The organism is Kutzneria sp. 744, from assembly GCF_000568255.1.
GTDB lineage: Bacteria > Actinomycetota > Actinomycetes > Mycobacteriales > Pseudonocardiaceae > Kutzneria.
The window spans coordinates 5,367,504-5,425,174 of the sequence record NZ_KK037166.1 but is presented as its reverse complement, the minus strand read 5'-3'; the positions used below and the strand labels follow the sequence as shown (position 1 = coordinate 5,425,174).

41 protein-coding genes, 1 tRNA gene and 2 pseudogenes (1 of these 44 only partly in view) are annotated in these 57,671 nt (G+C 69.8%); 28 read left to right on the top strand and 16 right to left on the bottom strand.

The window, feature by feature from the left end:
• Positions 1–1,316, bottom strand: partial view of an alpha,alpha-trehalose-phosphate synthase (UDP-forming) gene (locus KUTG_RS24260; RefSeq protein ID WP_043719834.1) — the 5' portion only. 112 nt of this gene lie to the left of the window's left edge; 1,316 of the gene's 1,428 nt are visible here — the first part of the coding sequence; the start codon lies at positions 1,314–1,316; its stop codon lies beyond the left edge, outside the window.
• 242 nt (positions 1,317–1,558) lie between these two features.
• Positions 1,559–2,917, bottom strand: a complete 1,359-nt coding sequence (locus KUTG_RS24255; protein ID WP_052395350.1) for a threonine/serine exporter family protein — start codon at positions 2,915–2,917, stop codon at positions 1,559–1,561.
• 305 nt (positions 2,918–3,222) lie between these two features.
• Here KUTG_RS24255 and KUTG_RS24250 point away from each other — a divergent pair.
• A tRNA-Thr gene (locus KUTG_RS24250) sits at positions 3,223–3,298 on the top strand.
• Positions 3,299–4,113: 815 nt separating this feature from the next.
• On the opposite strand, the pseudogene KUTG_RS24240 reads toward KUTG_RS24250, so the two are convergent.
• Positions 4,114–4,892, bottom strand: a pseudogene (locus KUTG_RS24240) (transposase family protein).
• Positions 4,893–5,529: 637 nt separating this feature from the next.
• Between KUTG_RS24240 and KUTG_RS24235 the strand changes: the two are divergent.
• Complete coding sequence (locus KUTG_RS24235) at positions 5,530–6,558, top strand: phosphatidylinositol-specific phospholipase C domain-containing protein (RefSeq protein WP_043719830.1); 1,029 nt, start codon at positions 5,530–5,532, stop codon at positions 6,556–6,558.
• A gap of 74 nt (positions 6,559–6,632) precedes the next feature.
• Here the strand turns inward: KUTG_RS24235 and KUTG_RS24230 are convergent, their stop codons facing one another.
• Positions 6,633–9,176: a lectin gene (locus KUTG_RS24230; protein WP_052395348.1), complete on the bottom strand. Its 2,544-nt coding sequence runs from the start codon at positions 9,174–9,176 to the stop codon at positions 6,633–6,635.
• Between the two features lie 406 nt (positions 9,177–9,582).
• On the bottom strand, positions 9,583–9,990 hold the full coding sequence (locus tag KUTG_RS24225) for an expansin C-terminal domain-related protein (protein ID WP_084579740.1): 408 nt from the start codon (positions 9,988–9,990) through the stop codon (positions 9,583–9,585).
• Here KUTG_RS24225 and KUTG_RS66405 point away from each other — a divergent pair.
• The 7 genes from KUTG_RS66405 to KUTG_RS53835 all read left to right on the top strand — a co-directional run bounded on the left by KUTG_RS66405 (position 9,971) and on the right by KUTG_RS53835 (position 19,683).
• On the top strand, positions 9,971–10,285 hold the full coding sequence (locus KUTG_RS66405; RefSeq protein WP_084579738.1) for a CocE/NonD family hydrolase C-terminal non-catalytic domain-containing protein: 315 nt from the start codon (positions 9,971–9,973) through the stop codon (positions 10,283–10,285). The two genes, KUTG_RS24225 and KUTG_RS66405, sit on opposite strands and share 20 nt — an antisense overlap.
• Before the next feature lie 145 nt (positions 10,286–10,430).
• On the top strand, positions 10,431–11,456 hold the full coding sequence (locus KUTG_RS24220) for a LacI family DNA-binding transcriptional regulator (protein WP_043719821.1): 1,026 nt from the start codon (positions 10,431–10,433) through the stop codon (positions 11,454–11,456).
• An 87-nt stretch (positions 11,457–11,543) separates the two neighbouring features.
• Entirely contained in the window at positions 11,544–12,713 is a 1,170-nt protein-coding gene (locus tag KUTG_RS24215; RefSeq protein ID WP_198047296.1) for a sugar ABC transporter substrate-binding protein, read from the top strand.
• A 69-nt stretch (positions 12,714–12,782) separates the two neighbouring features.
• Positions 12,783–13,736, top strand: a complete 954-nt coding sequence (locus KUTG_RS24210; RefSeq protein WP_043719819.1) for a carbohydrate ABC transporter permease — start codon at positions 12,783–12,785, stop codon at positions 13,734–13,736.
• A gap of 38 nt (positions 13,737–13,774) precedes the next feature.
• Positions 13,775–14,536 (top strand): carbohydrate ABC transporter permease, encoded by a 762-nt coding sequence (locus tag KUTG_RS24205; protein WP_084581289.1) that lies wholly within the window; start codon positions 13,775–13,777, stop codon positions 14,534–14,536.
• 32 nt (positions 14,537–14,568) lie between these two features.
• Positions 14,569–16,302, top strand: coding sequence for an amylo-alpha-1,6-glucosidase (locus KUTG_RS24200; protein WP_043719817.1), 1,734 nt, complete (start codon positions 14,569–14,571; stop codon positions 16,300–16,302).
• Between the two features lie 24 nt (positions 16,303–16,326).
• Entirely contained in the window at positions 16,327–19,683 is a 3,357-nt protein-coding gene (locus KUTG_RS53835; RefSeq protein WP_084579736.1) for a LamG-like jellyroll fold domain-containing protein, read from the top strand.
• A 149-nt stretch (positions 19,684–19,832) separates the two neighbouring features.
• Here KUTG_RS53835 and KUTG_RS61615 read toward each other — a convergent pair whose 3' ends face one another.
• A complete protein-coding gene (locus KUTG_RS61615) occupies positions 19,833–20,120 on the bottom strand; it encodes a hypothetical protein (RefSeq protein ID WP_198047295.1) in 288 nt (95 codons plus the stop codon).
• Between the two features lie 399 nt (positions 20,121–20,519).
• Here KUTG_RS61615 and KUTG_RS65710 point away from each other — a divergent pair, with 399 nt between their 5' ends.
• The 6 genes from KUTG_RS65710 (at position 20,520) to KUTG_RS24160 (ending at position 34,772) form a co-directional block, all read left to right on the top strand.
• Positions 20,520–22,802 carry an RCC1 domain-containing protein gene (locus tag KUTG_RS65710; protein WP_157494732.1) on the top strand — a complete coding sequence of 761 codons (2,283 nt, stop codon included), beginning with the start codon at positions 20,520–20,522 and terminating at the stop codon, positions 22,800–22,802.
• Between the two features lie 35 nt (positions 22,803–22,837).
• A complete protein-coding gene (locus tag KUTG_RS53825; protein ID WP_157494731.1) occupies positions 22,838–25,198 on the top strand; it encodes an RCC1 domain-containing protein in 2,361 nt (786 codons plus the stop codon).
• Positions 25,199–25,324: 126 nt separating this feature from the next.
• Entirely contained in the window at positions 25,325–27,679 is a 2,355-nt protein-coding gene (locus KUTG_RS53820) for an RCC1 domain-containing protein (RefSeq protein WP_052395341.1), read from the top strand.
• Positions 27,680–27,823: 144 nt separating this feature from the next.
• Positions 27,824–30,022, top strand: coding sequence for an RCC1 domain-containing protein (locus KUTG_RS24170; RefSeq protein WP_157494730.1), 2,199 nt, complete (start codon positions 27,824–27,826; stop codon positions 30,020–30,022).
• 123 nt (positions 30,023–30,145) lie between these two features.
• Positions 30,146–32,410 carry an RCC1 domain-containing protein gene (locus tag KUTG_RS53815; protein ID WP_052395339.1) on the top strand — a complete coding sequence of 755 codons (2,265 nt, stop codon included), beginning with the start codon at positions 30,146–30,148 and terminating at the stop codon, positions 32,408–32,410.
• Between the two features lie 70 nt (positions 32,411–32,480).
• Positions 32,481–34,772 (top strand): RCC1 domain-containing protein, encoded by a 2,292-nt coding sequence (locus KUTG_RS24160; RefSeq protein WP_157494729.1) that lies wholly within the window; start codon positions 32,481–32,483, stop codon positions 34,770–34,772.
• Here the strand turns inward: KUTG_RS24160 and KUTG_RS24155 are convergent.
• From KUTG_RS24155 to tdh, 3 genes and pseudogenes are all read right to left on the bottom strand, one after another.
• On the bottom strand, positions 34,748–35,644 hold the full coding sequence (locus KUTG_RS24155) for a LysR family transcriptional regulator (RefSeq protein ID WP_043719810.1): 897 nt from the start codon (positions 35,642–35,644) through the stop codon (positions 34,748–34,750). The two genes, KUTG_RS24160 and KUTG_RS24155, sit on opposite strands and share 25 nt — an antisense overlap.
• Positions 35,641–36,672, bottom strand: a pseudogene (locus KUTG_RS24150) (glycine C-acetyltransferase); the annotation flags it as partial. The gene KUTG_RS24155 and the pseudogene KUTG_RS24150, both read right to left, overlap by 4 nt.
• 518 nt (positions 36,673–37,190) lie before the next feature.
• Entirely contained in the window at positions 37,191–38,222 is a 1,032-nt protein-coding gene (gene tdh, locus KUTG_RS24145; RefSeq protein WP_043719808.1) for an L-threonine 3-dehydrogenase, read from the bottom strand.
• 142 nt (positions 38,223–38,364) lie between these two features.
• Between tdh and KUTG_RS53810 the strand changes: the two genes are divergently transcribed.
• Complete coding sequence (locus KUTG_RS53810; protein WP_052395337.1) at positions 38,365–39,501, top strand: DUF4190 domain-containing protein; 1,137 nt, start codon at positions 38,365–38,367, stop codon at positions 39,499–39,501.
• A gap of 54 nt (positions 39,502–39,555) precedes the next feature.
• Positions 39,556–40,443: a septum formation family protein gene (locus tag KUTG_RS53805; RefSeq protein WP_052395335.1), complete on the top strand. Its 888-nt coding sequence runs from the start codon at positions 39,556–39,558 to the stop codon at positions 40,441–40,443.
• Between the two features lie 160 nt (positions 40,444–40,603).
• Here KUTG_RS53805 and KUTG_RS24130 read toward each other — a convergent pair whose 3' ends face one another.
• Both KUTG_RS24130 and KUTG_RS24125 read right to left on the bottom strand, forming a co-directional pair.
• Entirely contained in the window at positions 40,604–41,119 is a 516-nt protein-coding gene (locus tag KUTG_RS24130; RefSeq protein WP_198047294.1) for a DUF6069 family protein, read from the bottom strand.
• A 79-nt stretch (positions 41,120–41,198) separates the two neighbouring features.
• On the bottom strand, positions 41,199–41,480 hold the full coding sequence (locus KUTG_RS24125; protein ID WP_043719805.1) for a hypothetical protein: 282 nt from the start codon (positions 41,478–41,480) through the stop codon (positions 41,199–41,201).
• Positions 41,481–41,731: 251 nt separating this feature from the next.
• Here KUTG_RS24125 and mgrA point away from each other — a divergent pair, with 251 nt between their 5' ends.
• Complete coding sequence (gene mgrA / locus KUTG_RS24120; protein WP_043719800.1) at positions 41,732–42,760, top strand: L-glyceraldehyde 3-phosphate reductase; 1,029 nt, start codon at positions 41,732–41,734, stop codon at positions 42,758–42,760.
• Here mgrA and KUTG_RS24115 read toward each other — a convergent pair.
• Positions 42,743–44,212 carry a sensor histidine kinase gene (locus KUTG_RS24115; protein ID WP_043719798.1) on the bottom strand — a complete coding sequence of 490 codons (1,470 nt, stop codon included), beginning with the start codon at positions 44,210–44,212 and terminating at the stop codon, positions 42,743–42,745. The two genes, mgrA and KUTG_RS24115, sit on opposite strands and share 18 nt — an antisense overlap.
• The gene (locus tag KUTG_RS24110) at positions 44,212–44,916 is read right to left on the bottom strand and encodes a response regulator transcription factor (RefSeq protein WP_043730447.1); all 705 of its coding nucleotides are present in this window, start codon (positions 44,914–44,916) and stop codon (positions 44,212–44,214) included. The genes KUTG_RS24115 and KUTG_RS24110 overlap by 1 nt, the downstream gene beginning before the upstream one ends.
• Positions 44,917–45,028: 112 nt before the next feature.
• Here KUTG_RS24110 and KUTG_RS24105 point away from each other — a divergent pair, with 112 nt between their 5' ends.
• Positions 45,029–45,847, top strand: coding sequence for an FAD:protein FMN transferase (locus KUTG_RS24105; RefSeq protein WP_063753557.1), 819 nt, complete (start codon positions 45,029–45,031; stop codon positions 45,845–45,847).
• Positions 45,848–46,005: 158 nt separating this feature from the next.
• Here the strand turns inward: KUTG_RS24105 and KUTG_RS24100 are convergent, their stop codons facing one another.
• Positions 46,006–46,593 carry a TetR/AcrR family transcriptional regulator C-terminal domain-containing protein gene (locus tag KUTG_RS24100; RefSeq protein ID WP_043719796.1) on the bottom strand — a complete coding sequence of 196 codons (588 nt, stop codon included), beginning with the start codon at positions 46,591–46,593 and terminating at the stop codon, positions 46,006–46,008.
• A 543-nt stretch (positions 46,594–47,136) separates the two neighbouring features.
• On the opposite strand from KUTG_RS24100, the gene KUTG_RS24095 reads away from it, so the two are divergent.
• The 3 genes from KUTG_RS24095 to KUTG_RS24090 all read left to right on the top strand — a co-directional run bounded on the left by KUTG_RS24095 (position 47,137) and on the right by KUTG_RS24090 (position 51,281).
• On the top strand, positions 47,137–49,710 hold the full coding sequence (locus KUTG_RS24095; RefSeq protein ID WP_052395333.1) for an ATP-binding protein: 2,574 nt from the start codon (positions 47,137–47,139) through the stop codon (positions 49,708–49,710).
• Between the two features lie 186 nt (positions 49,711–49,896).
• Positions 49,897–50,451, top strand: coding sequence for an AfsR/SARP family transcriptional regulator (locus KUTG_RS63875; RefSeq protein WP_084579724.1), 555 nt, complete (start codon positions 49,897–49,899; stop codon positions 50,449–50,451).
• The gene (locus tag KUTG_RS24090; RefSeq protein WP_369794651.1) at positions 50,394–51,281 is read left to right on the top strand and encodes a BTAD domain-containing putative transcriptional regulator; all 888 of its coding nucleotides are present in this window, start codon (positions 50,394–50,396) and stop codon (positions 51,279–51,281) included. Before KUTG_RS63875 ends, KUTG_RS24090 begins: the two co-directional genes overlap by 58 nt.
• 356 nt (positions 51,282–51,637) lie before the next feature.
• Here the strand turns inward: KUTG_RS24090 and KUTG_RS53800 are convergent, their stop codons facing one another.
• A complete protein-coding gene (locus tag KUTG_RS53800; protein WP_052395331.1) occupies positions 51,638–51,832 on the bottom strand; it encodes a hypothetical protein in 195 nt (64 codons plus the stop codon).
• Between the two features lie 3 nt (positions 51,833–51,835).
• Between KUTG_RS53800 and KUTG_RS24085 the strand changes: the two genes are divergently transcribed.
• Positions 51,836–53,131, top strand: coding sequence for a tetratricopeptide repeat protein (locus KUTG_RS24085; RefSeq protein ID WP_052395329.1), 1,296 nt, complete (start codon positions 51,836–51,838; stop codon positions 53,129–53,131).
• Positions 53,132–53,437: 306 nt separating this feature from the next.
• On the opposite strand, the gene KUTG_RS24080 is transcribed toward KUTG_RS24085, so the two are convergent.
• Entirely contained in the window at positions 53,438–54,199 is a 762-nt protein-coding gene (locus KUTG_RS24080; RefSeq protein ID WP_043719794.1) for an SGNH/GDSL hydrolase family protein, read from the bottom strand.
• Positions 54,200–54,334: 135 nt separating this feature from the next.
• Between KUTG_RS24080 and KUTG_RS24075 the strand changes: the two genes are divergently transcribed.
• From KUTG_RS24075 to KUTG_RS61610, 5 genes are all read left to right on the top strand, one after another.
• A complete protein-coding gene (locus tag KUTG_RS24075; protein WP_043719788.1) occupies positions 54,335–54,856 on the top strand; it encodes a DUF3558 family protein in 522 nt (173 codons plus the stop codon).
• Positions 54,857–54,916: 60 nt separating this feature from the next.
• Positions 54,917–56,083, top strand: a complete 1,167-nt coding sequence (locus tag KUTG_RS24070) for a hypothetical protein (RefSeq protein ID WP_157494728.1) — start codon at positions 54,917–54,919, stop codon at positions 56,081–56,083.
• 97 nt (positions 56,084–56,180) lie between these two features.
• Positions 56,181–56,648, top strand: a complete 468-nt coding sequence (locus KUTG_RS24065; protein ID WP_198047293.1) for a hypothetical protein — start codon at positions 56,181–56,183, stop codon at positions 56,646–56,648.
• Positions 56,649–56,659: 11 nt separating this feature from the next.
• Positions 56,660–57,181: a DUF3558 family protein gene (locus tag KUTG_RS24060; protein WP_198047292.1), complete on the top strand. Its 522-nt coding sequence runs from the start codon at positions 56,660–56,662 to the stop codon at positions 57,179–57,181.
• 28 nt (positions 57,182–57,209) lie between these two features.
• On the top strand, positions 57,210–57,671 hold a 462-nt coding region (locus tag KUTG_RS61610; protein WP_198047291.1), incomplete at its 3' end, for a WXG100 family type VII secretion target.

Below are 57,671 nucleotides of genomic sequence, written 5' to 3'. Positions count from 1 at the left end.
GGATCCACGGTGAGGGCGGCGTACAACGAGTTCTTCACCCCGTCCAGGTCGTGCGGGTTGACGAGGAACGCGCTGGTGAGCTCCGAGGCCGCGCCGGCGAACTCGCTGAGGACCAGTGCCCCGCCGAGGTCGTATCGGCAGGCCACGTACTCCTTGCAGACCAAATTCATACCATCTCGGACAGGCGTCACGATCATCACGTCCGCGGCGCTCATGAACGCGCACAGTTCCCGCCTGTCCACCGATTGGTGAAGATAGTGCACGGCGGGGTGACCGACCCGGGCGAACTCGCCATTGATTCGTCCCACCACCTGTTCGATCTCGCCGCGCATCTGTTTGTAGTGCTCGACGCGTTCCCGGCTGGGCGTGGCCAGCTGCACCATCACCGTGTCCTCGGCGGTGATGCGCTCCTCGGCCAGCAGCTCATGCAGGGCGTGCAGCCGCACGTCGATGCCCTTGGTGTAGTCGAGCCGGTCGACGCCGAGCATGATCCGCTTGGGATTGCCCAGCTCCTCCCGGATCTGCTTGGCCCGGGCCTGGGTCTCCCGGCTGCGGGCGATCGCGTCCAGCCCGGCGGCGTCGATGGAGATCGGGAACGCTCCCACCCGCACCGTGCGGTCACCCACCTGGACGACACCCGGACGGGTCCGCACGCCGACCGCGCCGCGGCTGGGCTCCAGCCCGACCAGCCGGCGGGCCAGCCACAGGAAGTTCTGCGCGCCGCCGGGCCGGTGGAAGCCCACCAGGTCGGCGCCCAGCAGGCCGCGGATGATCTCCGTCCGCCAGGGCAGCTGCATGAACAGCTCCACCGGCGGGAACGGGATGTGCAGGAAGAAGCCGATCCGCAGGTCGGGCCGCTGCTCCCGGAGCAGCTGCGGGACCAGTTGCAGCTGGTAGTCCTGCACCCACACGGTCGCGCCCTTGGCGGCGATGGAGGCGCAGGCGTCGGCGAACCGGCGGTTGACCTTGACGTAGCTCTCCCACCAGGACCGGTCGAACACCGGCGGCGCCACCACGTCGTGGTAGAGCGGCCACAGCGTGCCGTTGGAGAAGCCCTCGTAGTAGTCGCGGACCTCGGCCGCCGACAGGCCGACCGGGTGCAGCCGCAGGCCCTCCTCCTCGAACGCCTCCACCTCCGCGTCGGCGACGCCGGGCCAGCCGACCCAGGCGCCGCTGCGCGAACGCAGGAACGGTTCGAGCGCGGTGACCAGGCCACCGGGGCTGTGTTTCCACCGCTGGGTGCCGTCCTCCATGCGTTCCAGGTCGACCGGAAGCCGGTTGGCCACGACGATGAAATCCGAGCCATTGGTGCTCAACGGGGTGACGCCTCCTCGACAGGTGCTCGCGGCGCTGCGCCTCCCGAGGCTAACCAGCTTCGGCGTAAGGCGCGTCCTGCCGACGGGGCTACCCCCGAGTGGCGACCGTCACCCGGGCCCAATCTTCGACCCGGCAATGGTATGCGGGATCGAACTAGTGAAAGGACCATTACTGGCGTTCGGTGCGTGGAATGCCCCCTTCCACACGGTGGCAGGGGTGGGGGAGATCGGGATTGGTTCGGTCAGTTGGGGGTGCGGAGGCGGCGTTCCAGGCGGCCGAGGCGGGTTCGGACCGGGTGGGCCAGGAATTCGCCGAGCACCATGCCGGCGGCCAGCGCGAGGCCGATGCCCATGGCCAGCACCAAAGTGGACAGGCCGGCCACATCGCCCTGCACGGTGAGTTGGTACAGGCCGCGATATGTGGTGAGGCCGGGCAACAGCGGCGTGAGGCCGGAAATGCCCACGACCAGCGGCGGAACCCGCAGCCGGCGGGACAGGAGCTGGCCGCAGAAGCCGATCAGCACCGCCGCCAGCGCGGAACCGGTCAGGACGTCGGCGCCGGCGGCCTGCAGCGTGCTGTAAGCCCCGACACCCATGGCGCTGGAGACGCCGGCGACGAGCAGCGCCCGCGGCTGGCCGTAGCTGGCGAGGGCGAAGAACACCGCCGCGGCGGCGCCGGTGACGATCTGGATGGGCACCGTGCCGAAGCTCAGCGGCGAGACCGGCGCGAGCGTGGACCCGATCCCGAAGCGCACGCCGATGCGCAGCGCGAAGGCGACGCCCGTGATCAGGCCGACCGACATCAACAGCGTCTCCATCGTGCGGCCGGACGCGGTGACGTTGTAGCCGTTGATCGCGTCCTGCACCGAGCTGACCACCGACAGCCCGGACAGCAGCACCACGATGCCGGCCGCGACCACCAGCGACAGCTGATTGGGCGGCACCAGGCCCGTGGCCGTCGCGACCAGCGCCCCGGCCGCCCCGAGCGCGCCGCCGGCCACCTGCTGGAAGAAGAACGGCAGGTTGTACCGGTTGAGGATGCGGCCGACCCGGTCCACCACCGCCGTCACCACGGCCGCGACCAGCGCCATCATCGGGCCGCCGCCCAGCAGCAGGGCCACCGAGGCGGCCATCGCCGCCCACGCCGTCGTCGCCAGCCAGCGCGGATACGGGTGCTTGGCCGTGCTGATCGCGTCCAGCTCGGCCGAGGCATCCTCGGCCGTCGCCCGGCCCGCGATCACCCGCCGCAGCAACGCCTCCAGAGCCGCCAGCCGCGTGTAGTCCAGGCCCCGCGAGCGCACCACCCGCATCGACGTCACCGGCGACGCCGCCGTGCCGCGATGGCAGCAGACGGAGATCGAGATGAACGTCACATCCACCTCGCACCGCGGCAGCCCGTACGCCGACGTCACCTGCACCAGCGTCGACGCCACATCCGCAGCCGCCGCCCCGCTGGCCAGCTGCACCTCGCCGATGCGCAGCGCCAGATCCAACACCAGGTTCACGGTCGCGTCCGACGGCAGCTCAGGGCCCACTTCCGCCGGCCCGGCCGTCGTCGCCGGCACCGCCAGCCGACGCCGTCGCCACAAGCTCGCCCGCATGCCCGGGGTGTGCCGCACTGCCCGTTCCTCCTCGATCGTCCGTACGCAGGATCGGTCCCATTCACCCAACCGTTGCAAGGGCGGCGACGTGGTCTCCGACACGCTCCGCCGAGTTACCCCGATCGGCGGACCCCGACCACCCACCGTGCCCGCCGCTTCTGCCCAGGTCAGCGCGGGTACGCACCACCCGGGCGGCTGAGGCGACCTCCAGAAGGAGGAACCCGGTTCTACCCTGAGCAGACCAGAAGACGCAGGTGATGCCAGCGTGAGGCATTTACCATTACCCCCGGCTGTCACACGGTCATGCCGGCGTAGCTCAATTGGCAGAGCACTCGCCTTGTAAGCGAGGGGTTGCGGGTTCAAGTCCCGCCGCCGGCTCCACTGTGACCAGCGGGAACGTCTGTGACCTGGTCCAACGTTGTACGTGCATAACACGGTTCGTGACGCGAAGCGGCCTGGGGAGGCGGCGGTGACGCGGTCAGGAGCGCAGGGGAAGCGAGCCCGAGGGAGCATCGACGTGCTCCCCAGCGGTGCCCTGCGGGTCCAGGTCTACGCCGGCGTCGACGCCGTCACCAAGAAGCGTCTCGACTTGGAGAAGGTCATCCCGGCCGAGCCGAACGCCGAGAAGGAGGCCGACGATGCGCGCATCAAATTCCTCGTGCAGATCGCTGCTAAGCGTCAAACGCGAACAAACGCAACCGTGACTCAACTGCTTGAGCGCTACATTGAGGAGTGGGATTCGGCCTCGTCGACAAGGAGTCACGCTAGGGGCTACGTTCGCAAACACATCGGACGCTTCTTGGGGGATACCAAGGTAGGCGGTCTGGAACCAGGTGGCATCGAGTCGTTCTACGCAGAATGTCGCCGCTGTCGCGATCACTGTGGGCGAAAGCCGTATATCCAACACAGGGTTGACAAAGAATATCAGTGTGATTCGAGATGTCGGCCCCATAAATGTAAAGTGTTGGCATCATCGACGATCCGCCACACGCACTCGTTGCTCTCTGGTGCTTACGAAGCTGCTGTCCGACGGCCCTGGGTTAGTGTGAACCCGCTTGAGAGTGCGAGACCTCCAGCTGCGAAAAAGTCCAACCCCAGCCGCCGACGCCGGAAGAAGCGGCGCAGATTATCAATTCGGCTTGGAAGGATCCCGACTGGGGTACGCTACTTTGGACTAAAACCGCCACTGAGCCTTTTCATCCTGCGGCGAGCTCGTGGTCCTGCAGAACGTGGATGGCCTTGGCCAGTCGGCCGGCGCGGTGGGGCTGCACCGTAGCTTGCGGAGCACGCGCCAGGTCTTGAGTTGAGCGTTGGCCCGTTCGCCGGGTCCGCGTAGGCGGGCGTGGGCGCGGTTGGCCTCCTTGCGGGATTCGGGTTTGTTGCGGCCTTTGTGCGGGGTGCGGATTTGTTGGCCGGTCTGGTCGTAGCCGTGGTAGCCCTTGTCGCCCAAGGCGATCAGGCCGGCGTCACGCAGCGCGGCCAGCATGTTCCAGATCCGGGCAGCGGTGGTGTCATGCGTACTGCCCGGCAGTTGGCCCGACACCCACAGGATCGTGCCGTCCGGCGAGGCGATGACCTGCAGATTCACTCCGTGCCTGCGGTGCTTGCCTGAATAGAATGGCCGATCGACCGCGATGCGGTCGATCGGGATCAGCGTGCCGTCGATGATCACGTAGGCCATGCCCTGCCGCTTGGCCTTGCGCAGTGCCGCACGCAGCTTCGGGGCGTGCTCGGCGAGCAACTCGATAGTTTCGTTGACGTATCGCCAACACGTGGCGGTCGACACCGCGAACCCGGCGCCGATCTCGGCGAACGGCTCGCCCTTGCGGAGGTACACCAGCACCAACAGGGCCTGCTGCCCCGGGTTGAGCGCGCGCCACACCGAACCCAACTGCTTGCGGTGGGTGCGAATGAGGTCGGACACGAAGGGCAGGGTTTGATGTGACAACGGCAGCGCGGCACGGTAGAACAGCATCTGAAGCCCTTGCGTAGGATATGGATCTTGGTCGATCACCGTCCTACCAAGGGCTTCGTCTCGTTTCGGGGACCGACACGCCGACGGTCAACCGATCTCTGACCTGCAACCCTTACCTGGCAGCACATCCAGACCAGGATGAAAATGGTTCACTGGTGTTCGACGCGGTGAAGTATGCGCTCTTCGATGGACGGATATTGATCTTAGTGTAGAGCGACCGCTCGCGTGGGTTCGGCGCGGCATCGGTCTTGACGAGGACGACAACTGGGCTGAGGCCGACACAAAGAGCGATCGGCAGCGCCGGATCGTACTAGACGCGGACACGCGACAGTTGCTCATCGAACATCGAGACAGGTGTGAGGATCGGGCGGCATCTTTGGGGCTCGAACTCGCGAAAGATGCATTCGTTTTCTCCTCGGCGTCAGACGCAAGCACGTTCCGCACCCCTGGTTCCCCGTGAGCCAGGCGGCCACATCGGTCGAGAGCGTTCGACTGCTTCGACGCCCGAGGTTCGGCCGGTTCGAGTCGATTCGGCGGTGTTGGCGGATTCTTCGACACAACGACATCGGGTCGTGATCGACTCCCGGCAGGATCCGATGCGGTCGGACCGACCGTGCCGGCCAAGTCAGGAGACGAAATGCCCCTGTACCGCACGATTCTGCTGGCGGCGATCATGATGCTCGGCGCCGCCCTGCCGGCCGCCGCGGCCGACACCGAATCACTGTCGCTCGCGCACGCCACCACCGTCGGCATTCACAACACCTACGACAAGGCCGCCTACACCTATCTCTCGCAGGCCCTGGACGCCGGCGCGGCGATGATCGAGCTCGACACCTGGGTGAACGTGGTCACGCACAAGTGGAACGTCAGCCACGGCAACCCGCTGGCCAGTGACAACAACTGCGTGCAGGCCAGCACCGTGTCCGACCTCTATACCGGGAACCGCAGCCAGAACCTGGACAGCTGCCTGGACGACATCCGGATCTGGCTGGCCGCGCACCCCGGGCACGGTCCGGTGATGGTCAAGCTGGAGATGAAGAACGGGTTCGACAACAGCATCGGCCTGGGACCGGCCGCGCTCGACAGCTATGTCAAAGCCAGCCTGGGTGGCGCGGCGTTCCGGCCGGCGGACCTGCTCGGCGGCTACCCGGATCTGGACACGGCGGTGAAGGCGGGCGCCTGGCCGAGTCGGGACTCCTTGGCGGGCAAGGTGATCGTGGAGGCGATCCCGGGCACGTTCGAGGAGAAGAACCCGTTCGACCACCTGTGGACCGACGTCGAGTACGCCGAGCACCTCAGGGACCTCGCCGCGGCTGGGAACATCGGCAGCGCCGAGATCTTCCCGGCGGTGCTCGGCGCGACCGCCGGCGACCCGCGAACCCGGTACTCCGACACCACGATCCGCCCGTGGTTCGTGGTGTTCGACGGCGACGCAGCCACGTACGTGAACGGAATCGACACGTCCTGGTACGACACGAATCACTACTTGCTGGTGATGACGGACGCGCAGGGTGTGTCGCCGGCCATCGACGACACCGCGCCGACGGTCGTCCAGGCGCAGGCTCGGGTGGCGCAGTTGGCGGCGGCCCACGCGAGCGTCGTGTCCACGGACTGGCGCGGCCTGAACACGGTCCTGCCGGAGGTGTTGCCTCGCGGCTCCGAATGAGCGCCTGACGGGGTCGCCGGCTACGCCGGCGGCCCCGTGCCAGTGGTGTCACATGCCGGCAGAGGCCGCGTATGTCAACGCGGCAGGGCCCAGAGTTGTCCGGCGGCGCGCTGGCAGTCGTCGATCTCCAGTCGCGTCTTGGCGGCGGTGCTGCCACCCGGGTCGGTGAGGCAACGACCCGATTGAGGATTGACCAGCTGTCCGTCCGATGTGGACTTCCATTGCTGCGATCCGCTGCCGTTGCACACGTAGAGCTGCACGTTGGTGCCGTTGGCGGTGCCGCCCTGCGTGACGTCGAGGCACTTGGTGAGGGCCTGCAAGGTGCCGTCGGGCACCACGTTCCAGGTCTGGGCGTTCGTGCCGTTGCACGGGTAGAGCTGGACGGCGGTTCCGTTGGCATTGCTGGCGTTGGCGACGTCGGTGCAGTTGCCGGCGAGCGCCGGGGTGATGGGACCGCTGGGTTCGGTCGGCAGGGGCGTGGCCGCGCCGTCGTAGGAGGGCGGCGCCGAGGACGGGGCCGATGCCCACGAGGTGTTGGCCGAGGTGCCGAGGGTGTAGCCGAGCGTGCCGCCGGTGGTGATCGCCGACGCCGGCAGATACGCGTTGGTCCAGGCGGAACCGTTCAGCGTCAGCGACTGCACGTACGGGGCGTTGTCGGCGGCCTGCGGCGCGTTGATCGTCAACGTGTTGCCGCTGGGCAGGCTGATCGTGGCCGTGGTGAACAGTGGGCTGCCGAGTGCGAGGTCGGCGGTGCCGGGAGTCTCGGGGTACAGCCCCAGCGCCGACCACACGTACCAGGCGCTCATCGCGCCGAGGTCGTCGTTGCCGGCGAGGCCGCCGGGGGAGTTGGTCCAGATCTGGTCCTGGATCTGCCGGACGACCTGTTGGGTGCGGTAGGGCTGCCCGATGTAGTCGTACTCCCAGGGCAGTTCGAAGCTCGGTTCGTTGCCCATGTTGGACTGGAGGCCGGCGAGGCTGAGCAGGCCGGTGTAGCCGGTGAGCACGCCGTCGAGGTACTTGGCCATCGCGGCGTTGCCGCCCTTGGCGGCGGCCAGCCCGGCGATGTTGAACGGCACCATGCCGGTGTAGATCAGCGAGTCGCCTTCGGCGAAGTCGTTGCTGTTGGTGCCCCCGCTGATCGGCGCGGCGAGGAAGCCGGTCATCCAGCGGCCGTTGGAGTGCCGCGGCTGGATGTAGCCGCTGCTGGGGTTGAAGATGTTGCGCCAGTTCTGGGCGCGGTCGCGGAACTTGGCGCTGTCGGCGGTGTCGCCGAGCGCTGAGGCGTAGGCGGACAACGCGAAGTCGGCGGTGTCGTACTCCAGTTGCGAGGAGACGCCGGCGTAGTAGTGGCAGCAGCCGTAAGGGCTGTCGGTGGGCAGGTAGCCGAAACTGTCCAGGTATGCGCCGCCGGGCCGGGCGTTGTTGGTGGTCGTCGCCTGGTGCACCATGGCGGCCAGCGCCGCGGACGTGTCGAAGTCACGGGCGCCGAAGGCGTAGTAGTCGGCCAGCACGGCGTCGGCCGGGTCGCCGACCATGATGTAGGTCTCGGCGTTGTTCATGGCCCACTTGGGCAGCGTGCCGCCCTGGCGGTAGTCGTCGACCATGGACTGCGCCATGTCGCTGGCGGTGTCCGGCGCGATCAGCGCCGACAGCTGGGCCTGGGTGCGGTAGATGTCCCAACCGGAGTAGTTGGCGTAGTGGGCGTGGCCGGCCGGGGTGGTGTGCACGGCGTTGTCGAAGCCGAGGTACTGGCCGTTGGTGTCGCTGAACACGTTGGGGTGCAACAGTGAGTGGTACAGGGCGGTGTAGAAGATGTGCTGCTGGTCGGCGGTGCCGCCGGCGACCCTGATTCGGCTCAGTCGTGCGTTCCACGCCTGGTACGCCGATGTTCGCGTGCCGTCGAAGTCCCATCCCGGTATCTCGGCGTCCACATTGGACTTCGCGTTGGCGACGGAGACGTAGGAGATGCCGACGCGGGCCTGGACGACCTGACTGCCGGTGGTGTCGAAGGTGACGTACTCGCCGCCGCCGTAGTTGCCGGTCGCGGTGAACGGATGGTCGAAGGTGGCGCTGAAGTACAGGGTGAACGGGGTGGCCGCCTCGCAGAAGCCGACGCTGGTCACCGAGCCGGTGATCGTGTTGTCGCCGACGATGGCGACGGTGCTGGCGGCGACCGGGCTCGGGTTGTCGGCGACCTTGACGATCATGTTGGCCTGGGCGCCGGTCGGATAGGTGAAGCGGCCGATGCCGGCGCGGGTGGTGGTGGTGAGCTCGGCCCGGATGCCGGAGCCGAGGCCGACGGAGTAGTAGCCGGGGGCGGAGCTCTCCTTGGCGTGGCTGAAGGAGGCGGTGGCCGAGCCGGGGCTGCTGATGGCCCCTGTTGTCGGCAGGAACGGCACGTCGTCGGCAGCGTCGCAGCCGGGACCGGAGATGTGGGTGAGGCTGAAGCCGCGGGTGGTCGTGTCGTTGTGCTCGTAGCCGCCGCCCTTGGGGCGTGACGAGGTGTCCGGGCTCCACTGCATCATGCCGAACGGCGTGTCCGCGTGCGCTACCGGCACGACGAACGCGGTGGTCAGCAACACCGCGGTGAGGCGGCAGGTCCAGCCGGACATGGTCATGCCGGCAGTCCAGCATCGAACGCCCGTCGAAACGACCGGTGAATAGATGAATTCATTTCACGGTTATCGCTGTGTCGAGGCCCGGTCGCCTGGCGTGCCGGACGACGTTCGACAGGAGGAGGGCGCCGGCCCACGACCCTAGGTCCACTCGCTCGACGCGGACGAGATCATGCTGGCCTGTCATGACTCAGCCAGCGCCCAGGCCCTGCCGTTGGCGTCTGACCATGGACACGAGGGTGGACCAGTCGGCATCGTCAGCCGTCCAGCGTCAACGACACCCGACCCGCCTTGGCGTCGAGGCACGATGCATCGCCTAACAGCAGGCGCTGATGGCGGCGTCTACGAACGCGTCCGCGTCGGTCGGAATCCAGCGCTGCTCCCATCAGGCCCCGTCGTCCCTGCCGGCTCAGAACCCGGCAGCGGTGGCGGTCTGACCGAACTTCCAGTCGGCCGGGAAGACGTTGTCACGGATCACCGTTCGACCGCGGGTGTCGGTTACCTGGAAGCTGAGGGCTTGACCGGTGAGCTTCCTGCCCGATTGCCAGTTCATGCCCCAGTTTCGGGTCATCGGCAGCCAGTCGGTGCCGGTGCCCTTGATCCATACGGCCTTGGTGCTCCACCCTGAGTTCGAGTCGACGAGCACCAGGTTGAAGTCGGGATTGCGGGCCCGGGCGTGGTGGGGGAGACCAGCTTCGGATTGACGTCCGCGGCATGCGATCGCTGGCCAGTATTCGCTCGACGAGTTCCAGCTCCGCTGGTTCGACCACTGGCTGCACGACCAGGACACAGGATTCATGGACGAGCCGTCGGTCAAGATCTTCGTGATGGGGACGAACACGTGGCGCGACGAGAACGAGTGGCCGCTCGCGCGCGCCGTCGAGACGCCGTGGTTCCTCGGCGCGGACGGCGGCCTCAGCCGCAGAACACCCAGGCGGAAGAGGCGCACGACTCCTACGTCTACGACCCGAACGACCCGGTGCCGTCGGGTCAGGGTTCGACCAATTGGCCGTCTTCCGTGGAATTTTGCCGCTGTGATCCGCCGAGCCATCGACATATTCGATATCGAATATGTCGATGGGCGTGGTCCGGTTTTCGGTGGCCGTAAGTGACGGTTGACACATTCGACACGCCTGCTTAATCTCGCTCCAACGCGAACCGGTTCGACCACCGGAACGCGGTGGTCGCCGGCACTTATGTGTGGTCAAGGCGGTGCCACTTTGCATCAATGTCGAACCGGTTCGCACAGGGAGTGCCGTGAACATCGGAGAGATCGCCCAACGGGCCAACGTCTCGCGGAGCACGGTCTCTTATGCGCTGAGCGGCAAGCGACCCGTGTCCGAGACCACTCGCCGGAAGATCCAGCAGGTGGTCGACGAGTTGGGCTATCAACCCAACGCCAGCGCCCGCGCGCTGGCCGCCGGCCGCACCAGCACCATCGGCCTGGTGTTCCCGCCCGCCGTCGGCCACCACTACACGGCGATGCAGCTCGACTTCATCGGCAGCCTGGCCGACGCGGCCGCGGTGCACGAATACGACGTGCTGCTGTCGACCGCGGGACCGGACAGCACCTCGTCGTTGCGGCGACTGCTGGCCGAACGTCGGGTCGACGGGGCGATCCTGATGGAGGTAAGGCTGGCCGACGAGCGCGTCGACTACCTGCTCGAGGCCGACTTCCCGTTCGTCACCATCGGCCGCACCGCCTCGCCGGACCGCACCTGCTGGGTCGGCGTTGACCACGGGGCGCTGGTCGCGGCCTGCGTCGATCATCTGGCCGACCTGGGCCATCGTCGGATCGCGCTGGTCAACCGGCCGGAACGGTTGCTGCGCATCGGATACGAGTCGGCCCACCGCGGGCTGGAGGGCTTCGACCGGGCCGTCGCCGCACGGGGCCTCACCGGCCGGCACTACCCCTGCGACGACGACGCCGTGTCCGGCCAGGCCTGTGTCGAGCGGATCCTCGACGACGACCCGGCCAGCACCGCGATCGTCACCCTGAACGAAGCGGCGCTGGGCGGTCTGTACCAGGGACTGGCCCGGGCCGGACGCAGCGTGCCGGGCGACTTCTCCATCGCCGGCGTGGCGCTGCCGCACTGGGCCCAGATGGTCACCCCGCAACTGACCGCGGCGGACGTGCCCGCCGCCCAGATGGGTCGGCTGGCGGTCGACCTGCTCGTGGCCCGTCTGGACGATCCGGCCGGACCGCCCCGGCACCACCTGCTCGCCCCGCCGGTCTCGCTGCGGGGCAGCACCGGACCGGCGCCACTCGCGCCCTCTTCCTGACCACCGCCGGCGCCGCTCGCGCCGTCCTCCTGAACCACCGCCGGCCCCGCCGCGCCGGCGAGTCCTCCCGACGAAGGGACTTCCGTGATGAGCACCTCCCTGCCCAGACGCCTTGCCGTGGTCGCCGTCGCCGTGACCGCCGCCGCGGGGCTGGCCGGCTGCGGCGCCTCCGGCGGCAGCGGTTCCGGCGCGTCGAGCACCGACTACACGATCTGGGACCCCTATCCGCAGTTCGACGGCAACGCCGCGTGGGTGAACCTGCTCGAGTCGTGCGGGGACAAGGCCGGGGTCAAGGTCAAGCGGACCGCGTTCGACACCACGGACCTGACCAACAAGGTCCTGCTCGCCGCCCAGCAGGGCAACGCCCCCGATGTGCTGGTCCTCGACAACCCGGTGGTGTCCACGCTGGCCGACGCGGGCGTGCTGGCCACCGCCGACGACACCAAGCTCGACACGTCCGGCGTTGACCCGAATCTGCTCGCCGCCGGACAGTTCGGCGGCAAGACCTACGGCACCCCGATCGGCGCGAACACGCTGGCCCTGTTCTACAACAAGACGATCCTGCAGGCCGCCGGCGTTGACCCGGCTTCGATCAAGGACTGGTCCGCGCTGACGGCGGCGCTGGCCAAGGTCGCGGGCGCCGGCAAGAAGGGCATCACGTTCTCCGCGATCGGCACCGAGGAGGGCAGTTTCCAGTTCCTGCCGTGGTTCTGGGGATCGGGCGCGCGGCTGGACAAGCTCGACTCCACGCCGGGGGTCGCCGCGCTGACGCTGTGGAACGACTGGCTCAAGGCCGGCTACGCGCCGAACTCGGTGATCAACAACACCCAGACCACGAGCTGGCAGGACTTCGCCGCCGGCAACGTCGCGTTCGCCGAGAACGGAACGTGGCAGTTGGCCAACGCCAAGAAGCTCGGCTTCGAGTACGGCACGATCACCGTGCCGGCGCAGAACGGCGGCCCTGCACCGGCGCCGACCGGCGGCGAGTTCGTCACGGTGCCGACGCAGAAGGACACCGGCCGGTACGCCACCGATCAGAAGATCGTCTCCTGCCTCACCAGCCCGGACAACATCTACGCCACGGACGGCACGCTGTCCTACGTCGCGCCCAGCGCCGCCGTGCAGCAGAAGCAGGCCGCCGCCGACCCGGCGCTGCAGGTGTGGGTGGACGCCGTGCACGCCGCCAAGGGCCGCACAAGCGACAACCTGGGCACCAAGTACCCGAAGATCTCCGAGCAGATTTGGACCGCCGTGTAGGCCACGCTGTCCGGCTCTTTTGTCACCGGCCGCCGCGCTGCAAACGGCGCAGGCAGCCGTGGGCAAGGGATGACCACCACCGTGGCGCGCGCGACGGCGGCCGCCGTCCCGGCCGGCGGGCCGCCGGCGGGCCGCCGGCGCCGCAACCTCGACCAGTGGGCCGCGTGGGGGTTCCTCCTCCCGATCACCGCGTATCTGCTGGTGTTCTACGCCTACCCCTTGTTCCGCAACGTCGACCTGAGCCTGCGCAACTACACGGTCCGCTCGTTCGTTCAGGGCGACGCCCCGTTCACCGGCCTGGCGAACTACGGGACCGTGCTGAGTGACCCGACGTTCCTGCCCGCGCTGGTGCACACGGCGGTGTTCACCGGCGCGTCGATCGCCTTCCAGTACACGATCGGCCTGGCGCTGGCGGTGTTCTTCCGGCAGCACTTCCGGTTGTCGGCGACGCTGCGCGCGATGTTCCTGGTGCCCTGGCTGCTGCCGCTGATCGTGTCCGCGTCCACCTGGTCGTGGATGTTCAACAGCGACTCCGGCATCATCAACACGGCGCTGGGCCTGGTCGGACTGGGCCCGGTGAACTGGCTGACCTCGCCGCAGTGGTCGCTGGCATCGGTGACCATCGCCAACATCTGGATCGGGATCCCGTTCAACCTGGTGATCCTCTACAGTGGACTGCAGACGATCCCGGCCAGCCTGTACGAGGCGGCGGCGCTGGACGGGGCGAGCGCGTGGCAGCAGTTCTGGCGGGTCACCTTCCCGCTCCTGCGGCCGGTGTCCGCGATCACGCTGCTGCTCGGGCTGATCTACACGCTCAAGGTGTTCGACGTCATCTGGATCATGACCAGGGGCGGCCCGACCGACTCGTCCACCACGTTCGCCACCTGGTCCTACCGGCTCGGCTTCGGCACGCTGCTGCCGTCCTTCGGTCCCGCGGCCGCGGTGGGGAACCTGCTGGTCGTCACCGCCCTGGTGTTCGGCCTGGTCTACATCCGGTTCCAACGCAGGCTGGTGACGTCGTGAAGTGGAAGACCGGCATCGCGCTGCTGCTGACCGCGATCATGCTGTTTCCGGTCTACTGGATGCTCAACGTGTCCTTCACCCGGGAACAGGACATGCGCAAGTCGCCGCCGAACCTGTTCCCGTTGCACGGCACGCTGGACGGCTATCGGGCCGCGCTGACCGAGCAGGTGCCGTACCTGGGCACCAGCGTGGTGATCGCGCTCGGCACGGTGGTGCTGACCGTCGCGCTGTCGGCGCCGGCCGGCTACGCGCTGGCCAAGCTGCGTCCGCGCGGGGCCGGCGTGCTCAGCTTCCTGTTGCTGGCGGCCCAGATGGTGCCGGGCATCATCATGGCGATGGGCTTCTACGCCATTTACCTCGACCTCGGGCTGCTCCAGTCGGCGGCCGGCCTGATCGTCGCCGACTCGACGATCGCGGTGCCGTTCGGCGTGTTCATCTTCGCCGCGCTGATGTCGACCATTCCCGACGAGTTGTTGCAGGCGGCCCGGACCGACGGCGCGAGCCGGCTGCGCACCTTCTGGTCGATCGTGCTGCCGATGAGCCGCAACGGCGTCGTCACGGTGTCGGTGTTCGCCTTCCTGTGGGCGTGGTCGGACTTCGTGTTCGCCAGCACGCTGGACAACGGCGGCGCGCACGAGCCGATCACCCTCGGCATCTACCACTACATCGGCAACAACAACCAGCAGTGGAACGCAATCATGGCGACCGCCGTGTTCGCGTCGATCCCGGCTGCGGCGATCCTCGTGCTGGCCCAACGCTATGTCGCCGCGGGCGTGACCGCCGGCGCCGTCAAGGACTGACCGTACCCAACGAGCGAAGCGAGTGCCGGTCGATGACCACCGTCCCCGAGTTCTCCGTCCACGACATCCCGTTCTCCCACCATGGCTCCTGGTTCGGCATCTCGCCGGTGCTCGGCCAGCGGACCCGGGCCGACGACCTGCACCTGGTGTCGCACCGCAACGGGATGCACGGCGTGCTGCGGCTCGTGCCGGTCGATCCGGCGATGAGGGAGCGGGTCGACACCACGGTCCGGGCGACGCCGGCCGTGCTGAGCTGGGAGCACGACGGCGGCCGCGTCGACATCGCCTACGACACCCCGGACGCGGTCCGGCTGCGCGGCGCCGGCCTGGGCATGCGGGTGGAAGCGGGCGCCTCGGCGCTGACCCCGTTCACCGGCGACTACTTCTATCCGGACGCGGTCGACGGCGGCTACACCTTCACCGCCTACGAAACCGGGCGTCGCTACCGGATCACCGTGCTGGCCGGCCAGGTGTCGGAGGTGTTCGGGGCGCAGGCGCTGGGCGAGGCCCGGCGGGGGCTGACCATCACCGGCGACGGCGCGAGCCCGTGGGAGATCGCGATCGAGGAACTGCGCGGGGTCGGCGTGCCCTACCGCCCGGCGCACGACTTCGAGCAGGTGGTGCGGGCCAGCGCGGACGCCTTCGCCGGCTTCGTCGACGCGATCGCGCCGTGGCGGCGTGACGACACCCCCGCCGCCGAGTTGGCCTGCTACACGTTGTGGTCGGCCACCGTGGCGCCGGAGGGATTCCTCGCCCGCCCCGGCGTGCTGATGTCCAAGCACTGGATGGACAAGGTGTGGAGCTGGGACCACTGCTTCAACGCGCTGGCCCTCGCCCCGGGCGCGCCGGAGCTGGCCTGGGACCAGTTCTCGGTGATCTTCGATCACCAGGACGCGACCGGCGTGCTGCCCGACTCGGTCACGCATTCCGAGGTGCTGTACAACTTCGTCAAGCCGCCCATCCACGGCTGGGCGCTGGGCCAGCTGCGGCGGCTGCTGGCCGACCGGCTCGGGCGTGACGAGCTGACCGTGGCCTACGACCGGCTGGCCCGCTGGACGGACTTCTGGCTCACCTGCCGGCGCGCGCCCGGCGACCCGCTGCCGCACTACCAGCACGGCAACGACAGCGGCTGGGACAACGCCACCACGTTCGACCCCGAGCGGGTGATCGTCACCGCCGACCTGGCCGGGTTCCTCGTGCTGCAACTGCGCGAGCTCGCGGACCTCGCCGCCGACCTCGGCCGGCCCGAGGAGGCCGCCCGCTGGGCCGGCCTGGCCACGAGCACGTGCGAGGCGCTGGTCGACGAACTGTGGAGCGGCGACCGGTTCTACGCCCGCGGTGTCCACACCGGACAGAAGTGGGCGACCGACAGCCTGCTCGACCTGATGCCGATCGCGCTCGGCCAGCACCTGCCCGAGCCGATCGCCGCCGTGCTGGCCGACCGGATCGCGACGCATCTCACCCCGCACGGCCTGGCCAGTGAACGGACCGACTCGTCGCACTACCAGTCCGACGGCTACTGGCGCGGCCCGATCTGGGCGCCGGCCACCATGTTGGTCGTGGACGGCCTGCGCCGCGCCGGACACGGCGAACTCGCCCGGCGGATCTCCGACCGGTTCCGGGCGCTGTGCGAGGCGTCCGGCTTCGCCGAGAACTTCGACGCACTCACCGGTGCGGGCCTGCGTGACCGGGCATACACCTGGACCGCGAGCGTGTACCTCCTGCTGGCCCGCACCCACGTGGCCGACCACGCTCCGAGCTCCTGAACCCTGCCGAACGAGGAGAACGTCATGAGACCACAGGGGAGATGGACCGCCTTGCCGCTGGCGGTCGCCCTAGCCGCCGGGGTGGCGCTGAGCCCACCCGTGACGGCGGTCGCCGCACCGAGCCCCGCCGAGACCCTGGGGGTGGACCTGGGCACGCCGACCGGCGCGTTCCACGGCGGCGCGTCCGGGGCGCTCTACGGCATCGCCGACCAAGGTGTCCCCAGCGACAACCTGATCGCCGGTATGGGACTGGCCTCCGTCGACACCAAGGCCCAGGACGGACAGCAGCATCCCGGGTCCGACGCGCTGGAGGTGGCCACGCCGTTCTTCGCCGGCGGCGGACGCGACCTGTTCGTCTACATGACCGACGTCTACCGCAACTTCCCTTACGAGCGCACGAGTTACGCCGAGTACCAGGGATACCTGCGGACCGAGGTCCAGCAGATCCTCGCCGACCCCCACCGGGACCGCATCGTCCTGATCCCGTACAACGAGCCCGACGGCAACTGGTTCTCCGGCCTGACCAGCGATCCGGCCGTGTTGGCCGCGTTCGACGCCGAATGGCTCCAGACCTACCGGTTCCTCAAGGGACTGTGGCCGCAGGCGCGGATCGCCGGCCCCAACTTCTACTCCTACCACCCCGACCAGCTCGCGACGTTTCTCGGCTTCTGCAAGCAGAACGACTGCCTGCCGGACGTCATGACGTGGCATGAGCTGTGGAACACCTCGTCGGTGCGTCCGGACGTGGCGGCCTACCGGCAGCTGGAGACGGCGCTGGGCATCGCGCACCGTCCGGTGAACCTCAACGAGTACGCGGCCCGCTACCAGCTGACCAGCCCGGGCCGGATGGTGTCGTGGCTGTCGGCGATCGAGGACACGAAGGTCGACGGCGACCTGCCGTACTGGAACCAGAACGGCAGCCTCGGCGACTCGGTGTCGCAGAACAACATGCCGAACGCGCAGTGGTGGCTGTACCACTGGTACTCGTCGATGACCGGCCAGACCGTCGCCGTGGCCCCGCCCCACGGCGACACCGACAACACCCTCCAGGGCGTGGCCACGCTGGACAAATCCAAGCGGCAGGCCCGGGTCATCCTCGGCGGCGGGCCGGCCGGGCCGGCTGACGTCGTGGTCAAGCACGTCGACCCGGCGGTGTTCGGCCGCACCGTGCACGCCACCGTCCAGGAGGACGACTGGAGCGGCATGACCGGCGCCGCGGCCACCCCGGCCCGGATGTTCGACGGCGACGTGCGGGTCGCGGCCGACGGATCGCTCACCGTCCCGGTCGACATCGCGGGACCGTCCGCCGGCGCCGACTGCGCCGCGACCGGGCCACGCGTCGCCGGCAAGGTGGGCTCCGCGTTGAAACTGTGTGGCAACAACGAATACGCGAGCCTGCCGGCGGGCGTCGTGAACGGCCTGCACGACTTCACCGTGTCGGCGTGGGTCAATCCGGCGCAGAACAGCAACTGGTCCCGGCTGTTCGACTTCGGCGCCGGGACGAACGCCAACATGTTCCTCACGCTGAACTCCGGCAGCGCGATCCGGTTCGCGATCACGACCGGCGGCGGCTCGGCCGAGCAGCGGATCGACGGCTCCGGAACGCTGCCCACCAACGCCTGGTCGCTGGTCACGGTGACGGTGTCGGGCAACACCGGCACGCTGTACGTCAACGGCCAGGCCGTCGGCACGAACCCGAACATGACGCTGCACCCGGCCGATCTGGGCGCCACCACGCAGAACTGGATCGGCCGCTCGCAGTACTCGTCGGATCCCGATCTCAACGGCCAGGTCGACGACTTGGCCATCTACAGCCGGGCGCTGAACGGGGGCGAGGTGGCCGGGCTCGCCGCCGGCACGGCCGCCGCCGGCGACGTCGCCGACTACCGGTTCGACGAGACCGGTGGGGCCACCGCGACCGACTCGTCCGGCCACGGCCGCGACGCCACCATCGTGTCCAACCCCCAGGTCGCGACCTCGATGAACGCCTACCAGATCATCCTGTCGCCCGGTGGCGCCGGCTCGGCCTCCCCGGTCGACGACAGCTGGCACGCGAGCTACCCGGCGGCCCAGGCGACCATGACCGGCAGCGGCTGGAACATCAACACCGAGGGCACGCCGAACAGCGTCACCGGGTTCGCCAGCTACGGCGACACCGACGTCGGCGGGCTGCGCACAGGGTCGAGCACTGTCATCACGTTCCCGGTGACCGTGCCCACCACCGGTGACTACACGCTGCGCGTCTTCGACGGCAGCAACGCCCAGGCGTCAGGCGTTTCCGGTCCCACCGACGTCTTCCTCGGCGTGGACGGCGGCGCGACGCAACAGGTGTGGCTGCCCGACGCCTACGGATGGGTGATCTGGAACCACGCCGACACCACGGTCCACCTGACCGCTGGCGCCCACCGGATCAGCCTGTCCACCACCGGCTCCGACGGCGCGGCCACCCACGGCGACGCGATCGTCAACAAGATCGACCTGCGGCTGGCCACCCCGGCCCAGAAGTCGACCGCGTACGAGGCCGAACAGGCCGACCTGCGCGGAGCCCGGCCGGACTACCAGGCACAGGGCCAATCAGGCGCCGGCGCGGTCGACTTCGATCGCGGCCAGACCGCGACGTTCTGGGTCTACTCCGCCTCCGACGGCTACGCCGATCTGGCGTTCCGCTCGCGTGGCGCGGGGGCGGCCGCGGTGGCCGTGAATGACCAGGCACTGCCCGGAAACCTCGACGGCGGCCCGATCCGATGGTCCACCGACACCGACCGGGTGTACCTCACCGCGGGGGTCAACAAGGTTGTGGTCACGGGCCGAGGCGGGTGCTTCACGCTGGACAAGCTGACCGTCACGCCGGTCGACCGCAGCGCCGACATCGCCGCCTACCAGGCCGAGAGCGGCACCCTGACCGGCACCGCCCACGTGGACACCACCTTCGGCCAGGCGCGGGGCGGCGTGGTGACCGGCGTCGGCGGCGGCAGCGCCAACGCGCTGACGATGACCGTGCGGGCGCCCGCCACCGGCACGTACGAGATGACCGTCCGCTACGCCAACAACCAGGGCATCCTCGCCAACCACTACAACCCGGACCTGATGACCGCCCCGGCCGACATCAGCGTCAACGGCGGGCCGACGTTCCACGTCAACTTCGCCAACACCTTCGACTGGAACCAGTTCTGGACCCACACCGTCCCGGTCCAGCTCACCAAGGGAAGCAACACGATCAGGTTCGTCGCCAACCAGCCGTACAACTGGGACGGCAAGACCGTGGGCGTGATCCGCTCCGGCAGCGACGTCGGCGACGCGCTCCGCTCGGACACGGCGCCGAACATCGACCAGATCACCCTGGCGCCCCTGCGGTCGGCCAGCCAGTCGGGCGGTCACTGAACCAGCGCGGACGAACCGAGGGCTGCCGACCCTCCTTTCGGGCGGCAGCCCTCGGTTCCTGCCGATGCTGGTTGAACTTCGAGGTGTTGGACACCACCCGCCTGCGGTGCTCGTTCGGCGACGGCGATGTTCAGGTGCGGCTCCGGTTGTCAGAAGGCGCTCTTCGATGGCGTGCGCGTCCTCGCGGCGGACCGTCCGCTGCCCGCCGAGATGTCCGGTCGTGCGGCGTGCCCGGCCCTGTCCGGTCGGCGAGTGGAACCCGGCACGCCGGGGACGAAGGCCGCGATCGCCAGTGCGCCGAGCGCTGTGGCGCTTCCCAGGCCCAGGAGCAGGCAGAACGCGTCCTGCGACGGCACGGCGGCAGGGCCGAGCGAGACGGTCAGCTGAGCGAGGATGACGCCGGCGCGGCGCTGGACACCGAGGTGCCGATGGGGCACATAAGGGTGTTGAGGCTGTTGGCGGCCGCGGCTTCGGAGACGGGCGCGGGCGCCATGATGAGGGCGGGCATCTGGGGGAAGACCCCCAGACCCCCGATGTGGGGGCTCCGCCCCCCCGGGCTCGGCCTCGTCGTCGCGCCTATCCGGGGGGTACCGGTTCGCCTGTCGGCTCGGTTTCGCCGTCGCGCTCATGACTCGGGTTCGCCATCGGGCCCCGGTTCGGGGTCGGCGTCGCACTCGGTGGCCTGGGTTCGCCGTCTCGCCAAGCAGGGTGTGCTTGCGTCTCCGTTTGGGGGGATTTGTCCCTTTTCCTTGGAGTGTGGGGAAACGGTGGTGGTGGGGGTGTGGGGCGTGCGATGCTTCGGGCCGGGTCGGGGAGGGTCCATCTCAGGGGGTTTCGTGTCGTTCGCCAGAATCGGGGCGCTGGGCGCCGCGATGGTTGTGGTTGCGGCGCTGGGGGTGCCGGCGGCGCAGGGGGCTACGGGGCAAGGGCCGGCGGGGCTGTCGTTCACGCCGGTGTCGCCTACGCGGCTGCTGGACACGCGGGCGACGGGGCATCGGATCGAGGCTGACCACGGGCTGAGCGTCAACGTGCCGACCGGGTTGGTGCCGGCGGATGCGGTGGCGGTGGTGGTCAACCTCACCGGCACGGATGCGGCGGGGCCGACGTTCCTGCAAGCGGGGCGGTACAACGGGAACACGTCCAACCTGAACTTGGTGGCGGGAGAGACCAGGGCGAACCTGGTGACCGTGACGTTGATCCCGGGGCAGTCGCTGTTCGAGCTGAGCTCGGGGCCGAATGCGCTGGACGCGATCGTTGATGTGGCTGGGTACTACTCGGCGGGTGGCGCGTCGAAGTTCACGCCGGTGGCGCCGAAGCGGGTGCTGGACACCAGGGACAGCGGGCCGGTCGGTCCACAAGGGACGGTGACGGTCGACCTGTCGGGTCAGGTGCCCGCGGGCGCGACGGCGGCGGTGTTCAACCTGACCGGAACGGACGTCACGGGGGACACCTTCGTCACGGCTTATCCGGCGGGACAACAGAAGCCGGACGCGTCGAACCTCAACCTGGTCGCCGGCCAGACGGCGCCGAACCTGGTGACGGTGGCGCTGAGCCCCGACCGCAAGGTGACGCTGGCCAACGCGTACTCCACGGTGGACCTGATCGCGGACCTCGCGGGCTACTACTCGCCGCAGTCGACACAGGCCTTCTACCCGATGTCGCCGATCCGGGTGCTCGACACCCGCTACTTCGACACGGGCGCGTCGCGCTCGCCGCTGGGCAACGACCAGACCCGGCGGGTCCGCATCGACGGCTGGCTGCCGCCCGGCGCGACGGCGGCGGTGTTCAACCTGACCGCCACCAACGTCAGCGCCCCGACCTACGTCTCCGCGTGGCCGGACGGCGCGGCCCGCTCGGCGGCCAGCAACCTGAACCTCGTGGCCGGCCAGACCGCGGCGAACCTGGTGATCACGTCGGTCAGCGCGGACCGGGCGATCGACCTCTACAACCACACCGGCCAGCTGGACCCGATCGTCGACCTCGCCGGCTACTTCGCACCGGCCATCGCGCCGTGCACGGCCGACTGCGTCCTCGCCTACGGCGACAACAGCCTCGGGCAACAGGGCGACGGGACGACCGACAGGGATGCCGACTTCAGTGAGCCGCCGCATGCGGTCTACGGCCTCGACCACGTGACCGCGACGGCAACCAATGGCGCCGACCGGTACGCGTTGCGGTCGGACGGCACGGTGTGGTCGTGGGGCCTTTCCCACAGCGGCGAGCTCGGCATCGGGCTGTACGGGGCCGCATACCCGGACACGGTGGCGGCGCCCTATTCGACGATCCCGGTCCAGGTGCCGGGCCTGCCCAAGGTGGCGGCGATCGACAACACGATGGCGCTGGGCACGGACGGCTCGGTGTGGACGTGGGGAGAAAACCGCGACTGGCAGCTGGGCAACGGTTCCACCGACGAAGGCGCGATCGCGGCGACGCCGGTGCGGGTCGCCGGACTGACCAACGTCATCGGAATCGCGGCGGACTACGGCGACCGCTATGCGGTGAAGGCCGACGGCACGGTGTGGGCCTGGGGCGCCAACTTCGCCGGGGACCTGGGCACCGGTGTGGTGCCGGAGCAGAGCCTCGGCTGTCTCGGGCAGACCGGTTTGGTGCCGGACCTGCCGAACTGCGGCTCGGCCGTGCCGGTGCAGGTGGCCGGGCTGACCGGCGTGACCAAGATCGGCGTGAGGGTGGCCGTGAAGTCCGACGGCACCGTGTGGCGCTGGGGCCGAAAGGGTTCCCTCAACACGAGGGAGAGCGGCGCCATCGATCCCACCCCCGTCCAGGTGCCCGGTCTGTCCACTGTGGTCGCTCTGGCCCACGCCGTCTCGGACTACGCGGTGAAGGCCGACGGCACGGTGTGGGCCTGGGGTGAGGTCACGCAAGGCTCGACGGGCCAAGGCTTCCTGGAGAGCCCCTACAACGCCACTCCCGCGCAGGTTCCCGGAGTCACCGGGGTCACTGGCATCGCGGCCAGCGACACCAAGGGGTACGCCCTCAAGTCCGACGGCACTGTCATCCGGTGGGGCGGCGGCCCGACCAACGGGCCGGCGGCGTTCCCCGGCCTGAGCGGCGTGACCGCGCTCGGCGTCGGCGGCCTGCCCGTCGGCCTCAATTCGTGAATATGCCAGGGAAGAGACGACTTGCAGGGGGTTCGATGAGATCCGTCTTACTCGTCGCCGCCGTGGTGGCGGCGACCGCGTTGACGGCCCCGGTGGCGCAGGCCGCGCCACAGGCGGCGGCGCCGTCCGGCAGTTCCTTCACGCCGGTGTCGCCGACCCGGGTGTACGACAGCCGGGTCGGGGGGCACCAGATCCTGGCCCGTTCCGGGTACGGACTCGCGTTCCCCACCAACCTGGTGCCGGCGGACGCGACGGCGGTCGTGTTCAACCTGACCGGCACGGGCTCGACCGAGCCGACCTTCCTGGCGGTCGGCTCGCTGGCCGGGCCGTCGCCGTACAACACGTCCAACCTGAACCTGGCCGCCGGTGAGACCCGGGCGAACCTGGTGACGAGCCCGATCGGCGGCACCGCCGGCCGGGGCGTGTGGCTGGAGGCCGGCCCGGCCGCGGTGGACGCGATCGTGGACCTCGCCGGGTACTACGCTCCCTCCAGCGGCGTGAAGTTCACTTCCATTGCGCCGCAACGGGTTCTGGACACGCGCGATTCGACGCCGGTCGGACCGGGCGGCACGGTGACGCTGGACCTGTCGAGCAAGGTGCCGGCCGGCGCGACGACGGCGGTATTCAACCTGACCGGCACGGACGTGACCGGACCGACGTTCGTCACGGCTTTTCCGGCGGGACAGGCGAAACCGGACGCCTCCAACCTCAATCTCCAGGCGGGGCAGACAAGTCCGAACCTGGTGACGGTGCGGTTGAGCGCTGACCGCAAGGTCACCCTGGCCAACGCCTACAACAGCGTGGACCTGATCGTGGACCTGGCGGGCTACTACTCGCCGGACTCCACCCAGTCCTTCTTCCCGCTCCAGCAGATCCGCGCGGTGGACACCAGGGACGCCAACGGGAATCCGCGTCAGCCACTGGGTTCCGGTGGCACGCACGCCCTGGACTTCGGCGGCTGGCTGCCGACCGGCGCGACCGCCGCGGTGTTCAACCTGACGGCCACCAACGTGTCGAACTCGACGTTCCTGACGGCATGGCCGCAGGGCGGGGACCGGCCGTCGGCGAGCAACCTGAACCTGGTGGCCGGGCAGACGGCAGCCAACCTGAGCGTCACCGCGCTCAGCGCCGACGGCAAAGCCGAGCTGTACAACCACATCGGCCAGGTGGACGCGATCGCCGACCTGGTCGGCTACTTCGCCCCGGCCGGCCAGCCGTGCGCGAGCGCCTGCGCCTTCACGTGGGGGCCCAACGGATCCGGTCTGAAGGCCGACGGCACGACCGACAACACGATGCACGCGCCGACCGCTGCGTACGGCCTGTCGGGGGTCGTGTTCGCCACCGGCGGCCCTTGGGATGCGGACGACGACGGATACGCCCTGCGCGCCGACGGCACGGTCTGGGACTGGGGCAACAACGGTGGCGGCGGGCTGAGCAACGGCCGCCCCAGTGGACTTGGTGACGGGCCGCGGTCGCAGTTCTCCTACCCGCCGGTCTACTACTCGACCACGCCAGGGCAGGTGCTCGGTCTGTCGAACATCACCCAGATCGTGGCCGGTTACGCGCTCAAGAACGACGGCACGGTGTGGGCGTGGGGCTCCAACTACATGTGGGGCCTGGGCAACGGCTCGCAGGACGACACCTTCGCGACGCCCACCGCCGTGCAGGTGAGCGGGCTGACCGACGTGATCGCCATCGCCGGCGCGACCGGCAACGGCTACGCCCTCAAGCGGGACGGCACCGTGTGGTCCTGGGGCGAGAACACCACGGGGCAGTTGGGTGACGGCACGGCGCCGCCGGACCTCAGCAGCTGTTCGGAGAACGAGGGCGTCAGCCCGAACGGTCCGAACTGCGCCTCGGCGACGCCGGTCCAGGTGGTGGGCCTGACCGGGGTGACCAAGATCGGCAGCCGGCTGGCGGTCAAGTCCGACGGCACGGTCTGGCAGTGGGGCGGCCAGGACGCCAGCTACAAGCCCATGCCGAACGCGCATCAGGTTCCGGGCATCACCAACGCGGTCGCGGTCGGCGGCGTGGCCACGGACGTCGGCAGCGGCACCGGGTACGCGCTGCTGGCCGACGGCACGGTCCGGGCCTGGGGCATGAACGGCGACGGGCAGTTGGGCAACGGCACGCTGTGCCAGGGCGGCTCCTGCGGCCCGGTCACCGATCCGGTGACGGTGGCGGGGCTGACCGGCGTCACCTCGCTGGCGTCGGGTGTCACCGCCGGCTACGCGTTGAAGTCGGACGGCACCGTGTGGGCCTGGGGCGGCGGCCAGGACGGCGAACTCGGTGACGGCCAGCTGTTCACCAAGAGCTCCGTGCCGGTGCGGATCGCCGGCCTCAGCGGAGTGACGGCGCTCGGTTACAACGGCCTCGCGGTGGCGAATCCCCAGTAGTGGAAGGTGCCCGGCGCGGTGGGAACCGCGCCGGGCATCGAAATTGCCCCCTCGAATCAGGGTGTGCCCCGTTCCGGCGTGTGTCAGACTCCGCGCCGGGTCTGGGGATCCGTTCGAGGGGGTTCGATGCAGTTCGCCAGATTTGGCGTGTTCATCTCCGCTGCGCTTGTCACATCGACGCTGGTCGCGCCGATGGCGCAGGCCGCGCCGCACATCGCGCCACAGGCGTCGGGCTCGTCATTCACGTCGTTGACGCCGACCAGGGTGTTCGACAGCCGCACCACCGGCCACCAGCTCGGCGCCAGCACGGCGACCATCGTGCGGTTCCCGGCGAATCTGGTGCCGGCGGACGCGACGGCGGTCGTGTTCAACCTGACCGGCACCGGCTCGACCGGGCCGACCTACCTGGCCGTCGGCGCGCCCGGTGACGGTCAGGCCACCACCAGCTCCAACCTCGATCTCGCCGCCGGCGAGACCAGGCCGAACCTGGTGACCAGCAGGCTCGGCACCGACAACGGCGCCCGGGCGGTCGAGCTCTGGAGCGGGCCGAGCGCCGTGGACGCGATCGTGGACGTCGAGGGCTACTACGCGCCGTCCACCGGCATGAAGTTCACCACGACCGATCCGCACCGCGTGGTGGACACCCGGGACACCGCGCCGGTCGGCCCGGGCGGCACCGTGACGCTGGACTTCACCGGCTCCGTGCCGAAGGGCGCGACTTCGGTGGTGTTCAACCTGACCGGCACCGACGCGACCGCGCCGACGTTCGTGACGGCTTATCCCACGGGACAGTCGAAACCGGACGCCTCGAACCTGAATCTCCTGCCAGGGCAGACAAGTCCGAACCTGGTGACGGTGCCGCTCGGCGCCGACGGGCGAGTCACCCTCGCCAACGCGTACGGCAGCGTTGACCTGATTGCGGACCTCGCCGGCTACTACGGGCCGCAGTCCACACTGGCGTTCTTCCCCCTGCAGCCGCTGCGGACGCTGGACACCCGTGACGCGCAAGGAAACCCGCGCGAGCCGCTCGGTCCGAACGGGACGCACACGGTGGACTTCTCCGGCTGGCTGCCGAACTCGGCGGCCGCCGCGGTGTTCACCATGACGGCCTCGAACGTCACCCAGTCCACCTTCCTGGCGGCCGCGCGGCACGGCACGTCCGAGTGGACGACGAGCAACCTGAACCTGGCGGCGGGGCAGACTGCGGCCAACATGATCATCACGGCGTTGAGCAGCGACCAGAAGGCCGATGTGTTCAACCGCAACGGCCGCACGGACGTGCTGGTGGACCTGGCCGGCTACTTCGCCGCGCCGACACCTGCGTGCCAGAGCGACTGCGTCTTCACGTGGGGCATGGGCTCTCTCGGGCAGAAGGCCGACGGCACCACCACGCACGAGGCGCACGGGCCGAGCGTCGCCTACGGCGTGTCCAACGTGGTTGCCACGGCACAGGACCAGTACCACGTCTACGCGTTGAAGTCCGACGGCACGGTGTGGGAGTGGGGCGGCAACGGGGCCGGCGAGCTGACCAACGGGCATCCGGGCGGCGGCGTCGACGTCACGTACCTCGGCAACGGCTTCTACTCGACGATGCCGACCCAGGTGTTGGGCCTGCATGACATCACGGCGATCGTGCCGGGCCACGCGCTGCGCAGCGACGGCACGGTGTGGTCGTGGGGCGACAACTATCTGTACGAGCTGGGCAATGGGGCGACGGACCCGGAGGTGGTGCCCGCGACCGCCGTCCAGGTCTCCGGCCTCGGCGACGTGGCGGCCATCGCCGGTGACGACTTCAACGGCTATGCCCTCAAGCGCGACGGCACGGTGTGGTCGTGGGGCAGCAACGTGTGGGGTCAGCTGGGCGACGGTCTCCTTGCGTCCAATCTCAACGACTGCTACTTCGAACGCGGCCGGGCCCGGCCGGAGGTCCCGAACTGCGCGTCGGCCACGCCGGTGCAGGTGGTCGGCCTCGGTGACGTGGCCAAGATCGGCACGCGCCTGGTGATCAAGCGCGACGGCACGGTGTGGGAGTTCGGCGGCGTCAACACCGACTTCACCCCGCGCGCGCCACGTCAGGTGGTCGCGCTGACCGGCGCGGTGGCCGTGGCCGGACGGGCCAACGAGACTCCTAACGAGACCGGGTACGCCCTGATGCCGGATGGGACCGTGCGGGCCTGGGGCTCGGGCGGCTACGGCCAGCTCGGCAACGGTGGCGACTGCCGGTTCGGCGACTGCCCGGCATCGGCGGAGCCGGTGACGGTCAGCGGCCTGACCGGGGTGACGGCGCTGGCCGCGGGCATCTCGACCGGGTACGCCCTGCGTGCCGACGGCACCGTATGGGTCTGGGGCTCAGGTTTCAACGGCGCGCTCGGCGACGGAGTCGAGCTCGGTCGCAACGTCAGCGTGCCGGCGCAGATCGCCGGGCTCAGCGGCGTGACGGGCATCGGCAACGGCGGCGCCGCGGTGGTGAATCCCCAGTAGCTCAGAGAATTCCCCGGGGCACCCGGCGTGGCCACGGCCGCGCCGGGTGTCTTTTTCGCGTTGCCGCAGGTAACACGATCGGGTGATATGGAGATGTCGCCTGTGGACGGTCTTCGATGCCCGTCATCAGGGGTGGAGGTACCTGTGTCAGTAGCCAGACTCACCGCGGCGGCCGCCGTTGCGGTGACAGCACTCTTCGTGGTCGTGCCGGCACAGGCGGCGACGCCGCCGCCGGACTCCGGCACGGTGTTCACCGGGGTGGCGCCGACCCGGGTCTTCGACAGCCGCACCACGGCGAAGATCCCCGCCCACGGCAGCCGGGCGGTGGCCATTCCGACCGGCCTGGTGCCGGCGGACGCGACCGCGGTGGTGTTCAACCTGACCGGCACCGACCCCGACGGGCCGACCTGGCTCGCCACCGGTCCGGGCACGCAGGGCACGCCGACCACGTCCAGCCTGAACCTGGCGGCCGGCGAGACCAGGGCGAACCTGGTGACCGTCGCGCTGGGCCACGGCGACAGCCCGGGCATCTGGGTGGCCGCCGGCCCGAACGCGGCGGACGCGATCGTCGACGTGGCCGGCTACTACTCGCCCAGCGGCGGCGCGAAGTACACATCCCTGACGCCGCAACGGGTTCTCGACACCCGCAACTCCGCGCCGCTGGGGCAGGGCGGCACCGTGACGCTGGACCTGTCGTCGAAGGTGCCGGCCGGCGCCACCTCGGTGGTGTTCAACCTGACCGGCACCGACGTCACCGGCCCGACCTTCGTCACGGCCTACCCGGACGGGGCGGCCCGCCCGGACGCGTCCAATGTGAACCTGGTGCCCGGCAAGAACACCCCGAACCTGGTGACCGTGCGGGTGAGCGCCGATCGCAAGGTGGCGCTGACCAACGCGTGGTTCTCGACCGACGTCGTGGTGGACCTCGCGGGCTACTACTCGCCGGACTCCACGCAGGCGTTCTACCCGCTGCTGCCGGGCCGGGTGCTCGACACCCGCAACGCCGACGGCTCGCCGCGCGACCCGCTCGGGTCGGGCGAGACCCGGACGCTCAACCTGTACCCGTGGGTGCCCTACGGCGCGACCGCGGCCGTGATCAACATGACCGGCACCGATGTCACCGGCGACACCGTGGTCACCGTGTGGGCGCACGGCGGCGCGCAGCCCGGCGTCAGCAACCTGAACCTGCTGCCCGGCCAGACCTCCGCGAACGCGGCCATCGCGCCGCTGCCGCCGTTCGACCAGGACCGCGGCATCAACATCAACAACCTGCGGGGTTCCCTGGACGCCGTCGTCGACCTGGCCGGCTACTTCGCCCCGGCGCGGCCGGGCTGCACCAGCGACTGTGTCCTGGCTACCGGCGCCAACGACGTCGGCCAGGCCGGTGACGGCACGACCGACGCCGGCAACCACACGGACGCCAAGGTGTACGGCCTGTCCGGCGTCACGGCGATCGCGAACACCGACCAGAACGGCTACGCGCTGCTGGGTGACGGCACCGCGTGGACGTGGGGCGCGAACGACCGCGGCCAGCTCGGCATCAGCTACGCCGGCAACGGCGAAGGCCCGCTCGGGCAGCACTACTTCACCACGGTGCCGATCCAGATCCCGTTCCTGAGCCACATCAAGCAGATCTTCCCGGGCATGGCGCTGACCGTCGACGGCCAGGTGCTCACCTGGGGCGGCAACGAGTCCCTCCAATTGGGCAACGGAAATCCGGACGTCAACTACTTCCAGACGGGCGTGGGCACCATGCTGACCGACGTCACCGCCATCTCGGAGTACCGCAACGGCTCGGGCGGCGTCACCCGGTACGCGCTGAAGAGCAACGGCACCGTGTGGAGCTGGGGCGACAACACCCGTAGCGCGCTGGGCAATCACGATGTCGTCGGCAACAGCGCCTCGCCGGTCCAGGTGTTCGGCTTGTTCGGCTGCACCGGTCTCGGCGCGCGAGTGGTGCTCTGTCCTCCGGCCACTGAGGGTGGCGTGCAGACGCTGTGGCGTTGGGGCGCAATAGGGTCGGGCCAGCAGGACAGCCCGACGCAGCTGCCGCTCGACGGCATCACCGGCTCGATCGTCTCGGTGCAGCGGGACAACGGCCCCAACGCCGGGACCCGGGCGATCCTGTCCGACGGCACGGTGTGGCAGTGGCCCGACAACGACGCGTTCACCGGCGCCTACGTGGGTGCGCGGGTCGCCGGCCTGAGCTCGATCAAGGCGCTGGCCACTGGGCACGCGCTGGCCACTGACGGCACGGAATGGGCGTTCGCCGACCTCTCGGCCCCGGTCCGCACCGGTGTCGCCGCGATCGGCGACGGCAGCTCCTACGTGTCGGCCAACTGACCGACCCCATCCGCCGCGCCCCGCACAGAAGTTGCCCCTTGGGGAGGCAACCCTGGCGGGGCGCGGCGGCGTCTCCTCCATGGCCTACCGACTATCACTCGTGTAGCACAAGGGGGAAACCGCATGTCACGCTTGCTCGTGACGCTGACGACGGCGGCCGTTGTGACGCTGTCGCTGACCACTCCGGCGGCGCAGGCCGCCGACACCCCGGCGCCGTCCGGTCTGGGGTTCACCTCGGTCGACCCGACCCGGATCCTCGACACCCGCAACAATCCGCACAAGGTCAACGCGTACAGCGACATCCAGGTGCACGTGCCGGAGGAGCTGGTGCCGGCCGACGCGACGGCGCTGGTGTTCAACCTGACCGGCACCGACACCGACGGCGCGACCTGGGTGGCCGCCGGCACCACCGTCAACACCTCCAACCTCAACCTGGCCGCCGGCGAGACCAGGGCCAACCTGGTCACCGCGGCGCTGGACAAGGGCCTGCTGGACCTGCGGGTCGGCCCGGGCTCGCTGAACGTGGTCGTCGACGTCGAGGGCTACTACTCGCCGGGCGGCTCGGGATACACGGCGGTGGCCGGCCACCGCGTGCTGGACACCAGGACCACCGGCCCCGTCGGTCCCCAGGGAACGATCACGGTCGACCTGTCCGCCCAGGTTCCCGCCGGCGCGACGGCCGCGGTGTTCAACCTGACCGGCACCGACGTCAGCCGGGACACCTTCGTCACGGCTTATCCGGCGGGACAACAGAAACCGGACGCCTCGACGCTGAACCTGGCCGCCGGCAAGAACACGCCGAACCTGGTCACGGTGAAGCTCGGCGCCGACCGGAAGGTCAGTCTCACCAACGCTTTCGGCAGCGTGGACCTGATCGCCGACCTGGCCGGCTACTACTCGGCGGACTCCGCTTCGCGGTTCTACCCGCTGGCCCCGTTCCGCGCGTTGGACACCCGGGACGCCGACGGCAATCCCCGTGAATCGATCCCCGGCGGCGGCGTGCACGAGACGAGCGTGCGGGGTTGGCTGCCCGACCAGTCGACCGGCGTCGTGCTCAACGTGACCGGCACGAACGTGAGCGCCTCGACCTTCCTCAAGGTGTGGCCGTCGCTCACCCCGCAGCCGGACACCAGTGTGCTCAACCTGGAGCCGGGGCAGACCTCGGCCAACGCGGCCGTGGTGGCGCTCAGCCCGAGCCACGGGCTGGAGATCGGCAACCTGGCCGGCCAGGCGGACGCGATCGTCGACATCGCCGGCTACTTCGCGCCGAGTTTCCTGTCCTGCACGGTGAAATGCGTGGTGACCACCGGCTACAACGACACCGGCAACATCGGCGTCGGCAGCACCGACCGGGGTGTCACGCACGGCTCGACCACGGCGTTCGGCCTCAGCGACGTCACGCAGGTGACCTCGACCGGCAACGTGACCTTGGCGTTGACCTCGGCCGGGCGGGTCTACGCGTGGGGCGACAACGTCAGTGGCCGGCTCGGCAACGGCCTGGCCGGTCGGGCCGACGCGCCGGACATCGCCGGCCCCGAGGTGCCGTCGCAGGGCTACTACAACCCGATCCCGGAGCGGGTGCAGATCCTGTCCAGCGTGAAGATCGTGGCCATCACGCACGGCTTCGCGCTCGACGACTTCGGCAACGTCTACGCCTGGGGCAGCAACACCTACGGCACGCTGGGCACCGGGCAGCCCTTGGACTACGTCGCCGAGACGCCCGAACGTGTCGACGGGCTGTCCCACGTGACGGCGATCGTGGGCGGCGGGAGGAACGGCTACGCCCTCAAGTCCGACGGCAGCGTCTGGGCCTGGGGCGACAACGCACACGGCGAGCTGGGCAACGGTTCGCACATCGACCAGTCGTCCGTGCCGGTCAAGGCGTCCGGGCTGCCCGTGGTGAAGGCGATCTCCGCCGGGGCCGCGGTCACGTCCGACGGTTCGGTGTGGCAGTGGGGCGAGAACGGCGACGGCGCCGTGACCGATCCGCCGGCGCCCGTCTCGGGCCTGACCGGCGTCAACGCGGTGGCCACGACGCAGGGCTGGCCGCTCAGCACGCACTATGCCCTGAAGTCCGACGGCACCGTGTGGGCGTGGGGCTACCAGGGCGGCAGCGCCCTCGGTGACGGCTCGGACTGCAGCCAGACCAGCTGCGACAGCGCGACTCCGGCGCAGATTCAAGGACTGGCCTCGGTGACGCAGTTGGCGGCCGGCGGCACGGCCGGATTCGCGCTGCGCACGGACGGCACGGTCTGGGCGTGGGGCCACGCCTCGGAGGGCGAGTTCGGCGACGGCGTCAGGTTCCAGACGGTGCCGAAGCCCCGGAAGATCGAGTCGTTGGCGGGCATCGTGTCCATCGGCGACTCCGGCGCCGCGGTGCGCGGCTGACCAGTGACGGCTAGCGGCGCGGCGGGGCCGTCCACGATCCCGCCGCGCTCGCACGGTGAATGAGGTACGTGTGACATTACGCAGACTCGCCATTCTCTTGACGGCCGCCGCATCCGTGGCGCTGTCCGTGACCGTGCCGGCGCAGGCGGCGCCCTCACTGTCCACTCAGGACTCCGGGGCGGTGTTCACGGCGCTGCCGCCGACCCGGATCTTCGACAGCCGGACCAGCAGCAAGATCGAGAAGTACACCAGCCGGCCCGTGGCCATCCCGGCCGATCTGGTGCCGGACAACGCCACCGCCGTGGTGTTCAACCTGACCGGCACCAACCCGGACTTCCAGACCTACCTGGCCACCGGTCCGGGCGACCAGGGCTCGCCGAGCACGTCCAGCCTCAATCTCGACCTCGGCGAGACCCGGGCCAACCTGGTGACCGTCGCGCTGGGACACGGGGCGCACAAGGGCATCTGGATCGGCGCCGGACCCTACGCGGCCGACGCGATCGTCGACCTGGCCGGCTACTACGCGCCGGGCGCCGGCTCGAAGTACACGCCGCTGACCCCGCAACGCGTGCTGGACACCCGCGACTCCTCGCCGCTCGGCGCGGGCGGCACCGTCACGCTCGACCTGTCCTCGAAGGTGCCCGCCGGCGCCACGTCGGCGGTGTTCAACCTGACCGCCACCGACGTGACCGGCCCGACCTTCGTCACGGCCTACCCGGCCGACCGGCCCCGGCCGGACGCGTCCAACCTGAACCTGGTGGCCGGCAGGAACACGCCCAACCTCGTCACGGTGGCGCTGAGCCCGGACCGCAAGGTCAAGCTGACCAACTCCTACTGGTCGGTCGACCTGATCGCCGACCTGGCCGGCTACTACTCGCCGACCTCGACGCAGGCCTTCTACTCGCTGTATCCGACGCGGGTGCTGGAAACCCGGGACATGGACGGCGGCCCGAAGCACCCGATCCAGGCGGGGGAGAGCCGCAAGCTCGACCTGAGCGGCTGGCTGCCGGCCGGCGCGACGGCCGCGGTGACCAACCTGACCGGCACCAACGTCAGTCAGTCCACTGTGGTCACCGCCTGGGCCGACGGCACGCCGAAGCCCGGCGTCAGCAACCTGAACCTGGTGCCGTACCAGACTTCCGCGAACCTGGCGATCGTGCCGGTCAGCGGGGACCGGGCCATCGATCTCGACAACCTGGCCGGCCAGGTGGACATGGTCGTCGACCTCGCCGGCTACTTCGCGCCGCCGATTCCCGCCTGCACCACCAACTGCGCCTTCGGCATCGAGAACAACTTCTCCGGCCAGTTCGGCAACGGGACCACCGACACCAGCGGCAGAGCCGGGCCGGTGTTCGCGTACGGGCTCAAGGATGTGAAGTCCATCGTCGGCAGTGTGAACGGGTCGGCCGTCTACGCCCTCAAGTCCGACGGCACGGTGTGGTCGTGGGGCGGGAACGGCGAGGGGCAGCTGGGCATCGGCAAGTACGGCCACGCCGAGGGGCCGACCGGTCACCCGTACGCCTATCCGCCGCCCGCGTTCTACTCGACGCTGCCGGTGCAGATTCCGGGGCTGCACAACATTGTCGCCATCGCCGACGAGATGGCCCTGGACGCAGACGGCCACGTCCACACGTGGGGCGTCAACACCACCTGGCAGCTCGGCACCGGGTCCACCGACGGCGCCCAGATCGCCGGATCCCCCGTGCAGGTGCCGAACCTGGACAACGTGAAGGCGATCTCCGTGGCCCGGTCGCCCAGCAACCTCGCCGGCATCACGCGGTTTGTGATGACCAACGACGGCAAGGTGTGGAGCTGGGGCGACAACTCCCGGGGCGCGCTGGGCGTCGGCACCCACGCCGACCTGAGCAAGTGCTTCGGGTCGGACGGCGCGACTCCAGGCGCCGACCCGTCCTGCGCCTCCGCGACGCCGGTGCAGGTGGTCGGTCTGTCCGGGTGTGACGAGCTCGGTTCCCGCGTCGTGCTCTGCAAGAGCAACGGCAGCGTGTGGCGCTGGGGCGGACTGGGCATCAGCGCCGAGAACGACAGTCCGGTTTCGCTGCCGGCCACGACCGGCACGGTGACGCACGTGCAGCGCGATGCCGCCGACGTCGACGGGGCCCGGGGCATCCTGGCCAACGGCCGGGTCTGGCAGTGGGACGACGGTGCGATGTACGTCGGCGACACGACAGGCGCGCTGGACCCGTGGCTCGCCTCCGTCGCGTCGATCGCCGAGGGCCTGCCCGACCGGGTGCTCGCCACCGACAGCGCGGTGTACGAGACCGGTCACCCGATGACCAGTCCGATCATCACCGGGGTCACCACTATCGGCGACGGCGGCTACGGGGTGGTCGGCACACCCTGACCGCGCACCAGGGCGGCGAGGACCAGCCGGATCAGCGGGTGGTCCTCGCTTCCCTTGCGCACGGCGGCGAACACCCGGCGCAACGACTGGTTTCCCTTGACGGGGACGGCGACCGCGCCGGGCGTTCGCGTGAAGGCGTTGCGCGGCACCAGCGCCACGCCCGCGCCGGCGGCGACCAGGGCCACGATGGCGCTGAAGTCGTCCGAGGTGTGCCGGATGTGGGCGTCGGAGCAGGCGAGTAAAAGCACGTCCCGGCAAGGGTTTCCGGGCAGCGGGGCGATCCAGGCCTCGTCGCCGAGCGTGCTCACGTCCACTTCGGACTTCCCGGCCAGTCGGTGATCGGCCGGCAGCACGACGTCGAAAGGCTCGACGTACAAGGGAAAACGCTTGAGCCGGCGGTCGTCGGTGCGCGGCTCGGGCCGGTACTCCTCGGTGATGGCGACGTCGATCTCGCCGTCCAGCAACAACGGCACGCTGGCGTGCCCCTCGGCGTCCTGCACGAGCAGCGTCACGTCCGGGACGCCGGCCCGCAGCGCGGCCACGGCCGGTGCGACCACCTGCGTGATGGCCGAGGCGAAGCTGGCCAGACGGACCGGGCCGCGCACGCCGGCGGTGAACGCCGCCAGCGTGGCCTCGGCCCGTTCCAGCTCGGCCGCGACGGCGTTGGCGTGCACGACCAGCAGCTCGCCGGCCGGCGTCAGCCACACCCGCCGGCCCTTGCGCCGCAGCAGCTGCTGCCCGGTCTCCGTCTCCAACGCCGCCAACTGCTGCGAGACGGCGGACGCCGTCAGATGCAGCGCCCGCCCCGCCGCGGTCACCGTGCCGTGATCGGCCAGCGCCCGCAGCACCCGCAACCGTCGAGGATCGATCATCCGTCCATCTTGGACCGCGCCGCGACGAAGGCGTCGACCGCGCGGTTGACATCGTCCAGCGAGTGGGCCGCCGACATCTGCGTGCGGATGCGCGCCTTGCCGTGCGGCACCACCGGATACGAGAAGCCGATCACGTAGATGCCCTGCTCCAGCAGCAGATCCGCCATCCGACCGGCCTTCGCGGCGTCGCCGATCATCACCGGGATGATCGGGTGCTCGCCCGGCAGCAGGTCGAAGCCCTCCTCGGTCATGCGGCGGCGGAACAGCTCCGTGTTGGCCCGCAGCCGCTCCAGCAGCTCGCCGGACGAGCTGAGCAGGTCGAGGGCGGCCAGCGCGGCGCCGGTGATGGACGGGGCCAGCGAGTTGGAGAACAGATACGGCCGCGACCGCTGGCGCAGCATCTCCACGATCTCTGCCCGCCCGGAGACGTAGCCGCCGCTCGCGCCGCCCAGCGCCTTGCCCAGCGTGCCGGTCACGACGTCCACCTTGTCGGTGACGCCGAACAGCTCCGGCGTGCCGCGGCCGGTCGGGCCGGTGAAGCCCACCGCGTGCGAGTCGTCCACCATGACCAGGGCGTCGTAGCGCTCGGCCAGCTCGCAGATCTGGTCCAGCGGCGCCAGGTAGCCGTCCATGGAGAACACGCCGTCGGTGGCGATCAGCCGGTAGCGGGCGTCCTTCGACTCCTGGAGGATGCGCTCCAGGTCGGCCATGTCCCGGTTGCGGTAGCGCTGCCGCTTGGCCTTGCACAGCCGCACGCCGTCGATGATCGAGGCGTGGTTGAGCTCATCGGAGATGACCACGTCCTGATCGCCCAGCAGCGTCTCGAACAGGCCGCCGTTGGCGTCGAAGCAGGAGCTGTACAGGATCGTGTCCTCGGTGCCGAGGAACTCCGAAAGGCGGCTCTCCAGCTGCTTGTGGAGCTCCTGCGTGCCGCAGATGAAGCGCACCGACGCCATGCCGAAGCCCCAGCGGTCCAGCGCCTCGTGGGCCGCCTTCACCAGCACCGGGTGGTCGGCCAGGCCCAGGAATCTGGGGCGCGAGGACGGCCAGCGCAAAATACGATCTAGCGATATGACCGTGAACAACTGATCAAGGGCCCCACACACCGGGATATACATATGTCGAAATATCGAGTCGTCGCAGGTAAAACCAGACATAGCTGGGTATTCAAGCCGGTGGAGAGGAACCCTGAGGGTGGTGTGAGCTATACCTTGAGGCGACAGGTTAATACACACCGGCACGTATGTGAGCGAGCGTTGGGAGTCGTGCGAATAAACCACCGACGCACACTTGTTTCACATTTGGTAATCATTGCCAGCCGTTTGGCACCCAATCGTGTACCCGCGTTAGCGACCCAAGAACGGAGGGCGGGTTGGCACCCTCGAAGATCCCATTCCTAGGGTACCAATCTGTATTACGCACCTGTAGACGCCCAAGGAAGTGTTGAGACTAGCGTGTAGTACATCACTAGGTTGACTGTGCTACAGCCCGGCCTCGCGGATCTCGGCCAGCCCGGCCCGCAGGTCCTCCCGCATCGCGCCGTACATCACTTCTCCGTCCAGTCGAGTAGCACCTTGCCGCAGCGGCCGGCCCGTGTCGTGTCGAAGGCCGTGCGGTGCTCGGTGTAGTGGAACTTGTGCGTGATCACCGGGGCCACGTCCAGGCCGGCCTGCAGCAGCACCGACATCGAGTACCAGGTCTCGAACATCTCCCGGCCGTAGATGCCCTTGAGGTGCAGCATCTTGAGCACCACCGAGCCCCAGTCCACCGGGAACTCCTTGGCCGGCAGGCCCAGCATGGCGATGCGGCCGCCGTGCGACATGTTGGCGATCATGTCCTGCAGCGCGCTGGGCTGGCCGGACATCTCCATGCCCACGTCGAAGCCCTCGGACATGTTCAGCCGGTCGTGGGCGTCGGCCAGCGTCGAGGAGGCCACGTTCAGGGCCAGGCTCACGCCGACCTTGCGGGCCAACTCCAGGCGGTGCTCGCTGACGTCGGTGATGACGACGTGGCGGGCGCCCGCGTGCCGCGCGATGGCCGCGGCCATGATGCCGATCGGGCCCGCGCCGGTGATCAACACGTCTTCGCCGATGACCGGGAAGGACAGCGCCGTGTGCACCGCGTTGCCCAGCGGGTCGAAGATCGCGGCGACGTCCAGGTCGACCTCGGTGCGGTGCACCCAGGCGTTCTGCTCCGGCAGCACCGCGTACTGGGCGAACGCCCCGTTGCTGTGCACGCCCAGGCCCCGCGTGTTGGCGCACAGGTGGCGGCGGCCCGCCTTGCAGTTGCGGCACGTGCCGCAGACCAGGTGGCCCTCGCCGCTGATCAGGTCGCCGACCTTGACGCCCGTGACGTTGCGGCCGGTCTCCACCACCTCGCCGACGAACTCGTGGCCTGCAACCAGCGGGGGCTTCACATTGCGCGCCGCCCAGTCGTCCCAGGAATCGATGTGCAGGTCCGTGCCGCAGATGCCGGTGCGCAGCACCCGCACCGCCACGTCCGCGGGCCCGACCTGCGGGTCCGGCACGTCGGTGAGCTCGAGACCCGGCGCCGCGTCGACCTTGACCAGTGCCTTCATGGCCGAAGTCTGACCCCACGCCGCTGTGCAGTCCATCGCGACTTTCTGAATTCGCTTGTTAGTGGTATTTCACAGCAGCGGTCGGCGGGCGGGGCGGTAGCCTTTGGTCGTCCGTTAAGGGGAGAACGGCGGTATTCCGGACATGTCCACCGAGCCCGAACAGCCCGCGTACCAGAACTATCCGGCGATGCCGCCGGCCCAGGCGTCGCCCTGGAGCCAGGCCACGCCACCCGGCGCTCACGGCCTGCCCTACGGCACGCAGCCGCCTCATGGCTCGCAGCCCGTGCCCTACGGCTCGCAGCCGGGCTACTACCCGCCGCCCGGCTACCGCCCGGGGGTCAACGGCTTCGCCGTCGCGTCCCTGGTGCTGGGCATTCTCGGCCCCGTCGGCGGCCTCGTGCTCGGTCTCGTGTTCGGCATCATCGCGCTGGTCGACATCCGCCGCACCGGGCAGCGCGGCAAGGGCCTGGCCATCGCCGGCATCTCCGTGTCCGGCGTGTGGATCCTGCTGGTCGGGGCCTTCCTCGTGGTGGGCCTGTTCGCCGCGGCCACCGATCCCGACCGGGCGTCGTCCTCCAGCTACGACATCAAGCCGGGGCAGTGCTTCGACCGGCCCACCACCAGCAAGGGCGCGACCGTCACCGTGCGGGACTGCGCCACGCCCCATGACGCCGAGGCCTTCGCCGTCGAGCCCGTCCCCGGGTCGGCGTACCCCGGGCTGACCGTCGTCGAGTCCCTCGGCAGCCGCAAGTGCCCCGACGACTCCGACCGCTTCCTCACGCCCGGCCTCAACTACCCCGACTTCGCCGTGCACTACCTGTATCCGCAGGAGAGCTCGTGGTCGCGCGGGGACCGCTCGGTGATCTGCTTCTTCCGCCGCGCCGACGGTTTCCCCTTCACCGGGCACGTCAAGGACACCGGGCTGCCCTACACCGCCGACCAGAAGCGCTACCTGGACGCCGTCGCCCCGTACGACAAGATCGTCGACGAGGAGTACGACACCGCCACCTGGTCGGAGGAGCGGGAGGTCGTCGGTCGTTCCGTTGCCGTGCTGCAGAAGGAGATCGAGGTCCTCAAGGCCGGGCCGTGGCCCACCAACGCCCAGTCCGCCATCGGCGATCTCGTCACGGCCAAGCAGCTGGAGCTGGCTGACCGCCAGCGGGCCGCAGCCGCCACCGACTCCGACAGCATGGACGACGCCCTCGACGACGCCCTCGACCACGACGGCTCCGAGGTGGACCTCACCATCAGGACGGCCCTGCACCTGCCTGCCCGTTGACCCTTGGCTACGCTGTGCCGTCCGTTGAAGGGGAGGAAACGGTGGTACATCAGCATGTCCATTGAACCTGAGCAGAGCGACCCGACCCTGCCGCCGGCCGCGCCGGAGCCGATGCCGGCCAGACGCCACTACGTCAAGCCCCTGATTGTCGGCGTCGCGTTCGTCGCCGTCACGGCCGGGCTGTTCGTCTACCGCCTCGACCGGGAGAACCAGGCCCCGCCACCGCCCGTCACGCCGGCCAGCTACGACTTCCAGGCCGGGCAGTGCTTCAACCGGGACCAGATCGAAGGCGCCGGCCACTCCGCACCCCTGGACTGTGCCCAGCCGCACACCGCCGAGGTGTACGCCGTCGAGCCGCTGAGCGGGGACGCCTATCCCGGTCAGACCGTCGTCGAGGCCCTCGGTCACCGCAAATGCCCCGCCGAGTCGGCCAAGGCACTCACGCCCGACACGAACTACTCCGGTGTGACGACCGCGTTCCTCTACCCGCTGGAAAACCCGTGGGCGCACGGCGACCGGTCCATCAAGTGCTTCTTTTACCGCCAGGACAAACTGCCGATGACCGGGCGCGTCAAGGACAGCGGCCTGCCCTACACGCCCGAGCAGAAGCACTACCGCGACACCGTCAAGGCTTATGACGCGATCCTCGGCGAGGAGGACCCCACCGTCGGCTGGACCGCCGAGCGTGACGTCGTCGCACGGTCGATTCCCGTTGTGCAGCAGGAGATCGCCGCGCTCCAGGCCGGTCCCTGGCCGCACGAGTTCGGGGGCACGATGAAGGATTTGACCGCCGCCAAGCAGGTCGAGCTGGCCGACCGCCAGCGCGCCGCGGCCGCCACCGACGAGGGCACCTTCAAACACGCCCTCGACGACGCCACTGCCCACAGCGGCTCCGAGAACGACCGGACCGTCAAGGCCACGCTGGGCCTGGCCCCGGCCTGACGGTCGCCGCGGCGGGTTTCTATTCCTGAAGATGGCCAACGGTAGTGGTGCTGCAGAGAACTCCACATCCCGTTCATTAATAGTACGAAAGTGTCATGCTCCATACTGTTCTTACTACCCCTCCTGGAATGGCTTCCTCTTCGCGGTCCATCACCTTCGATCACCGCTGTTCGCCGCGCCACTCCACCGTCTCGTCGTACGGCCCGATGTGCCGCTGCGGCGGCTGCTGCTGGTGGGTCGGCTCGATCTTCACCGTCCCCGGCGCGAAGCTCGTCAGGATGCCCGTCACCGCCAGCCCGATCGCCAGGTTGATCAGGCCCGTCGTCACCTTGCTCGCCACGTCCACCGCCAGGCTCAGCGGCAGCACCACCGCGATCAGGGTCAGCAGCACCATGATCCACGTGAAGAACACCGTCGCCCTCGGCGTCGTCAGCAGCAGCAGATGGAGCAGCCCCGTCGCCGCCAGCGCCACCGCCGCCGACACCAGCGCGTACGTCACCGTGTTCGCGTTGCCCCACACCCCCTCGCCCTTCGGGGCCAGCACGTCCACGTGCACCAGGCCCCGGGCGACGAGGATGCCCACCACCGCGATCAGCCCCGCCACCAGCGCCGTTGCCACCGCCCCCGCCCACAATCTGCCCGCGTCGACCCTGATCTGGATGTTGTTGTCGGTCATCACGCGTCCTTCCGCACGCCGGCCCTCCCCCGATTGTCCCGCCCCGAGCCGGTGCGCGCCCGCCAGCAATCGGACGTGTCTAGCCGCGCTCCCTCTTGAGCTGCTCCAGGAAGGTCTCGAAGACCGACCGCGGCTCAGCGTCGCCTCCCGGATGGACCTCGATCCCGCCGCCGTCGTTGAGCACGATCTGCCGCCCCGGGTAGGTCCGCCGGGCCGTCTCCACATCCCGCTCGTCGAACTCGCCCGAGTACACCAGCACCCCGGCGAACAGCTCCGCCTTGAACGTCCCGCTCGGCCATCGGTACCGCCACATCTCGATTTCGAACAGCTCGTCCGGTGCGGGCAGATCCGGTCCGGTCATCGGAAGTCCTCCCCAGGTGATGATCTTCGACGCTAACCCGGCGACCCGTCGAAAACTGGCCGCGTCACTGTCGCGCGGACTTGACGGCACCATCGGATGAAACGCCGGCGGTTGCCTCATCGGGGCGCGGCGGCTCGGTCTGATCGGCTCCCGAAGCTGTCACTTTCGACCCGGCGGTACTGAGCCCCTGACCGCGAACGGACCTAGACTCGCGTCCGTTCGAGTGACCGGGCGAGCGGGGAGGCGGGACCGTGCCGTACGAGGCGGCGGGTGGGCGTTACGAGGAGATGGACTACCGGCGGTGCGGGCGCAGCGGGCTGCGGCTGCCGGGGATCTCGCTGGGGTTGTGGCACAACTTCGGGGACGACCGGCCGTACGAGGCGGGCCGGGAGATCGTGCGCCGGGCGTTCGACCTGGGGATCACGCACTTCGACCTGGCCAACAACTACGGCCCGCCGTACGGGAGCGCGGAGGCGAACTTCGGCAGGATGCTGGCCGACGACCTCAAGCCGTATCGGGACGAGCTGGTGATCTCGACGAAGGCGGGCTACGACATGTGGCCGGGCCCGTACGGGGAGTGGGGCAGCCGGAAGTACCTGACGGCGTCGCTGGACCAGTCGCTGGGGCGCATGGGCCTGGACTACGTGGACATCTTCTACTCGCACCGGTACGACCCGGACACGCCGCTGGAAGAGACGATGGGCGCGCTGGTCAGCGCCTACCAGCAGGGCAAGGCGCTGTACGTGGGCGTGAGCAGCTACTCGGCGACGAAGACGCGGGAGGCGGCGGAGATCCTGCGCACGGCGGGGGTGCCGCTGCTGATCCACCAGCCGTCGTACTCGATGCTGAACCGCTGGATCGAGGCGGAGCTGCTGGACGCGCTGGACGAGGTGGGGGCGGGCTGCATCGCGTTCTCGCCGCTGGGCCAGGGCATGCTGACGGACAAGTACCTGAACGGGCTGCCGGAGGGTTCGCGGGCGACGCAGGACAAGTCGCTGTCGACGGATCTGCTGTCGGACGAGAACCTGGCCCGGATCAGGGCGCTGAACGACATCGCGCAGCAGCGGGGGCAGTCGCTGGCCCAGCTGGCGTTGACGTGGACGCTGCGGGATCCGAGGGTGACCTCGGCGCTGATCGGGGCGAGCTCGGTCAAGCAGCTGGAGGACAACGTGGCGGCGCTGAACGCCCCGCCGCTGACGGACGACGAGCTGGCGGCCATCGACAAGCACGCGGTGGAGTCGGGCATCGACCTCTGGGCGCGTTCACACCTGGCGGGCTGACAGGGGAAACCGCACCGTGAACGCGGTGGCGCCGGGCCGGCTCTGCAAGGTGACGGCGCCGCCGTGCGCGGTGACGAGGGAGTGCACGACGGACAGGCCGAGCCCGGTGCCGCCGCTGCGCCGGGTGCGGGAGTCGTCGACCCGGTAGAAGCGATCGAACACCCGGGCCTGGTTCTCGGGGCTGATGCCGGGCCCGCCGTCGGCCACCTCGGCGACGGCCCAGCCGAGCTCGGTACGCAGCCGCAGCGTCACGGGCGTGCCGGGGTCGGTGTGCACGGCGGCGTTGGTGAGCAGGTTGTCGAGAACCTGCCGCAGCCGCATGGGGTCGCCGATCATGGGTAGCGCTGAGGGCTCGACCTCCAGCGCGAACGGATGGTCGGGGCGAGCGGCCTGGAAACCGTCGGCGGCGGCCACAGCGATCTCGACGAGGTCAACCGGCTCGGGTCGTAGCGGGGCCTCGGCGGCGTCGAGCCGGGCCAGCAGCAGCAGGTCGTCGAGCAGCAGGCTCATCCGCCCGGCCTCCTCACGCATCCGCGCGAGGTGCCGTTCCCGCTCGGCGGGCTCGTTGGCCGCGGCGTACGCGAAGAGGTCGGCGTAGCCACGGATCGAGGTGAGCGGGGTCCGCAGCTCATGGGAGGCGTCGGCGACGAACTGCCGCAGCCGCTGCTCGGCGGCCGACCGCGCGACCAATGAGTGGTCGATGTGATCGATCATCACGTTGAACGCCGACCGCAGCTCCTCGACCTCGATGCCGCCGCCCTCGCCCTTGGCCCGCACCGAGAGGTCGACGGACTTGGCCGTCAGGTCGGTGGAGGCGACAGTGTGCGCGGTGGAGGACATGTCGGCCAGCGGCCGCAGCCCGCGCCGCAGCACCTGCTGCCCGACCAGGACCAGCACCACCAGCGCGACGCCGAACGTCACCAGGTTGACCATGATCATCCGACGGATGGTGGCCTCGGTGTCGCCCTCGGACAGCCCGACCACGGCGACCCTCTTGAGCAGCGGGGTGTTCACGGAGGTCACCGCCATGAACCGGTACCGGACCCCGCCGGCCTCCACCTCCTGCTCGGGGTGCTGCAGGGGACTGCTCACCAGCGCCCGCGCGGCCAGCGCGATCAGCTGCTGACCGTCCACGGGCGGATGGCTGGTGCTGTCGGTCAGCTTCACGTTGTTGCCGGGGCTGAACTCGACCGTCACGCCGACCGGCGGATCGTGGTCGGCCACGCTGCCGTGCCCGAACTTGCCGGGTGACGGGTTGACGTTGCCGGTCGCCTTGAACTGGCCCAACGTCGTGGACAGCTGGTCGCTCAGCTTGGTGTCCAGGTACTGGTGCAGCAGCGACGTCGTCACCACGCCGACCAGCCCGAACACCACCAGTGCCAGCGCGCCCAGCGCCAGCGCGAGCTGGGTGCCCAGCCGCAGCCGCCGCCAGGCGGCCGTCAGCCTGCCCATCAGGTGGCCCGGCGGACCACGTAGCCGACGCCGCGGATCGTGTGGATCAGCGGCTCGTTGCCGGTGTCGAGCTTGCGGCGCAGGTGTGAGATGACCAGCTCCACCACATTGGACCGGCCGCCGAAGTCGTAGTCCCACACGTGATCCAGGATCTGCGCCTTGGTCAGCACGGCCGGGGAGCGCCGCATCAGATAGCGCAGCAGCTCGAACTCGGTGGGCGTGAGCGACACGTTCTCCTCGCCGCGGCGCACCTCGCGGGTGTCCTCGTCCAGCTCCAGGTCCTCGACCGCGAGCACGGACCGCTTCCAGCCGGGGCCGGTGGTGCGGCGCAGCACGGCCCGCAGCCGGGCCATCAGCTCCTCCACCGCGAACGGTTTGACCAGGTAGTCGTCGCCGCCCCGGGTCAGGCCGGCGACCCGGTCGGCGGTGGCGTCCTTGGCGGTCAGGAACACCACCGGCACCATCGCGCCGGTAGCCCGCAGCCGGTCCAGCACGGTGAAGCCGTCCAGGTCGGGCAGCATGAGGTCGAGCACGACGATGTCCGGGTTGAACGCCGCCGCCTCGGTCAGCGCGGACGAGCCGTTGTTGGCCACGCGGGCGTGCCAGCCCTCGTACTTCGCCACCGTGGCCACCAGGTCGGCGATGTGGGGCTCGTCGTCGACGACCAGCAGTCGTACCGGGGCCTCCGCCTTGTCAGCTCGCACGTGACCATGGTGCGGCCTGCGGTGGGCGCCGGGCGAGTCGACGCCCCGGTCGACAGCCGACCGACAGAACTTGCACAGCCGCCGCACAGGCTCGATCGCCATTGTTGAGGTCATGCGGCACGTCGAGCAGGTGATGGGGATGCCGGTCTCGGTCGACGTCCGCGACCCGGTCGACGGCACCCCGCGGCACCTCGACCTGCTGTACGCCGACCTGCGCCGCGTGGATGCCCGGTTCAGCCCGTTCCGCCCGGACAGCGAGGTCAGCCGCTACGGCCGGGGCGAGGTCGCCGAGGTGTCGGCCGAGCTGGCCGAGGTGATCGACATCTGCCGGCACTACGAGTGCATCAGTGACGGCGCCTTCACCGCTACCCCGCCTGGTCACTCGTTCGACCCGTGCGGCGTCGTCAAGGGCTGGGCCGTCCAGCGGGTGGCCGATCAGCTCCGGGAGCGAGGGGTTGAAAGGTTCTGTGTCAACGCCGGCGGCGACGTCGTGACCGTTGGCGAGCCCGAGCCCGGCCGTCCCTGGCTGGTCGGCATCCGCCACCCCGAGCAGGCCGACCGCATGTGCGCCGTCCTGGGCGTTCGTGACCTGGCCGTCGCCACCTCCGCCACGTATGAACGGGGCGAGCACATCCTGGACGGCCGCACCGGCCTCCCGGCCCGTGGCCTGCTCAGCGTCACCGTGGTGGCCGCCGATCTCACCACCGCCGACTGTGTTGCCACCACTGCCTTTGCCATGGGCCGCCCCGGCGTCGCCTGGGCCGACTCCCAGCCCGGCTGCCTCGTCTTCGCCGTCGACGCCGACCTGTCCGTCCACCGCTCCGCCGCCCTGGACCCCTACCTCATCGCCGACGTCGTCCAACCCCCGCGAGTCCCGCTCTCCGGCACACCGAAACACGCTTTCAGGCACAGAGCCGGGCCACGCCCCTGACGCCACATTCGACTCCTCGCCGCCACGCCCTTGACGCCACATGTGCGCCACATTCGACTCCCAACGCCACATGTGGCGCACATGTGGCGGAAAAGAGGGGTGGGGGTGCGAGGTGTGCGAGATGCGCGAGGGGTGGGGGTGCGGGGGTGTGGGGGTGGCTATGAAGACAGGCGGGCCAGGCGGAGGCCGCTCAACAGGAGTTCCAGGCCGAACTCGAAGGTCTCCGTGGTGTGGTGCCCGACGCCGGCGGCGGTGAGCAGGGGGAACAGCACGGGGTCGGGTTTCTCGGTGCGGGGCTGGGCGGTCTGCTCGTCGGCGACGAAGCCGGTGACGTAGCTGAGCAGGCAGACGAGGGCGCGCATGGCGTCGGGGGTGGTGAAGCCGGCGGAGGTGAGCATGCGCAGGGACAGCTCGGCGAGGCGGTTGACGGCGGGGTCGGCGGTGCAGGCCTCGGCCAGGACGCGGGCGCCGTCGCGGTGCGACAGGAGGGTCTGCCGGTAGGCGCGGGCGATGTCGCCGAGCTGGTCCATCCACGCGCCGTCGGGGGCGATGCCGCCGATGCCGTCGCGGATCATGGCGGCGGCCATCTGGTCGACGAGGTCCTGGCGGTTGCGGACGTGCCAGTAGAGGGCGGGGGCCTGAACGTGCAGCCGTTCGGCCACGCCGCGCAGGGTGAGGTCGGCCAGCCCGACCTCGTCGAGCAGCTCCAACGCGGCCTGCACGACGGCGTCCCGGCTCAGTTTCACGAGTGACACCTTAACGGCGTTCTCCGCACGCTTAACGACGTTAAGGAAATCCGAACCGATCAAGTGCGAGAATCAGGTTTGCCGCTGCGATCTGACGGGCAGGCGGTGAGGGTCGGAGAGGAGGCCGCTGGTGCCGTTGTCGCGTAACGCGCCTGGCTCGGCGGCCCTGAACACCGGTGATGCTCCGATAGGGTGGGGTGGCTGTGACCGGTCACACGCGCTCTGTTACGGTTGCCGCGCAAACCGGGGAGCGGCTGGGTTTGCCAATTCCGTTGGCGCAAGGCCACTTCCGCTTCGCCAGACCTTGATCACCGGCAGGTCGGGACCCCCGCTCGGGGTGGGTTCCGAGCTGTTGGCGGCCAAACTGGCGCAGCGCGGTCCCGTCGTCCGCAATCGGGAGCGGACGGCGGGATCGCTTCGCATGCGACCGTCGGCTGTCGGACCACGAATCGGGCAAAGATGTCCGGGTTTTTCGACCTGTGGCCGGCCGACCCGGGGACCGTCCAGCCCTGGTGGCGGTAGTTTGCCCGTCAGAACCACCTGATGGGGCGGGAGCAGCTCGTGACCAGCGCGCATCCGGCAGTCCGTCGCGGCGGTGTTCTGATCCGCCTGCTCGGCCGGCCTGAGATCCTCGGGGTCGACGGTCCACTTCCCGTCGACTCGGCCGAGGCCTGCACGCTGCTCACCAGAATCGCGTTGCACCCCAACGAAATCGTGCTGACCGAGCACACCGAGGCGGCCGACGAGCTGCGGGTGCTGCTGGACAAGGCCGACCCGGGCGGCGACACCGAATTGATCACCGAGCGCTTCGGCTACCGGCTGCGCATCGACCCCGAGCGCATCGACGTGCACGACCCGACGGCCATTTCCGCCGCCGATCTGGTGCTGCTGCCGGACGCGCTGCGCCGCGACCTGGTCGGCCGCCAGATGACCGAGCTGCACCGGCAGGGCCGCCGCGCCGAGGCGCTGGCCGTCTACGAGCGCATCCAGGCCGGCCGCCGCGACCAGCCGCTGGACCCGGTGCTGCGCGCCCTCTACGACCGCATCCTCTACGACGACCCGTCGCTGCTGCCGCCGGAGCCGTCCAGTGTGGAGATCGCCGGCGTGGTCGTGCCGGCCCAGTTGCCGCCGGCCCCGACCGGCTTCACCGGCCGCCACGAGGAACTGTCCAGTCTGGACCGTCTGCTCCAGGAGGACACGTCCACGCTGGGCGTTGTCGTCGGTGCCGCGGGCACCGGCAAGACCGCGCTGGCGGTGACCTGGGCCGGTCAGGTGGCCCGTGAGTTCCCCGACGGCCAGCTCTTCGTCTGCCTGCGCGGCTACGACCAGAACCGGCCGCCGGCCGAGCCGGCCGACGTGCTGCGGCGGTTCCTGATCGCGCTGGGTGTGGCGCCCCAGGCGGTTCCCGTCGACCTGGCGGAGCGGGCCGCGCTGTATCGGTCGCTGCTGACCGGCCGCCGCATGCTCGTGATGCTGGACGACGCCCGCGACTCGGAGCAGGTGCGTCCGCTGCTGCCCGGCGGCCGTGGCCCGTTGACCATCGTCACCAGCCGTCGGCGGCTGGACGGACTGGTCGCGCGGGACGGGGCCGCGTACGTGCCGGTGGGCACGCTGCCGGGCCCGCAGGCGGTGCGGCTGCTCGACGAGGTCTCGGACATCGCCTGGTCGCAGCGTGATCCGGTGAATGCGTCACGAATTGCAAACCTTTGTGGTCATCTTCCGCTGGCCCTGCGGATCGTGGGCGCGCGGCTGGCCATGGCCCCCAACGGCACGCTGGCCCGGCTGGCCGACGAACTGGCCGACGAGCGGCACCGGCTCCAGGTGCTGGACATCGAGGACGCCGACGACGACATGCAGGTGAGCGTGCGGCGGGCGTTCGACGTCTCCTACCGCACGCTGCCGCCGGAGTTCGCGTCCGTGTTCCGGCTGCTGGGTTTCTTCCCCGGGGCCAACTTCGGGCCGCACCTGGTCGCGGCCATGGGCAACGGCTCGGTCGGCTCCGCCCGCACGGCGCTGCGCGCGCTGAGCGCCGCCCATCTCATCACCGAGACCAGCCAGGACTGGTTCACGATGCACGACCTCGTGCGGCTGCACGCCCGTGAGGTCGCCTCCGCCGAGCTCACGCAGGCAGAGGCGTTCGCGGTCGGCGCGCGCGTGCTGGAGTACTACTGCGTGGTCTCGGACCGGGCCCGCCGGCTCATCCGCCCGCCGGCCGACTCGCTGGCGCCGAGCCTGTGCTCGCTGGTGGCCACGCCCCGGCTGGAGAACCGGGCCCACGCGCTGACGTGGTTCGAGCGCGAGCGCAGCAACCTGCTTTCCGTGCTGCGCAATGCGCACCAGGGCGCTTTCAGCACGCACGTGTGGCAGCTGGCCCGGCTGCAGCTGGACTTCCTGGCCACGCACTGCCCGTGGGAGGACTGGCGCACCAGCCACGAGCTGGGGCTGGCCGCAGCGAAGGCGGCCGGCGATCGCAACGGCGAGGCCCTCATGCACCACGGTCTCGGCCTGCTCTACGGGCGTCTGGGCGAGCACGAGCGTGCGCTGGCCGAGCACGAGGCGTGCCGACGGCTGGCCGAGGGCGACGGCGACCTGCCGGTGGTGGCGCTCGGATCGGCGCACGCGGCGTCGGCGCTGTTCCACCTGAGCCGTCATGACGAGGCGATGGCGCTGTCGCGTCAGTCGCTCGCGCTGTACCGGCTGCTCGGTGACCGCTACCGGCAGGCGCAGCCGCTGAGCACGCTCGGCGAGCTGGCCCGGTTGAGCGGCGATTACGAGGGTTCGCTGGCCTACAACCAGCAGGCGCTGCACATCTACCAGCAGTACGACGACTCGGAGCGGCAGGCGTGGGTGCGGGTGCACCTGGGCGAGACCAACCGCGCCGCGGGCTGGCTGGACCATGCCGAGGCGTCGTTCAACGAGGCCGTCCGGCTGTCCCGGGTGAGTGGCACCGCGCTGCGTGAGGGTTACGCGGTGCGGGGTCTCGGCGATGTCTATCTGGACCGTGGCGACAAGCTGGCCGCCCGCCAGGTGTGGGAAGAGGCACTGCGCACGTTCGGCCACATCGGCGCGCCATGGGTGGCCAGCGTGCGGGCGCGGCTCGCGAAATTGTTCGGCTGAGGGAACTCGGAGCCCCGGTCACGCGTCACAAGCTTCATACCGGACGGGTGACACGAACGGACCAGCACCGTGACCATCGACTACTGTGGGTAGTCTTTTGTTAGCCTGTTCCGGGGAGACGCCTCACGAACGGTTAACAGGTTCCCGTAAGTTGGACGCATCGCTCGCCTCAGGGAGCTGCCCCGAATGATGCTGCCGTCCACGACCGTCGAGCGAGCAGGTGCCACGCTCGAGTTCGGCGTGCTCGGTCCGGTACAGCTGCTGGTCGACGGGCGCCCGGTGCCGCTCGGCGGATCCGGCGTGCGCAGCCTGCTCGCGCTGCTGGTGCTCGACGCCAACCAGGTCGTCTCCTTCGACCGGATCGTCGACACGCTGTGGGCCGACGAGCCGCCTGAGACGGCGCGCACCATCGTGCACGGCTACGTGTCCAAGCTCCGGCGCATTCTGGCCAAGGCCGGCGGCGCCGCCTCCATCCGCACCCAGCCGCCCGGCTACGTGCTCCAGGTGCAGCCCGAACTCGTGGACCTGCACCGCGCCAAGCGATTGATCGGCGACGCCAGCGGTCGCCCGGCGGCCGAGCGGGCCGAGCTGCTCGGTCGCGCGCTGGAGCTGTGGCGCGGCCCGGGCTGGCCGGCGCGCAGCTGCAGAAGACGGGCCAGCCCGACATCGACGAGCTGCGGCTGGTGGCCGTGGAGGAACGCGTCGCCGCCGACCTGGAGCTGGGCCGGCATGCCGAGGTGATCGGCGAGCTGCGCCGGCTGGTCGACGATCATCCGTTCCGTGAGCGGCTGCTCAGCCTGCTGATGCTGGCCCAGTACCGGTCGGCCCGGCGCATCGACGCCCTGGTCTCCTACCGGCGGTTTCACCGCTACGCCACCGAGGAGCTGGGCATCGATCCCGGCCCCGAGCTGCGCCAGTTGCACGAGCAGGTGCTGCGCGACGACCCGGCGCTGCGGCTGCCGACGCGGACGCAGTCCGGCCGACAGGTCTACGGCCCGGTCATCCCGGCCCAGCTGCCCGCCGCGACCAGCGCGTTCGCCGGCCGGGACGTGGAGCTGGCGTGGCTGGACGGCCTTCAGCACGGCGGCGGCGTCGAGGGGGCGATCACTGTCGCCGGCGTGGTCGGCCCGGCCGGCATCGGCAAGACCGCCCTGGCCCTGACCTGGGCGCATCGCAACGCCGGCGCTTTCCCGGACGGCCATCTGTTCGCGGCCCTGCGCGGCTTCGACCCCGGCCACGAACCGACGTCGCCGGCCGAGGTGCTGACCCAGTTCCTGCTGGCCCTCGGCGTACCGGCGGAGGCGATCCCGTTCGACCTCAACGAGCGCGCGGGCCTCTACCGGTCGCTGCTGGCCGAGCGTCGCGTCCTGGTGCTGCTGGACGACGCCCGCGACTCCGAGCAGGTGCGGCCGTTGTTGCCGGCCGGCTCCGGCTCGCTGGTGGTGGTCACCAGCCGTCGTCGTCTGGACGGGCTGGTGGCCCGCGGCGGCGCGCGGCTGTTGGCCCTGACCACGCTGTCCAGAGGCATCCGTTCGCCTGGGCCGGGTCTTCTACTAGCAGATACAAAATAAAGGGATTATGTTAGGTTAACGTAATATTTCCCCTGATAATGCCAGCTCGACCTTATACGCTCTCTCTAGGCCGTAAGGAACCATGGCTCACGGCCGGAGATCAGAGTCAGACGCCTAACTCTATGAAGAATCAGGGCACGAGTGAACCGCGGAAGATTGTTAGCACCGAGGCGGAGCAGAACTAAGCTACACTCAGAGTGTTATAATCTAATAAGAGTTGCGACACGCGTGAGTTTAGATTAATCTCTCACAGTGGGTTGAGATTAGAGTGTGCGGCACACGCTAGGTGACAGAAGCGCGCCCTTCAAGGGCCGAATCGCCAATGCCGCTCCCTGGGCCACTAAGGGCTCCCCGGATCATCCGTCAACACTAACCTGCTGGACTTCTCGACCGGACATCAGCGCCGCAGCGCCGAGATCGACTCGCTGCGACGGCTGGCCGCCCTCTGCGGGCACCTTCCGCTGGCCCTGCGCATCGCCGCCGCCCGACTGGCCGCCAGTCCACAATGGACGGTTGACGACCTCGTCGGCGAGCTGGCCGACGAGCAGCACCGGTTGCGCGCCCTCGACCTGGAGGACGCCGACACCAGCGTGCGCGGGGCGTTCGACGTGTCGTACCGGACGCTGCACCCGGACCTGGCCGAGACCTTCCGCGCGATCGGCGTGCACGAGGGCGCCTCGGTGTCGCCGCACGTGGTCGCGGCCCTGACCGAGGTCGACCTGGTGACCGCCCGCCGCCGGCTGCGCGAGCTGGCCAGCGCCCACCTGCTGGCCGAGACCAGGGCTGACCGCTACACGCTGCACGACCTGATCCGCCTGCACGCCCGCGAGATCGCCGCCACCGAGCTGACCGGCCAGCAGCGGACCCGGGCCGTGGAAAAGCTGGTGAACTACTACCTCCTCGTCGCGGACCGGGCGCACCGGCTGATCCGGCCGCCTCGCGACAACCACGTGGCCGCGGTGTCCGGCGAGGGCGTCGAGATCCCGATGCTCGCCTCGGCCGAGCAGGCGTTGCGCTGGTTCGACACGGAGTGGCCGAACCTGGTCGCCGCCGTGCAGCTGGGCGCGGCGGCCGGGCTGCACCGGCTGACCTGGCAGCTCGCGCTGTGCCTGCGCACCTATGTGTACCTGCGGGGTCTGACATCCGACTGGGCCGCGGTGTTCGAGTTGGGCCTGCGCGCCGCTCGTGCGGTGGGTGACCGTGACGGCGAATCGCGCATGCTGCGCGGCCTGGGCAACGCCGCCGAACTGGTCGGCGAGTACGAACTGGCGCTGCAGCGCTACGTCGAGGCCCACACCATCGCCGTCCACCTGGACGACCCGGCCCTGATCGCGCTGACCGGCGACAACCTCGGCGGCATCCTGTCCGAGCTGCGCCGGTTCGACGAGGCCGAGGCCCATCTGAACACGTCGCTCGGGCTGTACCGGCAGATCGGCGACGGCCAGGGCGAGGCCATCGCGCTGAACAACCTCGGCGTGCTGGTCCAGGACCGCGGCGAGAACGAGAAGGCCTTCGAGTACTACCGGCGCGCGTTCCAGCTGCACCGGGACGGCGACAACCACGAGGACGGCGCCCGCTCGCTGGCCAACCTGTGCTGGGTGAGCCGCCAGCTGGGCCGCTACACCGAGGCCGAGGGCTACGCCCGCGACGGCCTGCGACTGGCCCAGACCTACGGCATGGCCTACGTCGAGGCGATGCTGCACCACCAGCTCGGCGAACTGCACCTTGAGCAGGGCCGCGGGCAGGCCGCGCGGCTCGAACTCAACCTCGCGCTGGCCGTCTACCGGCGGATGCGCTCGCCGTACGCGGACGCCGTCGACACCCTGTTGGCTGGTTTAGCCGACGTTTAGTGCCCCCGTCAGGCGATGTGAAAACGTTGAAGGCGGACACCGCTGACGCTGTCCACGGGCGGACTGCGTGCGGGTGATGCTGGGGGAGACCCAGAGGGGGGTCTGTCACCCCGTCGGTTCAGGCGGCGCTCGGGGAGAGCGCCGGCTGGACCGCGTTGTGTGGTTCCTACTTGCACCTGGGGGTCAGGTAGGAACCACACAGCCTCGGGCGGCGTGTGCTCGCGGAAAGCGCGAGCCACGTCGTCCGTCTTCTCTTCCGGGGGACGACCCCCGTTGCCGGGTTGTGCCCGGCAGGTCGGATTCCGCTCAGAGCTCGCCGAGCTCCGGCCGCTTCGCCGTCAGACCGTCGCCCGAGTGCACGCGGCGCAGCCGCCGTCCGATCCACGGCATGAAGAAGTCCTTGGCCCAGCGCAGATCCTGCTGCCGCCGGGCCAGTCCGCCGAGCGGCACGGCCGGCGGCCACGGGTCGTTCCACGAATCGGCCTTGACGCCAAGGCGGTCGGCCACCAGCAGCGCCAACCGCCGGTGGCCCTCCGGCGAGGGGTGCAGCCGGTCGGCCGCCCAGGCGCGGGAGTCCCGCAGCATGTCCAGCGGCCACAGGTCGACCACGGTCGCGCCGTGCTTGTCGGCGATCGCCCGCAGGTGCCCGTTGTAGGTGGCGATCTTGCCGCGCAGCCGGCCCAGCACCGGGGTGCCCTTGGTGTCCATGCCCGTGAAGATCACCACGTGGCTGCCGGCCGCGGCCAGCTGCGTGGCGGCGTCGTCGAACAGGGCGGCGATCCGGTCCGGGTCGCTGCCCGGGCGGATGATGTCGTTGGTGCCGGCGCACAGCGTCACCAGGTCGGCCTTCATCGCGGCGGCGATCGGCACCTGGTCGGTCAGGATCTCCAGCATCTTGCGGCTGCGCACGGCCAGGTTGGCGTACCGGAACTCCGGCGCGTCCGCGGCCAGCAGCTCGGCCAGCCGGTCGGCCCAGCCCCGGTAGACCTGGCCGTCCGGCCCGAGATCCTCCAGGCCCTCGGTGAAGCTGTCCCCGACGGCGACGAACGTGGTGAAGCGGTGCGGCACTGCGGTCCCTCCCTCGATCCCCCGGCAAACTGGTTGAACTGGCCAACCAATCAGTCAGGATGCACGGCCGGGCTCGACCTACGCCACCGTCGGTTACGGCGCCGCGGGTGATCGGCTACCACTAGGGTCTGCGCCATGTCCGCACGCGTGCTCCCGCTGGTCGCGGGCCTGCTCCTGCTCACGGCCTGCTCCTCGGGTGGCAACACGTCCGGCGGGACCGGCACTCCCGGCGTGTCCGGGATCTCATCGCAACGGCCGGCTTCGCTGGACGGCGTCGACCCGTGCACGCTGCTCGACGACAAGGGCCGGGGCGCGCTCGGCATCGCCACGCCGCCACACAATGGGGTGAACGTGACGGCCACCAGCTCGTGCGGCTGGCTGCTCGGCGACGGCTACTACGCCACCGTCAGCCTCTTCACCCAGGTCGGCCTGGATGACCTGGCCGTTCCCGCCGGCACCACGGCCACCACGGTGGGCGGGCGGCCCGGCAAGAAGGTGCTCAAGACCGCCGACCCGGGCTGCTCGGTCTACCTCGCGGCGACCGCGCACTCCAGCGTGCAGATCGACGTTGACCAGGGCAAAGACCCCGAGGTCGCCTGCTACGACGCGCTCAAGGTGGCCTTCGTGGCCGACGGTCGTCTGCCCGCCGCGACCTGACCGTCCAGGGGCTACTGTCTGCGCCGACCCTGTCGCTCTCGGTGGACCCTGGAGTTGGTGATGCAGCGCTACGGGTGGCTGGTCGCCGCCGCCGCGACCGGCGTCGTGGTGGTTCTCGTGGCAGTCGTCGCCGGCGGCAGCGACGCCGCCCCGCAGCCGCACCCCGGTGATCTGCCGCCGCTCGGGCAGCCCGTCGTCGTGCAGGAGCCGGGCGGCGGGGAGCCGCTCAGCTACGGCGACACCGCCGCCTACGACGCATGCGCGCTGCTGTCCACCCGCACGCTCGGGGACCAGGGCGTGCGCATCGATCCCGGTTCGTCCTTTATCGACAGTCACCTCGACGGCGACGTGCCGGCCGATGCCGCCGTGCCGCAGGGCGGCCTGGACTCCATCAGCAACTGCCGGTACACGCTGGTCGGCGGGGACGAGCTCAGCGTCACCGTGCAGCAGACCCCGTTCACCACTTCGGACAAAGTGGACCAGACCCGCTCGTGGCCGCTGCAGAACAACGCCGTGATGCGGCACGACCGGGGGCTGGAGGTGTCGTCCTATCGCGACGGCGCCGGCTGGACGACAGTGATCGGCCGGCCCAAGCTCGCGGTGACGATCAGCTTCGATCTGCGCCGACCGGTGTACGGCGACCGGGACCAGCACCAGTTCGTGCTGGACGTGACCCGGACCGTGGTCGACGCCGTGGTCGCCGGGGCCGCCGGGCCGGCGGTGTACCGGCACACCGCGCCGTTCACCGGCGTGAAGAGTCCGTGCCTGCTGCTGTCCTCCGACGCCTTCCAGCAGGCCTACCCCGGCGGACCGTCCTCGCTGGTCCTGGAGTACGCCGACGCCGGCTTCGCTGCCGTGCCGCAGGACGACGGCGAGACCGCGCTGCGCACCTCCGCCAGCTGCGTGCGGTCCAACGTCGTGCCCGACGGGGCGCTCGGTCCGCAGTACCGGGATATCCGGATGGACATGACGGTCTGGGACAAGCCGCAGTGGACCGTCCAGCACGACCGGGCCGACTGCGGCGGCCAGGCCGTGACTCTTGGCGTGACTCTTGGTGACGGCGCCAGCTGCCTGACCGATTCAGGGCCGTCGACCTGGAATCTGTCCTTCCGAACGGGACGATCGGTGATCACGCTTTCCACCGGCGGCACGGCCGCCGGTGACCGTGAGACGGTGAAACGGCTGCTCACGCCGGTCGCGCGGGCCGTGGTCACGCGACTGCGGTGAATATCTCTTCCGACCGGGAACCTTGGTGAACTATTCCGCGTCCGAGTGGACGATTCGCTAGCATCAGGAACCGTCAGCACTCAGGGTGGGGAGAGGCATGTCGACACCAGGGGACCAGTCGTCGATGGACCCGGCGGCGCAAGCCACGTACGAGTACGCGCAGCGGGTCAACCAGCAGTCCGGCGGTGGGGGCGGGCTGTTCGGCGGTCTCTTCTCGATGGTCGAGGGCCTGTCGGGCGCGGCCCAGGCCGGCCAGTTCGCGGTCGACGAGAACACCGCCAAGGTCATCAACGACAAGCTCACCGAGATCAAGAGCATCGCCGCGAAGGCGCGTATGCGGCTCCTCGATCCGAGCACGATGCCCATCGGCGCCGGGTACGCGCAGCAGATTGCCCAGCGCAACCTGCAAATCTCCAGCGGTGGCCAGGATTCGGGCTCGCAGCAGATGTACCGGTTCGCCAGCAGCCTGGACGCGCTCATCGAAGCGATCAATTCCAGTGTCACCGGATACCAGAGCACCGATCAGGATGCGCACGGCGGCGTGAAGCGGGCGGGTAATTACTAGTGCGTCGTTCCTTGCTACTGACCGTGGTCACGGCCGGTGTCGCGTTGGCGGCTGCCGGCTGTGGCGGAGCCGCGGGCGGCACCGCTTCGCCCGCGACCGACACCAGCGCCGGGTCGGCGAAGACCACCAGCGCTGCCGCGCCGGCGTTCGACAAGTGCGCGGTGCTGCCGCAGGACGTGCTGGCGTCGATGGGGCTCGCCGATCCGCCCAAGGTTGACCCGGACACCGGCCAGTGCACCTGGTTCGCCGCTAACAAGGACGGTGTCGGCACCCAGGTCGGGTCCTACCCGCTGGACAAGCGGCCGGATCCCAACGGTCTCCACCCGACCCTCACGCCGTTCACGATCGGCAGCCACAAGGCCATGCTGGTCGCCGCGCCGGACGCCGGCACGTGCGGCGTGGACCTGGCGCTGGACCCGAACACCACTTTCATCATCAGCGTGGTGGCGCTGGACTCGAAGACCGCGCCCGCCGCCTGCGACCACGCCAGGGCGCTGGCCAACGGCGCCGAGCCGAAGCTGCCGAAGTCATGAGTCTTTTCGAAACAGGGGGTATGGAGCGATGACGGGACACCCCGCGGTTCCCCATCCGAACGCCAACTACCCGGGCTTGTCGCACGACGACCTCAAGAAGCTCGTGACGACCAACGTCGACCCGGGCGCGGCGTACAAGGCCGGGGACGAGTGGAAGGACCTCGCCGGGCAGCTGCGCGAGGCCGCGATCACGCTGGACGCCGCGATCAACGGGTCGCAGTCGCACTGGGAGGGTGCGGCGGCCGACCTCGCTCGCGCGCACCTGTCCAAGGTCCGTGACTGGAGTGCCGACACCGCGGAGTTCTTCAACGCGACCGGCACCGCCATGCACGACCAGGTGGACGCGGCGGCCAAGGCCAAGACCGACATGCCGGAGCCGGTGAACTTCGACCCGGTCAAGATGATGGAGCACGCGGCCGGCAACCCGATCGCCATGATCGCGCTGCCGGTGCAGATGTACACCACCTACAACGCCTCCAACGAGGCCAAG

Coding starts and splice junctions, on each gene's coding strand:
- KUTG_RS53835 (WP_084579736.1), top strand. CDS start 16,327: ATGAGACCACAGGGGAGATGGACCGCCTTGCCGCTGGCGGTCGCCCTA.
- KUTG_RS24125 (WP_043719805.1), bottom strand. CDS start 41,480: ATGACCGGACCGGATCTGCCCGCACCGGACGAGCTGTTCGAAATCGAG.
- KUTG_RS24095 (WP_052395333.1), top strand. CDS start 47,137: ATGGGGCGGGAGCAGCTCGTGACCAGCGCGCATCCGGCAGTCCGTCGC.
- KUTG_RS24235 (WP_043719830.1), top strand. CDS start 5,530: ATGCCCCTGTACCGCACGATTCTGCTGGCGGCGATCATGATGCTCGGC.
- KUTG_RS24105 (WP_063753557.1), top strand. CDS start 45,029: ATGCGGCACGTCGAGCAGGTGATGGGGATGCCGGTCTCGGTCGACGTC.
- KUTG_RS24075 (WP_043719788.1), top strand. CDS start 54,335: ATGTCCGCACGCGTGCTCCCGCTGGTCGCGGGCCTGCTCCTGCTCACG.
- KUTG_RS24215 (WP_198047296.1), top strand. CDS start 11,544: ATGAGCACCTCCCTGCCCAGACGCCTTGCCGTGGTCGCCGTCGCCGTG.
- KUTG_RS53805 (WP_052395335.1), top strand. CDS start 39,556: ATGTCCATTGAACCTGAGCAGAGCGACCCGACCCTGCCGCCGGCCGCG.
- KUTG_RS24130 (WP_198047294.1), bottom strand. CDS start 41,119: ATGACCGACAACAACATCCAGATCAGGGTCGACGCGGGCAGATTGTGG.
- KUTG_RS63875 (WP_084579724.1), top strand. CDS start 49,897: ATGATGCTGCCGTCCACGACCGTCGAGCGAGCAGGTGCCACGCTCGAG.
- KUTG_RS24200 (WP_043719817.1), top strand. CDS start 14,569: ATGACCACCGTCCCCGAGTTCTCCGTCCACGACATCCCGTTCTCCCAC.
- KUTG_RS24210 (WP_043719819.1), top strand. CDS start 12,783: ATGACCACCACCGTGGCGCGCGCGACGGCGGCCGCCGTCCCGGCCGGC.
- KUTG_RS24155 (WP_043719810.1), bottom strand. CDS start 35,644: ATGATCGATCCTCGACGGTTGCGGGTGCTGCGGGCGCTGGCCGATCAC.
- tdh (WP_043719808.1), bottom strand. CDS start 38,222: ATGAAGGCACTGGTCAAGGTCGACGCGGCGCCGGGTCTCGAGCTCACC.
- KUTG_RS24255 (WP_052395350.1), bottom strand. CDS start 2,917: ATGCGGGCGAGCTTGTGGCGACGGCGTCGGCTGGCGGTGCCGGCGACG.
- KUTG_RS53820 (WP_052395341.1), top strand. CDS start 25,325: ATGCAGTTCGCCAGATTTGGCGTGTTCATCTCCGCTGCGCTTGTCACA.
- KUTG_RS24115 (WP_043719798.1), bottom strand. CDS start 44,212: ATGGGCAGGCTGACGGCCGCCTGGCGGCGGCTGCGGCTGGGCACCCAG.
- KUTG_RS53810 (WP_052395337.1), top strand. CDS start 38,365: ATGTCCACCGAGCCCGAACAGCCCGCGTACCAGAACTATCCGGCGATG.
- KUTG_RS66405 (WP_084579738.1), top strand. CDS start 9,971: ATGGACGAGCCGTCGGTCAAGATCTTCGTGATGGGGACGAACACGTGG.
- KUTG_RS53825 (WP_157494731.1), top strand. CDS start 22,838: ATGAGATCCGTCTTACTCGTCGCCGCCGTGGTGGCGGCGACCGCGTTG.
- KUTG_RS24065 (WP_198047293.1), top strand. CDS start 56,181: ATGTCGACACCAGGGGACCAGTCGTCGATGGACCCGGCGGCGCAAGCC.
- KUTG_RS24230 (WP_052395348.1), bottom strand. CDS start 9,176: ATGACCATGTCCGGCTGGACCTGCCGCCTCACCGCGGTGTTGCTGACC.
- KUTG_RS24205 (WP_084581289.1), top strand. CDS start 13,775: ATGCTGTTTCCGGTCTACTGGATGCTCAACGTGTCCTTCACCCGGGAA.
- KUTG_RS53815 (WP_052395339.1), top strand. CDS start 30,146: ATGTCACGCTTGCTCGTGACGCTGACGACGGCGGCCGTTGTGACGCTG.
- KUTG_RS24070 (WP_157494728.1), top strand. CDS start 54,917: ATGCAGCGCTACGGGTGGCTGGTCGCCGCCGCCGCGACCGGCGTCGTG.